Raw genomic sequence first — 53993 nt, 5'->3', positions numbered from 1 at the left:
GCACACGCCGCGGTCGATGTCGGCCTGCCGCGCCTTGTCATAGCCCGCTTCACCGCGCCAGTGGTCGCATTCCTCGCGCCGCTCCAGGAACTGGCGCAGGTCGGTGGGATGCTCCACCGCCTGGGCGGGCCACCCACCGCCGAGCAGCAGCAGGGTCAGGACGGAGATGAACGTTGCCCGCAGGGCGGGCCGCGTCACTTCTTCTGTTTGGCGACGGCCCGCCCGTAGTCGACGGACATCTTGTCCATGTAGTCCAGCGCGGCCTTGTGCTGCTCGGCATGGAACTGCATCAGCTTCTCGAACTGGTCCGCCGCCACCTCGAACGGCATGCCCACCCCGCGCATGGAGTCCAGCAGCGCCTTCTGGGATTTCAGCACCATCCACCAGGCTTCGTGGGCCTGCTGGGCGGCCGCCTTGGATTGTTCCCAGAGCGTTTTGGCCATGTCGGCCTGAGCCTTGTCGATCATGTGGGTCTCCTGCTTCGTTGAGGGGGAAGGCGGGCGGCGGCGCGGCCGGGCCCTGACGAAGAATATAGGCAATGCCGTCCGCTGGATACCCTGGCTGCCGTGCAGCCGGTCAGGTCGCGGGCGCCGTCCACAGCGCCCAGATGTCCTGCGACAGCTCGAGATAGCGCTCGCGCGGCCCGGCCGTCTCCGCGCCGAACCAGCGCACGAACTCCTCGTGCAGCACGGTCGCGACCTCCTGGGCGGACTGGCAGTCCCGCAGCCTCGGGATGACCGTGCCCGCTTCCGCGTCGTACTCGTCGGTGTTGAAGTGGTAGTTGATCTCGACGGGGTCGCGGCGAAACATGGCACCCGACACCGCGGCGAAAAGTTCGGGGTGCGCCTGGCGCACGCGCTCGCGCTCGACCTGCGTCTGTTGGATGGCCCGCACCAGTTCAGGGGGAATGTCGTCGGCGTTCGCGTTGGCCACCATGGTGTGGTCCTTCCCGTTGGATGGAGGTGAAGGCAGTCTATGCGCGCCGGCCCGCAAGCCGATGCACACATGGGGGAGACGCCGCATCGGGCCGGCCCAGGAACTTGCCGCGCGCCTCTTCGCCTACTTGCTCACCGCGGCCTGCTGTGTGAAGGCCAGCGCCACGAAATCCACGAAGGCCCGCACGCGCGCGGCCAGCTGATGGCGCTGCGGGTAGACGGCGTGGATGGAGGCGTCGGGCGTGAAGTATTGCGGCAGCACCTGCACCAGCCGCCCGTTGCGCAGGTAGCGCTCGATGTCCCATTCGGCGCGCATCAGGATGCCGTGGCCGTCCAGCGCCCAGTTGACGGCGATCTCGCCGTCGTTGGTGGTGAGGTTGCCGCGGGTCTTCACCGCCTCGGTGCTCACCGTCTTGCCGCGCCCGCTGGAGAGGCGCCACACGCCATACGCTTCCTCGCCCTGGCGGATGCCGATGCAGTTGTGTCGGGTGAGGTCGTGCGGCACCTTGGGCACGCCGTGTCGGGCAAGGTAGGCGGGCGAGGCGCAGAGCAGGCGCCGGTTGGGCGCGATCTGGCGCGCGATCATGCGCGAATCGGGCGGCGCGCCGAAGCGGATGCAGACGTCGAAGGCGTCGTCGGTGAGCGGCGGCGGGTTCACCGAGAGCTGCAGCTGCACCTCCACCTGCGGGTGCTTGCGCACGAAGCGCGAGATGAGCGGCGCCACGTGGCTGCGGCCAAAGCCCAGCGTGGCGTTGACGCGCAGCAGGCCGGTGGGCGTGGACCGCGAAACGCCGAGCAGCTCCTCCATGTCGTCGATCTCGCCGAGGATGCGGCGCGCGTGCTGCAGATACACCTCTCCCTCGGGCGTGAGGCTCATGCGCCGCGTGGTGCGGTTGAGCAGGGCCACGCCCACGCGCGACTCCATCAGCGCCAGGTGCTTGCTCACCGCCGGGGTGGTGATGCCGAGCTCGCGCGCGGCCGCGCTCAGGCTGCCGGCGCTGGCGAGCACCGAGAAGAAGCCCAGGTCGGCGGGCTGGATGGCGGAACTCATGGCGGTCTCACTGTTGAATCCAGGTTAACGATGGATTCACTTTAGCGGTGTTTCGGAAAACCGTCGAATCCCTACAGTCCACCCATCGACCCACCCCATCAGAGAGACCGTTATGAAGACCTACGCGATCGCGACCATTCCCGGAGACGGCATCGGCAAGGAAGTCGTGCCCGCCGGCCAGCAGGTGCTGGAGGCGCTGGCCGCCACCAGCCACGCCTTCCGTTTCCAGTTCGAGGACTTCGACTGGGGTGGCGACTACTACCGCCAGCACGGCGAGATGATGCCGGCCGATGGCCTGGACGCGCTGCGCGGCAAGGACGCGATCCTGTTCGGCTCGGCGGGCGATCCGCACATCCCCGACCACATCACCCTCTGGGGCCTGCGCCTGAAGATCTGCCAGGGCTTCGACCAGTACGCCAACGTGCGCCCCACGCGCATCCTGCCGGGCATCGACGCACCGCTCAAGCGCTGCAAGGCCGAGGACCTGAACTGGGTGATCGTGCGAGAAAACTCCGAAGGCGAATACGCCGGCGTGGGTGGCCGCGTGCACCAGGGCCATCCGATCGAGGCCGCCACCGACGTGAGCATGATGACCCGCGCGGGGGTGGAGCGCATCATGCGTTTCGCGTTCAAGCTGGCGCAGTCGCGCCCCCGCAAGCAACTGACCGTGATCACCAAGAGCAACGCCCAGCGCCACGCCATGGTGATGTGGGACGAGATCGCGGTGCAGATCGCGAAGGAGTTCCCGGACGTGACCTGGGACAAGGAACTGGTGGACGCCGCCACGGCCCGCATGGTGAACCGCCCCGCCACGCTGGACACCATCGTCGCCACCAACCTGCACGCCGACATCCTGAGCGACCTGGCCGCCGCGCTCGCGGGCAGCCTGGGCATCGCGCCCACCGGCAACATCGACCCCGAGCACCGCTACCCCTCGATGTTCGAGCCCATCCACGGTTCGGCCTTCGACATCATGGGCAAGGGCCTGGCGGACCCGGTCGGCACCTTCTGGAGCTGCGTGATGCTGCTCGAACACCTGGGCGAGTTCGATGCGGCGCAACGCCTCATGCGGGCCATCGAGCAGGTCACGGCCAACCCCGCGCTGCACACCGGCGACCTGGGCGGCAAGGCCACCACCGCGCAGGTCACGCAGGCCGTGTGCGAGCTGCTCACCGCGAGCCTGCAGCGCAAGGCCGCCTGAATTCCTTGATGGTTCCCGGCGCAATCCCGCGCCCACGACCGGACGGTTCGTCCGGCGGTTCACACGCACACCGTGCAACAGGAGACAGACATGCAGAACGCCCGACCCATCCCGCGCCGCCTCGTCCTTCAGGGGGCGGCCCTGGCCGCCGCCATGACGGTCACCGGCGCCATGGCCCAGGCCTGGCCGAACCGGCCCATCACGCTCATCGTGCCGTTCCCGGCCGGGGGCACCACCGACGTGCTGGCCCGCGCGCTGGGCGAGCGGCTGCAGCAGAGCCTGGGGCAGCCGGTGGTGATCGAGAGCAAGCCGGGCGCGGGCGCCACCATCGGCGCGGACTTCGTCGGCCAAGGCCAAGCCCGATGGCTACACGCTGCTGGTGGGCGCGGTGCACCACACCATCGCGACCAGCGTCTACAAGAAATTGCCCTACGACTTCCAGAAAGACCTGGCGCCGCTCACCACGATTGCCATGGTGCCCAACGTGCTGGTGGTCAACGCCGCCACGCCGGCGAAGAACGTGAACGAACTCGTGGCCCTGCTCAAGGCCGAGCCGGCCCGGGCGAACTACGGCTCCAACGGCAACGGCACGGCCCAGCACCTGATCGGCACGCAGTTCCAGAACAACACCGGCGCCAGGCTCACGCACATCGCCTACAAGGGCAGCGGCCCGCTGGCGACCGATCTGCTGGGTGGTCAGATCCTGCTGTCATTCGACACCATCACGCCGGTGCTGCCCCACATCAAGGCCGGCAAGCTGCGCCCGCTGGCCGTCACCACCGCCACGCGCTCGCCCGCGCTGCCCGACGTGCCGACGCTGGACGAAGCGGGGCTCAAGGGCTTCAACATCGGCACCTGGTTCGGGGTGCTCGCCCCGGTTGCGCACGCCCAAGGACATCCAGGCGCGCCTGAGCAGCGAGATGGTGAAGATCATCAAGTCGCCCGAGTTCCGCCAGCGCATGGCCGACATCGGCGCCGACCCGATCGGCGACAGCCCGGAGCAGATGGCGCAGACCATCAAGGCCGAAACCGAGAAGTTCGGCAAGCTCGTCAAGGACGCGAACGTGGTGATCGACTGAGCAAAGCGCCTTCGTCCGCCACGCGGATCGACTCCACCGTGCCCGCGTAACGCGCCAGGCCCCGCAGCAGCACCTCCGCCGCTTCGGGGCCGATGTCTTTCAGCATCTCGCGCTCGGCCTTCTTCACCGCCAGGCCGAAGGCCTTGAGCCATTCTCGGCCCGCCTCGGTGAACTTGACCATGCGAGCGCGCTTGTCGGTCGGGTCCGCCTCGCGCTGCACCAGGCCCAGGCCTTCGCACTGGTCGATCAGTTCGGTCATGGCGGCGTTGGTCATGCGGGCGCGGCGCGCCAGCTCGGTGATGCGCGTGCCTTCCAGGTCGAGGTGGCGCGTCAGGTTCACGTGCGAGAGCCGGGTGTCCGCATGGCCGGCGGCGGCCATGAGTTCGAGCACGCGCGACTCGAAGCGCGTGACGGCGTTGCCCAGCACGCGCCCCGCGTTGCCCAGGCGCCAGGCATCGGGCGCGCGGCGCCGGGGTTGAGGGGTTTCGGTTTTCATGCGTACAATGGATTTGCTTAGGTTGCCTAATTAAATCGACGATGGAGACGGGTGTGGCGGAATTCTCGACGCTGGAACAGGCGCAGGCCGAAGGGGGCGAGCTGCGGGTGGACGTGCTGATCGCGGGTGCGGGTCCTTGTGGGCTGATGCTGGCCAACGAACTGGGCTTGCGCAATGTACCGTGCCTGGTGGTGGACCCCAAGGCCACCACGGCCTTCAACCCGCAGGCCAACGCCACGCAGGCGCGCACCATGGAGCACTTCCGCCGCATCGGCATCGCGCGGCAGATCCGCGCGCTGGGCCTGCCCGGCGACCACCCGACCGACATCGCCTACTTCACCCGGTTCGCGCGGCACGAGCTGGCGCGCCTGCGCCTGCCCACCGCCGCGCAGGCCACCGAGCAGATCAAGTCCCTGGCCGGTTCGTGGAGCGCGGCCGAGCTGCCGCACCGCGTGTCGCAGAAGTACGTGGAAGCCGTGCTGCGCGAGCATGCCGAGCAGCGCACCGGCCGGCGCATCGGTTTTGGCTGGCGGCTGCAGTCCTTCGACGACACCGGCGACGAGGTGGTGGCGCAGGTGGCGCCTGCCGCAGGCGGCCCGGCGGTCACGGTGCGGGCGCGTTACCTGGTGGGGGCCGACGGCGCGCGCAGCGCTGTGCGCGGCGCGCTGGGCATCGAGATGGGCGGCGCCACCGGCCTGCAGCGCCAGTTCATGGGCGGCAAGATGTTCGCGATCTACCTGCGTGCGCCGGCGTTCTACGAGCGGTTTCCGCACGACATCGCCTGGATGTACGTCTCGGTGAACCACGAGCGGCGCGTGTTCATGGCCTCGGTGGACGGGCGCGGCGAGTTCGCCTTCCACGCCGCCGTGCACCCGCACGAGACACCGGAGGACTGGACACACGCCGACGCGCGCCGCATCTTCGCCGAGGCCAGCGGCATGGACATCGACTTCGAGGTGCTGTCCACCGGCGTGTGGATCGCGGGCCATTCGCTGGTCGCCGAGCGTTACCAGCGCGGGCGCGTGTTCATCGCCGGCGACGCGGCCCACCTGTTCACGCCCACCGGGGGCCTGGGCTACAACACGGCGGTGGGCGATGCGGTGAACCTGGGCTGGAAGCTCGCGGCGGTGGTGAAGGGGCAGGCGCACGCCTCCCTGCTGGACAGCTATGAGCAGGAGCGCCGCCCCATCGGTCTGCGCAACACGGCCTATGCGCGCGAGTTCGCCGATTCGGTGGGCCTGTTCGAGGTGACGCCCGAGCTGGAGGCCGAGGGCGCCACGGGCGACGCCCTGCGCGCGCAGGCCAGCGAGGTGCTGGGCGCGCACGTGCGGCGCGAGTTCAACATCCCGGGCGTCACATTCGGCGAGCGCGTGGATGCCTCGCCCACCGTGTTCGGCGACCCGGCCCGGGTGCCGCCCGACCAGGCCAACGCCTACCACCCGTCCACCCAGCCGGGCGGGCGCCTGCCGCACCGCTGGCTGGAGGGCGAGCGTTCGCTGTACGACCTGCTGGGCTTCGAGTGGACGGTGCTGGCGCCGGCCCACGCAGGGGCCGAGGCCACGCGCCTGGCCGAGGCGGGCCGCGCGGCGAGGCTGGACGTGGCCGTGCTGCTGCTGAAAGCGGAAGAGGCGGGCGACCTGCTGGACGAAGGCCTGCTGCTGGTGCGGCCCGATCAGGTGATTGCCTGGCGCGGCGCGGACGTGCCCGAGAACGCCGCCGCCCTCTGGGCGCGTGTGGCACGCACCTGAGCCTTGGCAAGCGGTGCCCGACCGGTGGTGGGGCCCGCGTCGCCTGGGCGACTGGCACCGGGTATTCACTATGGGTTCGGGCGATCTCCAGTCGCATAACCGACTCCCTGCTCAGCCATGCGCGGGCAGGCATCGGTTCCCAACAACGACAGGAGACAAGCTTGAAAACACCTATCAGACTTCGTTTGGCGGTTTTGGCGGGCACGGCATGGCTCGCGGCGTGTGGTGGAGGAGGCGGTGGCAACGAGCCCGCGCCGCCTCCGCCGGTGGTTCCGGAAGAGGCCCGCGCTCAGGACAGCAAGGTCTACACACCGGCCGCGCCGGGCGCCACCACCTTTGCCGTCATGGCCGGCGTGGCGGTCGGCACGGACCGATGGGCCGGCGTGCTCAATGGCGCGTCCTACCAGATCGAGGTGCCGGCGACCTGGAACGGCAAGCTGGTGATGTACGCGCACGGTTATGTGGGTGAAGTGCCGTCGCTCAACGTCACGGCGCCCACGATCCGGCGCTACCTGATCGAGAACGGTTACGCCTGGGCCGCGTCGAGCTACTCGAAGAACTCGTACGACGTGCGCGCGGGCGTGGAGGACACCAACGCGCTCGCGCTCGCCTTCAACCAGATTGCGGCGGCCCGAGGCCGCCCGCTGCCGGCGCCCACGAAGCTGTACATCACGGGCCATTCCATGGGCGGGCACGTCACCGGGGCCGCGATCGAAGAAGAGACCTACGCCACGGCGAAGAACAAGGTGCGCTATAACGGCGCCGCGCCCATGTGCGGCGTGATGGGCGATGCCGAGCTCTTCAACCGCTTCGCGGGCATGCAGGTCGCGGCCCAGGCGATCGCGGGCGTGCCGAGTTACCCCACCAACAAGTGGTCGGAGATCCAGGGCCTGGTCACCACCGCCCTGTTCACCACCTACAACAATGCCAACATCGTGCCGAGCAACCCGCTGGGCGTGAGGTACCTGTCGGTGGTGGAGAACCTCACCGGCGGCGATCGCCCGCTGTTCGATCAGGGGGTGGCGTTCGGCCGCAGCTTCCAGTCGGCCTACGGCGTCTTTGGCAGCGATGGCACGGTCAACGGCATCCTGAACAAGAACGTGCTGGACACCAACGCCTACACCTACATGATCGACGGCGACGTGCCGAACTCCACCGCCCTGAACGCCTCGGTGCAGAAGCTGACGGCCGCGCCCGACGCGAACCGGCTTCGCCGCGACGGCCTGCGCTGGATCCCGGCGATCCACGGCGACTTCAAAGTGCCGGTGGTGTCCATCCACACGCTGGGCGATCTGTTCGTGCCTTTCAGCATGCAGCAGATCTACCGGCAACGCGCGGTGGCCAAGGGCAACGGGAATCTGCTGGTGCAGCGTGCGATCCGGGGCGCGAGCCATTGCGATTTCACCGTGGCCGAGCAGGTGCGGGCGTTTTCGGACATGGTGGCCTGGGCCGAGGGCGGGCCGCCGCCAGCCGGTGACGACGTGAGCACCCCGGCCACCGTGGCCGCCCCCACCTACGGCTGCACGTTCACCGACAACACCATCGGGCCGGACGATGCCGGCTCCGCCGCGTCCTTGTTCCGCCCCGCCATCCTGGGCGCGCTGCCCGGCGTCTGCCCGCCCTGAGGGAGGGTGTCCCCAGCTTCGGTGCGGCAACGCAACCGAGGCTGGGGCGCCGGAATCGATGAGCGGTTGAATCCGAGCGCCCGGTGAAGGCATACGCGGGAGGGGTACTCGATAGGATGGAACGTGGGGTCGCGCCTGGTGTGACGCCCCCGTTCGATACCTATAAACGGAGCCCCACATGCAGTCCTCCCCGCCCATGCCCGGCCTTTCGCGCCGCCAATTCAATGGCCTCGTGGCCGGTGCCGCCGTGTTGGGCGCGCCCGCGTTGCGCGCGCAGTCGGGCAACCGCATCGTGCTTGGCCAGTCGGCCGCGTTCACGGGCGCGGCGGCGCAGCTGGGCATCCAGTTCCACGCCGGGGCCAAGCTGTTTTTCGACCAGCTCAACGGCCAGGGCGGCGTGAGCGGCCAGCGCATCGAGATCGTGCAGCTCGACGACGGCTACGAGCCGGACCGCTGCGCCGAAAACACCCAGAAGCTGCTGGCCAGCGAGGTGTTCGCGCTGTTCGGCTACATCGGCACGCCCACCAGCCTGGCCGCGCTGCCGCTGGCGACCAAGGCGCAGACCCCGTTCATCGCGCCCTTCACGGGGGCCATGGGCCTGCGCCAGCCGTTCAACCGGCTCGCCTTCCACCTGCGCGCCTCGTACAACGACGAGACCGCGCTGATCGTGCGCCAGCTCACCAACCTCGGCCTGAACAAGGTGGCGGTGTTCCACCAGAACGACGCCTACGGCAAGGCCGGCCTCGATGGCACGGTGCTCGCGCTGACGGCGCGCAACCTCAAGCCCGTCGCCACGGCCACGGTGGAGCGCAACTCGGTGGATGTGGCGCAGGCCGTGGCCACCATCAATGCGGCCAAGCCCGACGCGGTGGTGCAGATCAGCGCCTACAAGTCGTGCGCGGCCTACATCCGTGCCGCGCGCGCGGCCGGTTACGGCGGCACCTTCTACAACGTGTCCTTCGTCGGCACGCAGGCCCTGGCCGACGAGCTCGGCAAGGACGGCGCGGGCGTGGTGGTCTCGCAGGTGGTGCCCACGCCGTACAGCGCGTCGCGCCCGATCACGCGCGAGTTCATCGAGGCCATCGGCAAGGGCGGCAACAAGGTGCAGCCCAATTTCTCCAGCATGGAGGGCTTTCTCGCGGCGAAGCTGTTCAGCGAAGGCCTGCGCCGCGCGGGTTCGCGGGTCACGCGCGACAGCTTCATCAACGGCATGGAGGCCATCGGCGAACAATCCTTCGGCGGCTTCCAGGTCTCGCTGGGCCCGAACGACCACGTGGCGTCCAGCTTCGCGGAGCTGTCGATGCTCACCGGCGACGGCAAAGTGCGGACCTGAGGCCTTCTCAGCGGATCGCCGCGTAGCGCTGTTCCATTTCCTGGCGCATGGTCTTGCGCAGCGTGGCCGCCGCGTGCCGGCGGTGCTCGTCGGGCGTGCCGGGTTCGAGCGGCGGCACGGCCTGGGGCTTGCCGTGGTCGTCCACCGCGATCATGGTGAAGAAGCAGCTGTTCACGTGCCGCTGCGCCTGGGTGCGGATGTTCTCCGCGATCACCTTGATGCCGACTTCCATCGACGAGGTGCCGGTGTGGTTCACGGCCGCGAGGAAGGTGAGCAGTTCCCCCACCTGGATCGGCTGGCGGAACATCACCTGGTCCACGCTGAGCGTGACCACGTAGGACGCCGCGTAGCGGCTGGCGCAGGCGAAGGCCACCTGGTCGAGCAGCTTGAGCACGGTGCCGCCGTGCACCTTGCCCGAGAAGTTGGCGGTGTCGGGGGTCATCAGCACCGTCATGCTGAGTTGGTGTCGGGGCAGTTCCATGAATCGGTCCGTGGGTCGGTTGGCGCAAGAGCGGGGCGCAGGCGGGTGATTCTGCAGGCATTAAAGAAGCTGTTTCGAATATCCGGATTTTCAAGCTAACCTCGGGCTCCCCCACCACAGGAGACCATCATCAACACCCGTCTTGTCCCGCTGGCGCTCGCCGCCTTGCTGAGCACCGCCGCCTGGGCCGGCCCTCAAGACCCGTCGCCTTTTGACGGCACGCGTTACGCCCCTCAGAAAGCGCTGTACGACTTCAACTTCGCCAAGCCGCTCGAGGGCAAGGCAGCGTTCGGTTACATCAAGAACCACCTGCGCGCGATCAAGGAATACGGCGACCCGGCGAAATCGCACATCGTGATCGTGGCGCACGGCAACGAGCTGCACGCCTTCTCGCGCCTCAACCGCGCGGCCTACCCCGACATGTACGAGGAGCTCAAGGCGCTGAAGGACGCGGGCGTGACGATCCGCGTGTGCAGCAACGCGGCGCGTTCGCGCGGTTACAAGCCCGACGAGTTCTACGACGTGATCACCGTCGTGCCGGCCGCCGTGATCGACCTGGCCAAGTGGCAGAACGAGGGCTACAGCTACATGTACGCCGAGAGCTTCCCGCGCCTCACGCGCGAGGAGCTCGTGAAGCAGACGATCGAACTGCAGTAAGCCACGGACGGCCGGCTCAGGCCGGGGCGGCGCCCTGCACGGTGGGCGCCGCCTCGGTGAGCGCATCGGCCGCGCGCAGGCCGTCGGCCTCGGTGCGGTAGAGGTGCAGGCGCGGGCCCGCTTCCAGGTGCCCGGCCAGGCGCAGCACGTTCTCCACCGGCAGCTTGATGCCGACCAGGTGCAGTTCGATGCGCTGGTCGTCGAGCTGTTCGCGCAGGCGGCCGAAGGCTTCGGCGCCGGTGGCATCGATCCAGTTGATCGGGTGCGCGATCAGCATCACGTGGCGGGTGTCGGGGTGGGCCGCGATGTGTTCGGACACCGCGCGCTCGAAGCCGTTGGCGGTGGCGAAGTCCAGCGCGGCGTCCATGCGCAGCGCGTACAGGCGCGGCGCCAGCGGCGGCAGTTTCCAGAGGTGGCGGTCGCGCAGGCTGCCGTCGGGGTGCAGGCCCACTTCGATGATGCGCGGGTGCAGCCGCAGGTAGAGAAAGTGCGACAGCGCCATGAGCACGCCCGCCAGCACGCCCCAGTACAGGCGAGGCGCGGCCAGCACCGTCACCGCGAAGGTGATGCCGGCGATCACCGTCTCCACGCGCGAGAGCTTCCACAGCTGGCTGAAGGCGCGCGGCTTGATCAGGCCCATCACCGCCACCAGCACGATGGCGGCCAGCACCGCCAGCGGCACGTGGTGCAACAGCGGGATGAACAGCAGCAGGGTGATCAGCACCACGATCACCGAGAAGATGGTGGCCCAGCCGGTCTTGGCGCCCGCGTACAGGTTGAGCGCCGAGCGCGAGAACGAGGAGCTGGTGGGGAACGCACCGCTCAGGCCCGAGGCCAGCTTGGCCAGGCCCTGGCCGATCAGGTCCTGGTCCTGGTCCCAGCGCTGGCCGCGCTGTCCGTTGTCCACCTTGGCGCTGGACGCGGTTTCCAGAAAGCTCACCAGCGTGATCACCAGCGTGGGCACCACCAGCTGGCCGAGCGTGGCCCAACCCGGCCAGCCGGGCCAGTAGGCGGCGGGCAGGCCCTGCGGCAGCGAGCCGATGACCGCGCCGCCCAGCGCCTCGAAGCCCACGGCGTAGCTGATGGCCGCGCTCGCCACCACCACGGTGAGCACGGTCGGAAAGCCCGGCCGCCAGCGGCGCGCCAGCACCAGCAGCGCGAAGCTGCGCACACCGAAGGCCAGCGAAGGCCAGTGCACGTGGGGCTGGGTGAACAGCGTGTCCCAGCCCGCGAAACCGAGCAGGGCCGGCAGTTGCGAGGCGATGATGAGCACCGCCGCGGCCTGCGTGAAGGCCATGAGCACGGGGGAGTTCACGAGGTTGAGCAGCCAGCCGAAGCGCGCGAAGCCCAGCGCGATCTGCAGCAGGCCGGTGAGCAGGGCGAGCCACACCGCCAGCGCCACCCATTGCGCGCTGCCAGGTTCGGCCAACCCGCTGAGCGAGGCGCCCACCAGCAGGCAGGTGAGCGCGGTGGGCCCGACCGAGAGGCGAGGCGAGGCACTGAACAGCACCGCGATCAGCGCCGGCAGCAGCGAGGCGTAGATGCCGGTGACCAGCGGCATGCCGGCCAGCGCGGCGTAGGCCACCCCCTGCGGGATCACCATGAGGCCGACCGTGAGGCCGGCCAGGGCCTCGCCGCGCAGGAGGGCGGCGTCGGGGCGCGGCCAGCGGAGGAAGGGGAACAGGCGGTGGAAACGTGACATGCCCCGATCCTACTGAATCGACCGTGGCCTGCCGGCGGGGCCCAGGCGGTTCGTGCGCGCGATCGCTTGATTCGTTCCTGATTCCGCCCAGGCGGACCCACAGCGCCAACCGCGAGGCGAGAGTGGCTCATTCTGTGGGCGTTTCTGTCGCCCCGCACCAAGGATTCGCGCCATGTTGTCAAGCATCTTCCAGCTCTTTCACCATGCCCTCGCACATGCGGAGGCGGATGCCGATCCTGCCGGTGGATGGAAACAGCGCCTGGCGGGCCTGCCCGCGCAACAGGCCGAAGTCCTCGCCGCCAACGACCACCTCCGGGGTTTCCTGGCGGCGGTGATCCGGCACCACGAAGAAGGCCGCATGGCGGAGGGCGCGTGGCCCGAGATCGTCCAGTTCCTGACGGGCAGGCGGGCGGCGCTTCCCCCGTCGGTCGCGCACCTGGGGCCCCAGTGGCCCGGGGCGCGTGACAGCTCGGCGGTCCTGGCCGAACTCTGGCGCTCGGATCGAGGGGGCGCGGATGGGACCCCTGAAGACACCATCGTCCGGTTCCAGGCCGTGTTGGCGCACTTGAAAGAGCAGGCAAGGGGCGAATCGTGGCTGTCCCACGGCTTCAAGGTGGAGTTCCAGGGTCTGTGCCGCGACCCGGTCGTGGGCCCGCTGGACCGCATCGAGGTGGTGGACGTCGCCGAGCTGAAACTCGGCCCCATGGATGGCGAGCAGCTGCGGGGCTGCGTGCAGCGCATCGCCCGGCTCCAGCGCCTGCTGCCCGAGGAGGTGTATCCCTGCATTCACGACGTGCTGATCCGGATTGCCAATGAGGCGAGCTGGCAGCTGGACCTGTTCGGCCCGTCCGAAGAGCGCTTGCTGCCGGCGGCTCAACGCTGCGGCATGTCCTTGGCCGAATAACCCAGGCTCACCGTCGCATCCACCGGGATGGGCGGCACGCTGGCGTCCCAGGCCACCCACTGTTCGCGCATGCGCGCCAGCCGCTCGGGCTCGCGCGCGGCGAGGTTGGCGCGCTCGCGCTCGTCCTTGCCGATGTTGAACAGGTACTCGTGGCCATCCACCTGCAGGTATTTCCAGTCGCCCTCGCGCAGCGCGCGCTGGCCCCGGTGGTTCATGCGCCAGTAGAGCGGGCGCTCGAAGCGCTGCGCGGGGTCGCGCAGCACCTGGAGCAGGCTCACGCCATCCAGGGGCCAGTCCGGGTCGGCCTGGCCGCCGCCGGCTGCGAGCAGGGTGGCCGACCAGTCCATGGTCATGCAGTGCTGGGTGCTCACCGTGCCGGCCGGAATGGCAGCGGGCCAGTGCGCGATCCAGGGCACGCGGATGCCGCCTTCGGTGAGGTCCATCTTGCCGCCCACCAGCGGCCAGTTGTCCGAGAAGCGCTCGCCGCCGTTGTCGCTGGTGAAGACGATCAGGGTGTTCTCTTCCAGCCCTTCTTCGCGCAGCGCGGCCATGAGGCGGCCGATGCCTTCGTCCATGTGGTGGATCATGCGGCGGTAGGTCTGCACGTCGCCGCCGTGCAGGTGGAACAGGTTCTTCGCCACGTCCGAGGCCACGTGCGCGTCGTCGCGCGTCTCCCAGGGCCAGTGCGGCGCGGTGTAGTGCAGGCTGAGCAGGAAGGGCTTGCCGGCCTTGGCGTCGGCCGCGCGCTGGCGCACGTGGTCCACCGCGCGCTGCGACAGCACGTCGGTGAGGTACCCCACCTCGTGGTGCTCCTGCTCGTCGATGTAGAGGTCGTGTTCGCCGCTGGACGAGCAGTGGGTGAAGTAATCCACGCCGCCGGCCATGATGCCGAAAAACTCGTCGTAGCCCGAGCGGCGCGGGCCGAACGAGGGCGGGTAGCCCAGGTGCCATTTGCCGATGAGGGCGGTGTGGTAACCGGCCTTCTTCAGCAGCGACGGCAAGGTGGGCACCTCGGGCGGCAGGCCCAGCGTGGTGCTGCCCTTGCTGCGGCTGTTGATGGGCTCTTCCATCGCGCCGCGCAGCCGGTACTGGTAGCGCATGGTGATGAGCGCGAAGCGCGTGGGCGAGCACACCGGCGAGTTGGCGTAGCCCTGGGTGAATTTCACGCCGCCGGCGGCCAGGCGGTCGATGTGCGGCGAGACGGCGCCGAAGTCGGCCTCGCGCCCGCCGTAGCAGCCGAGGTCGGCGTAGCCGAGGTCGTCGCAGACGATGTAGATGAGGTTGGGGCGTTGCTGCGTTGAGGTCATGGTGTGCTCACTCCACCTTCATGCCGGTGGCTTTGACGATCGGGCCGTAGCGGTTGTACAGCGCGTCCAGGCGCTGGCTGGCCTGCGCGCCGGTCAGGCCTTCGAAGAACAGGTCCAGGTGGGTCATGCGGGCCTGCACGTCGGGCCGCTTGAGCGCGTCCACGATGCCCTTCTGCAGCGTCTGCGCCACCGCGTCGGGGGTGGCGGCGGGCACCATCACGATGTAGAGCACCTCCTGCTCCAGGCTCTTGAGGCCGGCTTCGGCCACCGTGGGCAGCTCGGGCGCCAGGCGGGAGCGCTGGCGGCTGGTGACGGCCAGCGCGGTGATCTTGCCGGTCTGCACGTGCGGCAGCATGCCGGGCGTGGCGAGCACGCCCCCGTCGACCTCGCCCGAGAGCACGGCGGTGACGGCCGGCGTGTTGCCGCGGTAGGGCACGTGGGTGATCTTCGCCCGCGTGGCTTCCTTGATGACCTCCACCGCGAGGTGGCCCGGGCTGCCGCTGCCGGCCGAACTGAAATTCAGCCCCTTGGTCTTGGCGATCTCGACCATGCCGGCCAGGTTCTTGATGCCGGTGGCCGGGTTCACGCCCACCAGCAGGCCGGAAGAGGCCATCACCACCAGGGGCTTGAGGTCGCCGCGCTTGAACGGCATGTTGCCGTAGAGGTGGGGGTTGACGGTGAAGGTGGTGTCGATGCCGAACAGCACGGTGTAACCGTCGGCCGGCGCGCGCGCCACGTCGGCGGCGCCGATGTTGCCGGCCACGCCGGCCTTGTTCTCCACCACGAAGGGCTGCTTGAGCGTCTCCTGCAGCACGGCGGCGACCGAGCGCGCGAGCAGGTCCGAGGGGCCGCCGGCGGGGAAGTTGTTGACGAAGCGCACCGGCTTGTTCGGGTAGCCGTCCTGGGCGGCAGCGAAGGGAACGGCGGTGGCCGCGAGCAGGGTGAGGGCGAGGCGGAAGGCGGTGATCTTCATGGAGACAGAAAAAAGGAAAAAAGAAACCTAGCCGTTTGAATCGAAACAATGCCCACCAGGGGCACCAAGGGTCCGGCTCCGCCGGCCCGAGATGCCGCCCCCCTCGAAGCGCCGAAGGCGCGCCACGGAGGGGGGAAGCCGCGCAGCGGCGCAGGGGGGTGTTCACGGCTGATACCCGGACTTCTGCACCACAGGGGCCCATTGAGCGCGGTAGGCCGCGAGCATGCGGCGCGTCTGCTCGGGCGTGCTGGCCACCGGGCCCAGGCGCGCGTCGTTGAAGCGGCGCACGGTCTCGGGGTCCTGCATGACCTCGCGGATCGCCTGGCCGAACTGCGCCGCGCGGGCCGCGGGCATGCTGGCGGGGGCGAAGAAGGTGTTCCAGCCGTCGGCGCCGAGGTCCAGCCCGGCTTCCTTGAAGGTGGGGATGGCGGGCGCGAAGGGCGAGCGCTTGGCGCTGGAGACGGCGAGGATGCGGATCTTGCCGGCCTCGTGCTGCGGCAGCAGGGTGTCGAAGGTGTCGAAGGCCACCGGCACCTGGCCGCCCATCAGGTCGGCCAGCAGCGGGCCGGAGCCCCGGTAGCCCACCACCTGGGCCTTCACGCCCGCCTTCTCGCCCACCATGAGGCCGAAGAAGTGCGGCAGGCTGCCAGTGGCCGGCACGCCGAAGTTGGCCTGCTCGGGGTTGGCGCGCAGCCAGGCCAGCAGGTGGTTGAGTTCGCGCACCGGCACACCCGCGCCCACCGCCACCGCGAACTCGTAGCTGCTGGCCTGCGACACCGGCTGGAAATCCTTGTCGGGGTCGTAGCCCGCGTCCTTGAACACCAGCGGCGCGACCAGCATCAGCGCCGGGTTGGCCAGCAGCAGCACGTTCTGGTGGGCCGGCGTGGCCTTGAGCTGCTGGGCCGCGATGCGCCCACCGCCGCCGGTGCGGTTCTCCACCACCACGGTCAGGCCCAGCTTGGGCCCGAGCTTGTCGGCCACCAGGCGCGCGACGCGGTCGGACGAACCACCCGGCGCGTAAGGCACCACCATGCGCAGGGGGCCTTCGAAGGCCTGGGCCTGGGCCTGGGCCGGCAGGGCGGTGGACGCGGCAAGCGCGGCGGTGAGGGACAACAGCAGCCGTCGGCGGGGGGGCATGGTGGGTCTCCAGAGGGGGAAATTTCCCGAGCAACCCAGCATCCTATGCAGCGACAATCAATTGCAGAAATCAATCATTGCGGGTGTTTTCCCTGATGAGCAACCGAATCACGGCGCCGCAGCGGCAGGCCGACCTGCTGCTGTACCGGCTCTACCGCATCCACATCACCGCCGGGCGGCTGGTGGTGCACATGTGCGAGAGCGAATTCGGCATCACGCGGCGCGAGTGGCGCATCCTGTCCTTCCTGGCCGAGCGCGAGGGCGCGCTCTCGTCCCAGCTGGCCGAACACGCCATGCTCGACCGCGCACGCACCTCGCGCACCCTGAGCACGCTGGTGACCAAGAAACTCGTGGTGCGCCAGCCTCGCCCGTCGGACCGGCGCGAGGTGCACGTTTTCCTGACCGACGAGGGCCGACGGCTGTATGGTGAGATCTACCCGCGCGTGGCGGCGATCAACCGCGAGCTGGTGGCCGACCTCGATGGCCCTCAGCTCGAACAGCTCGACGCCATGGTGGATGCCCTGCAGGCCCAGGCCGGCCGCATGGTGGCGGCCCGGCCCGAGACCCCGACACCGCAGGACGGTGGAGATTGAGGAGGACCCTTTCATGCAACTCATCGTTTCGGCCGGCGTGATCCTGGCCATCGTTCTGTGGGGCGTCATCGCCCCCCGATTCCCTGGACGTGCTGTTCCAGGGTGCGCTGGCGGTCATCACGCGCGACTTCGGCTGGCTCTACCTGTGGGTGGTGCTGGGCCTGGTGGTGTTCGCGCTGGTGCTGGCGTTCAGCCGCTATGGCGATCTCAAGCTCGGTGGCGAGGACGATGAGCCCGAGTTCTCCATCGGCAGCTGGTTCGCCATGCTGTTCGCGGCCGGCATGGGCATTGGCCTGGTGTTCTGGGGCGTGGCCGAGCCGATCTCGCACTACGGCACACCGCCGCCCGGCATCGCGGCGCGCACGCCGGAAGCCGCCAACGCGGCCATGCGCTACAGCTTCTTCCACTGGGGCCTGCACCCCTGGGCGGTCTACAGCATCGTCGCGCTGTCGATCGCCTTCTTCCAGTTCCGCAAGGGCGGCACCGCGCTGGTGAGCACGGCGGTGCAGGCGCTGCCCTGGGCGCCGCTGCAGCGGCTCGGGCCGGTGGTCAACGTGCTCGCGGTGATCGCCACCGCCTTCGGCGTGGCGGCTTCGCTCGGCATGGGCGCGCTGCAGATCAACAGCGGCCTGCACGCGCTGCTGGGCCTGCCGGTGGGCGAAGCCCAGCAGGTCGGCATCATCGTGGTGACCACCGTGTTGTTCCTGGCCTCGGCCGTCAGCGGCGTCACCAAGGGCATCAAGTGGCTCTCCAACATCAACCTGGTGCTTGCCGCCCTGCTGGCACTGGTGGTGTTCGTGGTCGGCCCCACGGTGGTCATCATCGACGCCTTCACTTCCACGCTGGGCAGCTACGTCAGCGAGCTGGTGCGCATGAGCCTGCGCATGACACCGTTTCGCGACAGCACCTGGGTGGGCGGCTGGACCATCTTCTACTGGGCCTGGTGGGTGAGCTGGTCGCCCTTCGTGGGCCTGTTCATCGCGCGCGTCTCGCGCGGCCGCACGATCCGCGAGTTCGTCCTGGGCACCATGCTCGCGCCCAGCCTGGCGGCCTTCGTCTGGTTCTCGGTGTTCGGCGGCACCGCGCTGCATCTCGAGATCATGCAGGGCGTGCCCGTGGCCGACGCGGTGCGCGCCGACGTCTCCACCGCGCTGTTCGCGATGTTCAAGGCGCTGCCCATGACCGCGCTGATGTCCGGCGTTGCGCACCGTGCTCGTGCTGCTGTTCTTCGTCACCTCGGGCGACTCGGCCACGCTGGTGCTGGGCATGATGAGCACCGGTGGAGAGGAGAACCCCGGCGCGCGCGTGAAGATCGCCTGGGGCCTGCTGATCTCGGGCATTGCCATCAGCCTGCTGCTGGCCGGCGGCCTCAAGGCCGTGCAGACCGCCACCATCGTGTTCGCCCTGCCTTTCACCGTGGTGATCGTGCTGATGGCCATCGCCCTGTGGCGCGGCGTGCGCGACGACTGGGACGAAGAGCAGCGGCGCGAGCGCGCGCTGCGCCGGCGCATGCGCGACCTGGTGGAGCCGCCGCGCGCGCCTTGAGACAATCGGGCGCATGACCCTCGAACTTCTGCTGGCGTTCGGGAAGAGCTTTCTCTTCGTGTTCGCCGCCATCCTGCCGATCCTGAACCCGGCGGCCACCGCGCCCATCTTCCTCGGCCTCACCGAAGGGGCCTCGCCGTCCACGCGCGCGCTGCTGGCGCGGCGCATCGCGCGCAACATGTTCGCGCTCATGATCGGCTCCATGCTGGTGGGCTCCTACGTGCTCGACTTCTTCGGCATCTCCCTGCCCATCGTGCGCGTGGGCGGCGGGCTCATCGTGGCGGCCTCGGCCTGGCGCCTGCTCAACGCCGGCCACGCCACCCAGGACAGCCGAGCCGAACTGGCCGAGGCGTTCACGCCCGAGCAGGCGCGCCGGCAGGCGTTCTACCCGCTCACCTTTCCCATCAGCTGCGGCCCGGGCTCCATCGCGGCGGCCATCACCGTGGGCGTGGCCCTGCACGACCAGCGCTTCGCGCTCTCGCTGGCCCGCATGGGCGGCGGTGTGCTGGCGCTGTTCGTCATCGGCGTGCTGCTCTACCTGGCGTTCCGTTATGCCGACCGCCTGCTCAAACCCCTGGGCGAAGCCGGCACGGTGATCTTCCTGCGGCTGTCGGCCTTCATCCTGCTCTGCCTCGGTGTGCAGATCGTGTGGGACGGTGTCAGCGAATTGCTGCGGGGCTTGCTGGTGGCGGCGTGAGCGCCGGCGGGGCGGGGAATCTCGTCACCTGACCACTGGGCAGCTTCGCCATGGCGGCGGTGAACAGCGGGTGCGACAACCACCCGGCCAGCCAGGCTTTCAGCGCGGACAGGGGCAAGCGGTCCTCGAACCAGGCCGGGTCCACCGCCGCGAACTGGCGCACGAAGGGAAAGATGGCGAGGTCCGTGGCGCAGGGGCGGTCGCCGCCCAGCTGGGCGCTCTGTTGCAGGCGGGCGTCCAGGGGTTGAAGCAGCGCGTCCACCGCCTGCGCGCGGTGCCGCGCCGGGTCGGCACCGTCGAAACGTTCGGGGTACTTGGTGCGGTCCAGGTGGTGCTTGAAGGCGCCGTCGCACAAGGACAGCAGCTCCAGATGGGCCGGGCTCTGCGCGCGCGCCCACCAGCCCGCCGGGTCGTGCGCCGAGAACGCCCAGCGCATGATGTCCAGGCTTTGCTCCAGCACCTCGCCGCCGGGCAGCACGAGCACGGGCACCGTGCCCTTGGGCGAGAGGGCCAGCATCTCGGCGGGTTTGTCGCGCAGCACGATCTCGTGCGCGTCGAACTCGATGCCCGCCACCAGCAGCGCCATGCGCGAGCGCATCGCGTACGGGCAGCGGCGGTAGCTGTACAGCAGCGGGGCCACCCCGGCCCCTCAGGCCCGCAGCACGTCGCGGATCGACGGGTCCTTGTCGAACTGCGCTTTCGCGAACGGGCACAGCGCGATCACCTTGGTGTTGTTCGAGCGCACCCAGGCCACCAGCGCGTCGAGCAGCTGGCGGCCCACGCCCTGGCCCTTGAGGCTTTCGTCCACCTCGGTGTGGTCGATGACGATCAGCGTGGGGTTGGTGCGGCTGTAGGTCATCTCGGCGATGCGTTGCGCGCCCTGTTCGACGTAGAAGGCGCCTTTGGAATCCTGTTCCTGGTGCTGGATGGTGTGTTGTGCCATGGGATGGGGGAGGGTGGTTGAGAAAAAGGAAACGGGCTCAGGCCAGCACATCGCGGATCGACGGGTCGCGGCTGAACTGGGCCTTCACGTACGAACAGACGGGCACGACCTTGTTGCCCGTCTCGCGGGCCCAGGCCACCATCGCGTCCTGCAGGTGCTGCGCCACGCCCTGGCCGCGCAGGCTGGGGTCTACATAGGTGTGGTCCACGACCACCAGCGCAGGGTTGGTGCGGCTGTAGGTCATCTCGCCGACGCGCTGGCCACTGCGCAGGACGTGGAAGGCGCCGCGCGAGCCGCTTTCTTCGTGTTCGATGGCATGTTCCATGGCGGTTCTCCGGTGAAGGTTGCAGGCGTCAGGCTACCACCCGTGCCAATCACCTGTCTGTCGGCGGACACTGACAGGCGCACCGCCGTCTCGGAGTGGGTCGAAAAAAAGCCTGCCAACCCGTGAGGGCTGGCAGGCTTGAAGCCTTGGAGTGGGGGCGCGCTCAGAAATCGTGGCGGATGCCCACGGCGTACAGGCGGTAGTCGCGGGTGGTCACGCCCGCGGCGTTCTCGGTTTCGCCGTCCAGGTAGCCGCCGTACACGCGCGTGCGCTTGGACAGGGCGTAGGTCGCGGCCAGGGCGAAGGCCGCGCCCTTGCCGCTGGTGGCGCCGGCGGCGTTCTTGGCCTTGCTGCGCGAGTAGCCGGCGGTCAGCTCCAGGTTGCCCAGCGGCACGCTCACGCCCAGCGCCATCTCGTTGTCCTTGCGGTTGTCGCCGGCCTTGACGTTCTGGTACTGCGCGGAGAGGCGCGCCGGACCGAAGTTGTAGGTGGCGCCGACGGTGGTGTGCTGGCGGTCGTTGACCAACAGCGGCTGGTCTTCGTCCTGGTGGGCGACGCCCAGGTCGAGGTTGCCGGCGCGGTAGCGCGCGCCGATGGCAGTCACCTTGGGTGTGCCGGCCACGTCCTCATCGAGCGCGTAGGTCAGGCCGGCGCTGAAGCCGCCGAAGCTGGGCGAGTCGTAGCGGATCTGGTTGTTCGGGCGGGCGACGTAGGCGGCCAGGCCGGCGCGGTAGGCCTCGACGGCGGAGTTGAACTGCGAGTCGGCCGAGATGTTGTAGGTGTTGCCCAGGTCGAAGATGTCCTTGTAGATGCTGTCGGCCTTGCCCATGCGGACCGAGCCGAAGCCGCCGCTCAGGCCGACCCAGGACTGGCGCGAGAAACCGGCCGCGCCGGTGCCGTCGTCGGCGTTGAATGCCGTCTCGAGCTGGAAGAGGGCCTTGAGTCCGCCGCCCAGGTCTTCGCTGCCGCGCATGCCCCAGCGGCTGTTGGTGAGGTTGCCGCTGTAGAGCTGCGTGGTGCTCACGCCGTTGAGCTTCGTCGCCCCCAGCGAGGCATCGATGCGGCCATAGAGGGTGACGTTCGTTTGCGCCATGGCGCTGCCGGTACAGGCCAGGACGGCCAGAGCCATCAAGCTCTTTTTCATGAGGGATATCTCCTTGTGGTTCGGTCGGAGCCCGTCAGGGCCCCCGCCTTCCACACCGTGCGGAAGGCGGGCGGATTGTAGGCAGAAGAACAAAATTTTCTATCTAAGTAAAAATACCCGGTGTATTTAAAATCATCAGGGTAAACCCCTAAAAAAATGCCCAAAAATGGCGTTGATTCAAGGGATGTGGCGCCTTTACACTGGCGATCGACAAATGATAGATAGCTAAGTATTTTCTTAAATCTGACCAAACCCCTCGATAGGAGATGAGCGATGGAAACGGCTGAAGGCAACCAGTTCTTGACCCAGGTGGGCAAAGGCACACCCATGGGCGAGCTGATGCGGCGGTACTGGCACCCGATTTGCGCGGTGGCCGACATGGACGGCAAGTGGACGAGGCCGGTGCGGCTGCTGGGCGAACGCCTGGTGCTGTTCCGCAACCGCCAGGGCGAACTGGGCCTGATCGCGGAGCGCTGCCCCCACCGGCGCGCGTCGTTCCTGCACGGCATCCCCACGGCCGAGGGCATCCGTTGCCCGTACCACGGCTGGCAGTTCGACGTGGCTGGCAAGTGCATCGAGCAGCCGAACGAGGTCGACAACTGCGCGTTCCGCGACAAGGTGCCATCGATGCCTATCCGGTGCAGGAGCTGGGTGGCCTCGTGTTCGCCTACCTGGGCCCCCAGCCCGCGCCGCTGCTGCCGCGTTTCGACGGTTTCGTCGCCGGCGGCACGATCCGCATGCTGGGTCGCGCGGAGTTGCCGGTGAACTGGCTTCAGGTGATGGAGAACTCGCTCGATCCGATCCACACCGAGTGGCTGCACGGGCACCACTACGAGTTCCTCAAGGAGCAGGAAGGCATCAAGGTCGCGATCAGCGCCCACCATGTGAAGATCGATTTCCGCGAGTTCGAGTTCGGCATCACGAAGCACCGCCTGCTGGAGGGACATTCGGAGGATGGCGACGACTGGCGCATTGGCGATCCGGTCGTGTTCCCGAACATGCTGGCCGTGGGCAATGGCGACGAGAAGTCGCGCTACTTCTCGTTCCAGATCCGGGTGCCGATGGACGATGAGAACACCTTGCACCTCTGGTACAACGCCTACGTGCCGCCCGAGGGTGTCTCGGTGCCGCAGCGCCTGCTGGACAAGGTGCACACCTACGACGTGCCTTTCAAGGACGACAAAGGCGAGTTCATCGTGGACAACGTGGACGGCCAGGACATGATGGCCTGGATCACCCAGGGCGCGATCGCCGACCGCACCCTGGAGAACCTGGGCGCGTCGGACAAGGGCATCGCCACCTACCGCCGCGTGCTGCGGCGCGAGATCAAGAAGATGCAGCAGGGCCAGGACCCGATCGGCATCGTTCGCGATGCCGCGCGCAACGCCTGCATCGACCTGCCGAACGAGAAGAAGAAGCACCACAACAGCGACGGTTTCGCCAGCTTCATGCTGCGCACCCACGCCAAGTACTCGCCCATCGCACAGGACCTGGTCAACGTGTTCGAGAACCCCAGGCTTCGGGAAGCGACCGAAGCCGCACTGGAAGCGCAGCATGGCTAACCCGGCGCAGACCCGAGGCGGCCTGAGCGCGGAAGACGCCCGGCAGGTGCTCATCGACTCGGGGCTCATCCTCGAGGCCGCGGGCCAGGGCGACCTCACGCGCGGCCACGTGTCGGTGCGCGTGCCCGGCGACCCGACCCACTTCTACATGAAGCCGCACAGCTTCGGCTTCGACGAGATCACCCACGAAAACATCGTCATCTGCAACCTGGATGGCGAGAAGATCGGGGGCGGCGGGCGAAAGCACAGCGAGGTGTACATCCACTCCGAAATCTACAAGGCGCGGCCCGATGTCATGAGCGTGATCCACACGCACCCCACGCACGCCGTGGCCTTTTCGGCCACGGGGCGGACCATGCGGCCGATCAGCCAGCCCAGCGTGGCGTTCCTCGATGGCCTGCCGGTGTACACCGACACCATCGAGCTGATCCGCACGCACGCAATGGGGGGCCGGCGTTGCGCAAAGCCCTGGGTCCCCACAAGGCCGTGCTGATGAGGAATCATGGTGTGGCGGTGGTGGGCGCCAGCGTCGAGGAGTCGACCATCCTGGCGATCCTGCTGGAGAACGCCTGCGAGATCCAGCTGCTGGCCGACGCGGCCGGTGCCGCCGGGGCCGAGTTCGACCGGGCGTGCATCGAGCGCCTGCACGACACCATCACCAAGACGGAGCAATACACGATCAACTTTGAATACCTGCGACGGCGCGCTATCCGCCAGAAGAGCTGAGAGGCGAGCCATCCAGCCGTTGCGAGCCGCGCCGGGAACACCGCCTGGACCCCATGATGAAGGAGACACAGCAATGAAGAAGATTCTGAAGAAAGTGGTGGCGAGCGCCCTCGTGGTGCTCGGTGCCCAGGGTGCCCTGGCCCAGGGCAGCGTGAGTGAACTGGCCCTGTACCAGGGCCCCGACCGGCAGGCGCGCCTGGTGGAGGCGGCCAAGAAGGAGAACGGGATCACGGTGTACCACTCGTATCCCGCGCTCACCAACGTGATGGCGGCCTTCACCAAGAAGTACGGCATCAAGACCCGCGCCTGGCGCGCAGGCTCGGAGGCCATTCTCCAGCGCGTGATCACGGAGTCGCGCGGCAACCGCTTCGAGGTGGACATCGTCCAGAACAACGCGCCCGAGAACGAGGCGGCCCACCGCGAGAAGCTGCTGCAGGCCGTGCGCTCCCCCTTCACGGCGGAGCTGATCCCTCAGGCCACACCGGCGCACGGCGAGTGGGTCGGCGTCACCCTGGACGTCTGGACCGCGGCCTACAACACCAGCCGCATCACGGAAGCCGAGCTGCCCAAGAGCTACGAGGACCTGCAGGACCCGAAATGGAAAGGGCGCCTGGGCATCGAGGCGAACAACCACGGCTGGTTCGGCACCCTGCTGCTGGAGATGGGCGAGGAGCGCGGGCGCGAGATCTTCAAGAACATCGTGCGCCACCAACGGCATCTCCGCCCGCAAGGGGCATTCCCTGTTGACCACCATGGTCGCCTCCGGCGAGGTGCCGCTGGCCCTGACGGTCTACAACTGGAACCCCGAGCAGCTCAAGGCCAAGGGCGCGCCCATCAAGGGTTTCACGCTCAAGCCCGTGATCGCCCAGCCCAGCACCGTGGCCCTGCTGAAGAAGGCGCCGAACCCGGCCTCGGCCATCCTGTTCTACGACTTCATCGTCAGCGAGGAGGGGCAGCGCATCTTGCAGGAGTTCAGCTATGTGACCACGCACAAGAAGCTGCCCCACCCCCTGCGCGACGACGCCCTGCGCTACATCGATCCGGCCAAGGCCATCGACATGCAGAACGCCTGGCTGACCACCTTTGACGAGATGATCGTCAAGAAAGCCAAGTGATCACCGACATGAGCACTTCGCTGAACGCCGCCGGTGCCCGCCCGGCCAGGGTGCCGCCCTGGCGCAGGCTGGGCGGGGCGCTGAACATGCAGTGGCTGGTGATCGGGGCCTGCCTGCTGGCGGTGGCGTACCTGGCCCTGATGCCGCTGGGCTTCCTGATCTGGCAGAGCTTCTTCACGCCCGACACCGCGGGCGAGGCCTCGCGCTTCACGCTGGAGAACTACGCCCGGGCCTACGGCTCGACCGACACCCTGCACCTCATGGGCAACTCGCTGGTGTTCGCCAGCGGCACGGCGGTGTTCGCCTTTGGCGTGGGCGGCATGCTGGCCTGGATGAACGAGCGCACCAACACGCCTTTCAAGAAGCTGTTCTTCGCGCTCTCGATCATCCCGTTGATCATTCCCGGCATCATGTTCACGATCTCCTGGATCCTGCTGGGCAGCCCGAAGATCGGCCTGATCAACCTGCTGCTGCAGAGCTGGTTCGCCACCGACCACGTGTTCGTCAACGTGTACTCGATCTGGGGAATGATCTGGGTCGAGGGCCTGCACTACTCGCCCATGGCCTTCCTGATGATGACGGCGGCGTTCCGCTCGATGGACCCCTCGCTGGAGGAGTCGGCCCTGATGAGCGGCGCCAGCATCGGCCAGATCTTCTGGCGCGTGACGCTCAAGCTGACCTGGCCGGCGATCTTCGCCTCGATGCTGATCCTGTTCGTGCGCGCCATCGAGGCTTTCGAGGTGCCCGCGCTGCTGGGCATTCCGGTGGGCACGCCGGTGCTGACCTCCGCCATCTACCAGGCGGTGCACCAGTATCCGAGCCAGGTGGGCCTGGCGTCCTCGTACGGCACCACGCTGCTGCTCATCACCACGGCGGGCATCTACCTGCAGTCCCGGCTCACCGGCAAGGGCAGCAAGTACGCCACCGTCACGGGCAAGGGGTTCCGCCCGCGCGTGGTCGACCTGGGCGCCTGGCGCTATGTCACGGCCGCGGTGTTCATCCTGTACTTCGCGCTGATCGTGCTGCTGCCCTTCCTGGTGCTGCTGTGGTCGTCGCTGCAGAGCTACTACGCCGTGCCCTCCATGGAAGCGGCGCGCAACATGAGCCTGGACGCCTATCGTTTCCTCTGGGACCACCCGACCATCGCCAACTCGGTGTGGAACAGCCTGCTGCTGGCCTTCGGCAGCGCCACCATCGTGATGCTGATGACCTCGGTGGTGTGCTGGATCGTGATCAAGACCAAACTGCCCGGCCGCTGGCTGCTGGACAACGTGGCCTCCCTGCCGCTGGTCTTCCCGGGCCTGGTGCTGGGCCTGGCGGTGATGGTCTTCTACCTGAATTTCAACATCGGCGTCTACGGCACGCTGTGGATCATGCTGATCGTCTACGTGACGCGGTTCATGCCCTACGGCATGCGCTACAACAGCACGTCGATGCTGCAGATCCACAAGGAGCTGGAGGAATCGGCCCAGATGAGCGGAGCGGGCTGGGGCACGATGTTCTACCGCATCCTCCTGCCCCTGCTCAAGCCGGGCCTGCTGGCCGGCTGGATCTACGTCTTCATCGTTTCGATCCGCGAGCTCTCGGCCTCCATCCTGCTGTACAGCCCGGGCAACGAGGTCATCGCCATCGTGATCTGGGAGCTGTGGGAGAACGGGCAGTTCGTGGAGCTGTCCGCGCTGGGCGTGGTGTTCATCCTGGCCCTGCTGATGCTGGTGATCCTGGCCCAGTACGTGGGACGCCGCTTCGGGGTGAAGGAAATCTGATGAACAAGCAACTGGAGACAAGCACATGCTGCGCGTAAGCAACCTCAACACGCAATACAAGGACAGCCACGGGCGCATCGTCAAGGCGGCGCAGGACATCTCCATCGAGGTGCCCCGGGGCAAACTGTTCACCCTGCTCGGGCCCAGCGGCTGCGGCAAGACCACGACCATGCGCTCGGTGGCCGGCCTGGAGAAACCCGTGTCGGGCAAGATCACGGTGAATGGCCAGCCGGTCTACTGCTCGAGCACCGGCGTCTTCATCGCGCCCAACAAGCGCAACTTCGGCATGGTGTTCCAGTCCTACGCGATCTGGCCGCACATGAACGTGTTCCAGAACGCGGCGTTCCCGCTCGAGGTGGGCTCTAAGAAATTCAGCCGCCGCGAGATCGAGGACAAGGTCATGCGCGTGCTGACGGTGGTGGGCCTGGAGAACTTCGCGGACCGCGAGGCGACCATGCTCTCCGGCGGCCAGCAGCAGCGCCTGGCGCTGGCGCGCGCGCTGGCCATGGAGCCCGAGTTGTTGCTGCTCGACGAGCCGCTGTCCAACCTGGACGCCAAGCTGCGCGAGCGCATGCGCTTCGAACTCAAGCGCCTGCAGCGCGAACTCGGCCTGACCACCATCTACGTCACCCACGACCAGAGCGAGGCGCTGGCGCTGTCGCACGAGATCGCGGTGATGAGCGAAGGCCGCATCCGCCAGATCGGCTCGCCGCGCGACATCTACGAGCGCCCGGCCAACCGCTTCGTGGCCGACTTCGTGGGCCTGACCAACTTCATCGAAGGGGACGTGCGGGCCTGGGTGGGCGAGAACCTGTGCGACGTCAAGACCGGCATCGGCGTGCTGCGGGTCACCGCCTACGAAAAGCTGCCCGTGGGCGCGCGGGTGCTGCTCTCGGTGCGGCCCGAGGACGTGGAGCTCAGCGAACTGGCGCCGGTGGGCGAGAACGTGCTGGCCGCGACGGTCGACGCCAAGGTGTTCCTGGGCGAGTTCATCGACTTTCAGGTCAAACTCGGCGACCGTTCCCTGATGGCGCGCGCGCACCCCTCGCTCAAGACCATGGTGGGTGAGCCCCTGTATGTCAGGATCAACCCCGAAAAATGCATCTGCATCAGCCCGGACTGACGCTTCCATCCACCCCGACCCCGCCTCAAGCCAACCGATCGCCATGTCTCAAGCAGAAAACAACAGGGAAAAAGAAGCCATTGCCGCCGACTGGCGCGGGGTGCTCAACGACGAGCGCCTGGCCCACCTGGTCAAGACCGCGTTCCGCTGCACCTCCAGCAGCCTCTCGCGCCGGCTGAAGCAGCACGATGTGCTCTACGGCCACTGGACCCTGCTGCGCATCCTGTGGCGCGGCGACGGCCTGACGCAGCGCCAGCTCAGCGAGCAGGCCGGCGTGACCGAGCCCTCGACCATCACGGCCCTCAAGGGCATGGAGGCGCAGGGCTATGTCTTCCGCCAGAAGGTGCCGGGCAACAAGAAGAACAACCGCGTCTTCCTCACGCCCAAGGGCGTGGCATTGCGCTCGGCCATCGTCATCTGCGCGGAGGAGGTCAACGCCATCGCCTCGCAGGGCGTGCCGGCCGAGGACCTGGCCACGACGCGGCGCACCCTGCTGGCCATCATCGACAACCTGAGTCGGGACGCCGCCCGGCAGGTGGACGGTGACGACGACCTGGGCCTCGACGGAGAACCGTGATGTCCCTTCCCCTTCGCATCGGCATGCTCGGAATGGGCAATGCCGGGTTGGCCTTCGTCCCTGCGATCGCCCGACACCCCGAATTCGAGCTGGCGGCCTTCGTCGAACCGCACGAAAACGCCCGTCTGGCGGCACAGGCGAAGTACGGTGTGCCGGGCCACGCGACGCTGGCGCAGCTGCTGGCCGAAGGCCCGCGCCTGGACGCGGTCTGCATCGCCTCGCCGACCGAATACCACACGGCCCAGGCGCTGCAGGCCATGGAGGCGGGCCTGCACGTGCTGGTCGAGAAGCCCATGGCCATCGCGCTGGACGACGCGCGGTCCATGGTGCGGGCGGCGCGCGAGCGCGGCGTGGTCCTGCTGGTGGGTCATTCCCACAGCTACGACCTGCCCATCCGCAAGATGCGCGAAGTGATCGCCTCGGGCCGCCTGGGAGGCGTGCGCATGGCCCACAACTGGTGCTTCACCGACTGGATCTACCGCCCGCGCCGCCCTGACGAGCTGGATGCCCGGCAAGGGGGTGGCGTGACGCTGCGCCAGGGTTCGCACCAGTTCGACATCCTGCGGCTGCTGTGCGGCGGCGAGGTTCGCCGCGTGCGCGCCCGCGCCTTCGACCTGGACCGCGGGCGGCGCGCCATCGGCGCGCACTGCGTCTACCTCGATTTCGAGAACGGCGCGGTGGCGACCGCCGTGTACAACGGCTACGGTGGTTTCCAGACCACCGAGATCCTCGGCGGGCTGTCGGAATGGGGCTTCCCCGCCCCCGAGCAGGGCTGGAGCGTGCAGCGCCGCGGCGCCGGCGGCGCGCGCGACGCCGCCGCCGAACTCCAGGCCAAGCAGGCGCGCGCCGGCCAGGTGATTCCGGATCAGGCGCCCTTCCACCCCTTCTTCGGCATCACGTTGGTCAGCTGCGAGGGCGGCGACATCCGGCAGTCGCCACAAGGGCTTCAGGTGTACGACCGCGACGGCGTGGAGGAACTCCGCTTCCCCACCGACCGCAGCCCGCGCGAGCTCGTGCTCGACGAATGGGGCGATGCGATCCGCGGCCGCGCGGCCGCCGTGCACGACGGCCTGTGGGGCATGGCCAACCTGGAAGTGTGTCTGGCGGCCCTCGAGTCCTCCGAGCAGAACGCCGACGTGGCCCTGAACGAACAGAGAGCGGTTCCCGTATGAGCAATGAAGACCTGGCCGTCGCCACGGCCCCGACCCCGTCCACCGTGGACAACGGCTGGATGAGCCTGCAGGTGGTGGGCAAACAGTGCATCGCGAGCGATGTGCACGAGTTCGAACTGGCGCGGGCCGGTGGCGGTGCCTTGCCACCCGCCGAACCCGGCGCCCACATCACGCTGCTCACCCCCAACGGCCTCACGCGGCGCTACTCCGTCTGCAACCGCCCGGGCGAGACGGCGCTCTACCGCATCGCGGTCAAGCGCGAGGCGCAGGGCCTGGGGGGCTCGCGCAGCCTGGTGGACCAGGTGCAGCGGGGGGACCCGGTCTCGGTGTCGCCGCCCGCCAACTACTTCCCGCTGGGCATGGAGGCGCCCTCGTACTGGCTGATCGCCGGCGGCATCGGCATCACGCCCATCCTGTCCATGGCGCGCGCCCTGCGGCAGCGCGGCAGGGCCTTCAAGGTGCTGTACCTCACGCAGATGCCCGAGTCGGCGGCCTACCGCGACGAACTGCTGGCCCCCGATCTGGCGCCGCACGCCACCGTGCACCACAACCACGCCGACCCGGCGCAGCGCTTCGACCTCGCGGCCGCGATGCAGGCCTGCGCGGCCGACGCCCACATCTATTGCTGCGGCCCCCGGCGCCTGATGGACGCGGTGAAGGAACTGGCGCGCGGCCGCCCGAGTGGCACGGTGCATTTCGAGGACTTCGGCACCAGCGAGGTCTCCGATGCGCACACCGACATCCCGTTCAAGGTCCGGCTCTGCAAGACCGGCCAGATGTTCGACGTGCCCTGCGGCAAGACCATCCTGGATGTGCTGCGCGAAGCCAGGGTGCTGGTGCCCAGCTCGTGCGAGAGCGGCACCTGCGGCTCGTGCCGCACCCGGCTCGTGGCCGGTGTGGCCGATCACCGCGACTACGTGCTCGACGAAGACCAGCACGACAGCGAAATCATGATCTGCGTCTCCCGCGCCAAGAGCTCCGTGATCGAAATCGACCTTTGAGAAACCCCACCATGTCCCAACTGCAAATCTCCGTCGCCATGGGCGACTACGACCGCAACCGCGCCCTGTTCGACGGCCGCGTCCAGATCGATGGCTGCGACCCGGTCTACATGCTGCTCAGCCCGGAGGAAATGTTCTTCCGCGCCATGCGCAACCGCGACTTCGACGTCACCGAGCTGTCCTTCTCCAGCTACCTCGTCAAGCACTCGGCCGGTGACAGCCCCTACGTGGCCATCCCGGTCTTTCTCTCGCGCGCGTTCCGGCACACCTCGATCTACGTGCGCAAGGACCGCATCCGGCGCCCCGAGGACTTGAAGGGCTGCCGCATCGGCATCCCCGAGTACCAGCTCACCGCCATCGTCTGGGCCCGCTCGATCCTGCAGGATGATTTCGGCATCCGGCCGGAGGACGTGAAGTGGGTGCGCGGCGGCATCGACACGCCGGGGCGTCCCGAGAAGATCAAGCTGAACCTGCCGCCCGGCGTCGACGTGACGAGCGCGCCGGAAGGCCGCACCATCTCCGACCTGCTCGACCAGGGCGAGATCGATGCCTTCATCGCGCCGCGCCCGCCGAGCGGTCCCGCCCTGAGCAACCCGCAGGTGGGCTGGCTGTTCGACGACCCCACGGCGGCCGCGAAGGACTACTACGCCCGCAAGGGCATCTTCCCCATCATGCACGTGGTCGGTGTGCGCAAGGAGCTGGTGCAGCGGCACCCCTGGTTGCCCGCCGCGCTGTTCAAGGCCTTCAGCGAATCCAAGGCGCGCGCGCTGGAGCTGCTGGCCGACACCTCGGCCACCAAGGTCACGCTGCCGTTCGTGGAGGAGCAGCTCAAGGCCGCGCGCGAACTGCTGGGCAACGATTTCTGGTCCTACGGCGTGGCGCCCAACACCCGGACCCTCGAGGCCTTCCTGCACCACCACCATGCGCAAGGCCTGTCGGCCCGCAAGGTCGAGCTCGCCGAGCTGTTCCACCCGTCGACCTATGAGAGCTACAGCATCTGAGGCCGGCCGCGCCGCCGCCTGCCATGGTCCATCGAATGAGTGAATTCCAGCCCGCCGCCTGGTTGGTGTTCCTGCTGGCGGGGGCGGTCATCGTCCTGGCGGCGGGCATCGTCAAGGGCGCGATGGGCGTGGGCATGGGCATGCTGGCCGTGCCCATGCTGTCCCTCTTCGTGCCGCCGGCCCAGGCCATCGGCCTGATGGTGGTGCCGGTGCTGTGGTCCAACGTGGTCCAGACCATCGAGCGCGGTTCGCCGATCTACAGCGTGAAGCGCTTTCGCTGGTTGATCATGTCGCAGCTGTTGTCCGTCGTGCTCACCGTGCGCCTGACCTCCAGCCTCTCGGCCGACCAGATGAACGTGATGTTCGCCTGCGCGATCCTGGTCTCCGTGCTGCTGATGGCGACCCGGCCCAACGTGCGGATCGCGCCGCGCCACGAGACCGCGGCCAGCGTGCTGGCCGGCATCACGGCCGGTGTGATGGGCGGGGTGTCGTCCCTCACCAGCCCGGTGCTCATCACCTACCTGATGGCGCTGAACCTCAAGCGCGAGGAGTTCATCGGCAGCATCAGCGTCATCTACCTCTTCGGTTCGGTGTTCATGTACTCGGCCATGATCTGGTACGGCCGCTTCGGCGCCTTCGAGCTGCTGGTGTCCTGCGCCACCGTGCTGCCCATGCTGCTCGGGCTCGCGCTGGGCAAGAAGATCCGCTACCGGCTCAGCGAGACGCGCTTTCGCGCGCTGCTGCTGGCCTTTCTGACGGTGCTGGCGACGGTGCTGCTGTTCAAGTGAACCAGGACGCCCTCCCGCCCACGCCCGTGTCCGAACAGGGCCCCCTGGCCTGGAGCGACGAGCTCCTGCTCGGTTACCCACCCATGGACCACCGGCACGAGGAGTTCGTGGCCTGCCTGGGCGACCTGCAGCGCGCGCCCGACGAGATCCTGCTGGTGGCGCTGGACGCCATGATCGATCACCTGGCCGCGCACTTCGGCGAGGAGGACCGCTGGATGGGAGAGAGCGGGTTTCCGCCCCGCCAGTGCCATGTGGACGAGCACGCGGCCGTGCTCCGTTCGGCCGCCGAGGTGCGCGCTCTGCTGCTGCAGGGCGAGATGGCGCCCTGCCGGCGCCTGGCCGATGCGCTGGAAGACTGGTTCCCCGGCCATGCCACCCACCTCGATTCCGCCCTGGCGCACTGGATGTGCAAGGCCCAGCTGGGCGGCAAGCCGGTGGTCCTGCGGCGACGTTCCTAGCCCCTTTTTCTCTCTCTCTCTCTCTCTCCCTTCTCTGCCGACGATGATGGACCTCGACATTCCCCCCACCCAGATCGACGCCGACGTGCAACGCGCCCTGACCGAGGACGTGGGCGCGGGCGATCTCTCCGCCGGCATCGTGCCCGGCGACCGGCGTGCGCGCGCTGTCGTGATCTGCCGGCAGGCCGCTGTGATCTGCGGCGAACCCTGGGTGCGGGCCACGCTGCGCCAGCTGGCCCCGTCTGCCACGGTGACCTGGCGGGTGCCCGACGGCGGGCGTTGCGAACCCGGGCAGGCGATCTTCGAGGTCGAGGGTGGCGCGCGCGAGCTGCTCACCGCCGAACGCACCTGTCTGAACTTCCTGCAGTTCCTCAGCGGCATCGCGACCCGGACGGCGGTCTTCGTCGATCGGGTGCAGGGCACGGCCGCCCGCGTGCTCGACACCCGCAAGACCATTCCCGGCCTGCGCCAGGCCCAAAAATACGCCGTGCGCTGCGGCGGCGGGCACAACCACCGCATGGGGCTCTTCGATGCGGTGCTGATCAAGGAAAACCACATCCACGCGGCCGGCAGCCTCCCGGCCGCGTTCCGCGCCGCCCAGGCGCTGGCGCCTCAGGCCAGCTTCATCCAGGTCGAGGTGGAAACCCTGGCGCAGCTGGAAGAGGCGCTGGCCATCGGCGTGACCATGGTGCTGCTGGACAACATGCCGCTGGCGTCGGTCCGCCGCGCGGTGGCGATGGCCGGCGGCCGGTGCAGCCTGGAGGTCTCGGGCGGTGTGAACCTGGAGAACATCCGCGCCTATGCCGAGACCGGGGTGGACCGCATCTCGGTGGGCGCGCTGGTCAAGGACGTCACCGCCGCCGACTTTTCCATGCGCTTCGCGGCCTGAGTCCGACCCCCTTGGCGGGGCGCGCGGCTCAGACGTCCTTGAGCACCGGCCCCAGGTCCAGCGTGCTGCGTTGCCCCAGGTCCTTGCGGTGCGCATGCAGCCAGCGGTCCGCCGCTTCGCGCCCCATGGCGTGCAGGTTGGAGAGGAAGGCCCATTGCGTGTTGGTCTTGCTGCCCGCGCCCAGCGCCGCGAGCGAGTCGCCGCCCTCGATCAGGTGCACGCGCAGCCGCTGCACGCGCTGGAACAGCGCGGGGCTGCCGGGTGAGCGCTGCTCGCCGATGACCTGCTTGAGCAGCGCCAGTGTGCGCAGCTCTTTCACCAGGCTGGCGTTGAAGGTCACTTCGTTGATGCGGTCGAGGATGTCGCGCGCGCTGGTGGGCACGCTCTCGCGCTGCGTGGGGTTGATCTGCACCAGCAGCAGGTCGTCGGCGCGGGTCTCGTTGACCAGCGGCAGCAGCGTGGGGTTGCCCGCGTAGCCGCCGTCCCAGTAGGCCTCGCCCTCGATCTCCACCGCCTGGAACAGCAGCGGCAGGCAGGCCGAGGCCAGCACCATGTCGGCCGTGAGTTCCTGCTGGCCGAACACGCGCAGCGCGCCGGTGCGCACCTGCGTGGCGGCAATGAAGAGCTGCGTCTTGTGGCAGCGGCGCGCGCGGTCGAAGTCGATGGTTTCGACCAGGATGTCGCGCAGCGGGTTCAGGTTGAGCGGGTTGAGCTGGTAGGGCGAGAGCGTGTGGCCGAAGGCATCGGCCGCCTGCTGCAGCGGCTCGGTCCAGGGCTTGAGCCAGGGCGCGAGCCAGTCGGTGGCCGGGCCCATGAGCACGCCGATCGGGCTGGTCTGCAGCCGGTGGAAAGGCGAGAGCTCGGCCACGCGCGTCCAGAACTGGCGCAGCACGCGCTGCGCGCCTTCGCGCCCGCCGTCCATGAGGCCCGAGGCCAGCGCCACCGCGTTCATGGCCCCCGCGCTAGTGCCGCTGACGGCGGCGATCTCCAGCGTGTCGTCTTCCAGCAGGCGGTCGAGCACGCCCCAGGTGAAGGCGCCGTGCGAGCCGCCGCCCTGCAGAGCGAGGTCGATCGGGTGTTTGCCGGGGCGGGGGGGCTGGGCCATGGATCACATTGTCAGGGGGGAGGGTGGTGCATTGCACCATGGCCGGGTGACATCGGGCCCGGTCTGGGACAATCGGCGTTTGTTTTCGCGTTCGCATGTCCACCCCCACCCTTGAGCCCTCTTCCGCCGACACCGGCGCATCCGCCGCGCCGGTAGCCGGCCCGCTGGCGCGCGAGGCGATCGCGCTGGCCGCGTTCGACCACGTGGTGGCGCACGCGCCGGGTTACCGCGCGCGGCCGGGCCAGCGCGAGATGGCGGCCCACATCGCGCACACGCTCTCGGGTGTGACCCTGGGCGACGGCGCGGTGGCGAGCGACGCGGCGCTGCCCGCGCGCGGCATCGCGGTGGTGCAGGCGGGCACCGGCGTGGGCAAATCGGCGGCCTACGCGTCCACGGTGATTCCGCTCGCGCTGGCGCAGCAGAAGCGCGTGATCATCAGCACCGCCACGGTGGCGCTGCAGGAACAGCTGATCGCCAAGGACCTGCCCGCGCTGGCCGCCACGCTGCCGCAGCCCTTCAGTTTCGCGCTGGCCAAGGGGCGCGGGCGCTATGTGTGCCGCCTCAAACTGGACCAGCTCAGCGGGGGCGACGCGGCGAGCGCCGACCTGTTCGAAAGCGACGATGGGGGTGGCGACCCCAGCGCGGCCGGCATGGCGGCGCAGGCCGTGGCCTCGGCCGCCGCCGCGGCGCGCTGGCAGGAGCGCGGCGTGCAGTACACCGCCTGGGCCAACGCGCTGGACGGCGGCAGCTGGGACGGCGACCGCGACCGGCTGGACGACCCGCCCGACGGCAGCCTGTGGGCGCCCGTGGCCGCCGAGCGCCACACCTGCACCGCGCGCCACTGCCCCAGCTACAACAGCTGCAGTTACTACCAGGCGCGCGCCAAACTGGCGCAGGCGCAGGTGATCGTCGTCAACCACGACCTGCTGCTCTCCACCCTGGGCCTGCACGCGTTGCCCGCGCCGCAGGACTGCTACCTCGTGTTCGACGAGGCCCACCACCTGGGCTCGGTGGCGCAGGGGCAGTTCACCGCTTCCATGGACCTGATGCGTTGCGCACTGGCTGGACAAGCTGCCGCGCGCGGTGGACGAGGTGCGCACCGCGATCGACCACAAGCCCACCATCGATGTGGCCGCGTTCACCAAGGAACTCAAGAGCGCCCAGACCGAGCTGGCGCGGCTCGCGATGCAGCGCATCGGCTCGCTGCCGGCCTGGCTGGACCTCACCGGCCGGTCCGCCGGCCGCTCGCCCGCGCGCGCCGGTGGCGGTTCTTTCAACGACGCCGGCGCGCCGGTGGTGGACCGTTTCGACGGCGGCGTGCTGCCGGCGGAGTGGCTGGAGGTGGTGGGCAAGCTGCACGCCAACGCCAGCAGCCTGCTGAAGGTGTTCGAGGCGCTGGCGCACCCAGCTCAAGGCCAATGCGCGCGAGAACCCGGGCGACGCGGCGCGCTGCGCCAAGCTCTACAGCCGCCTGGGCGTGCTCGCGCCGCGCCTGCAGAGCGCGCAGGAAACCGCCAGCTACTGGCAGCAGGCGGCGGGCGACGGGCAGCCGCCCCTGGCCAAGTGGCTGGAGGCCGGTGTGAGCCACGGCCTGGTCACGCTGACCGCGCACGCCTGCCCATTGCAGCCCGGCAGCCTGCTGCGCAACCACCTGTGGAACCAGGTGCGCGCGGCGGTGGTCACCTCGGCCTCGCTCACCACCTGCGGCAGCTTCGATCACTTCCTGCACGAGTCCGGCCTGGCCTGGGACGGCGCGGTGGCCGCGCGCGAGGTGCAGAGCCCGTTCGACCACGCGCGCCAGGGCCGCCTGGTGGTGGTGCAGACCACCGCCGACCCCAAGGACGTGGACAGCTACACGCGCGAGATGCTGGCCCTGCTGATGGCCGACCTGCGCGAGGTCGAGCGCGGCGCGCTGGTGCTGTTCACCTCGCGCGCGCAGATGCGCCAGGCGCAGGGCCTGCTCGAGCGCGGCGAACACGGCGCGCTGCGCGACCGCGTGCTGGTGCAGGGCGAGGCCTCGCGCACCGTGCTGCTGCGCCGCCACGCCGAGCGCGTGGCCGAGGGCAAGCCCTCGGTGCTGTTCGGCCTGCAGTCCTTCGGCGAGGGGCTGGACCTGCCCGGCGAGTTGTGCGAATGGGTGTTCATCACCAAGCTGCCCTTCGCCTCGCCGAGCGACCCTGTGGGCCAGGCGCGCGCCGACTGGCTCAAGAGCCAGGGCCGCGACCCGTTCAGCGAACTCGTGGTGCCCGCCACCGGCGCGCGCCTGCTGCAATGGACCGGGCGCGCGCTGCGCACCGAGGCCGACGAGGCGGTGGTCGTTTGTTACGATGCCCGCTTGCTGCGCCAGTCCTACGGACGGCGCATGCTCAAGGGCCTGCCGCCCTACCGGCTGCAGCGCCGCGTGGACGGCGTGCTGACCGAAGCCTGACCTTCCTCACAGAAAGCCCCGCGCATGATCTTCTCCGCCCTCAAACTCATCCACGTGCTGGCCGTCATCCTGTGGGTGGGCGGCATGGCCTTCGCGCACTTCTTTCTGCGCCCCTCGGTGCAGGCGCTGGAGCCGCCGGTGCGCCTGCGCCTGCTGCAGGCCGTGATGAAGCGCTTCTTCTCGGTGGTGCTGTGGGCCTCGCTGGTGGTGCTGGCCACGGGCCTGTGGATGATCGGCCGCACGGCCAAGGAAACGGTGCAGGCCGGCCTGGCCTTCAACATGCCGCTGGACTGGACCATCATGGCCACGCTGGGCATCGTGATGATCCTGATCTTCGGCCACATCCGCTTCGCGCTGTTCAGGCGCCTCACGCGCGCCGTGGCCGCCAGCGACTGGCCCGCGGCCGGCGCGGCCATGGCGTCCATCCGCAGCTGGGTGTTCGTCAACCTGTGCATCGGCGTCGTGATCGTCTGCGTGACGCTGCTGATGGGCTGAACGCCTCCGCCGCGCCGTCATGAGCGTGCCTTCCATGGGGATCTTCCAACGAGGTGGGTGGATGATGGCGTTGCTGACTGCCCTGCTCCAGGGCTGTGCCCTGCCTCCGCTGGAAGGGCGCACCGAATCCCGGGCCCTGGCGCCGGCCGAGGCCGCCGCCACGGCGCTGGGCCGCGTGCTGAGCGCTGACGCGCTGGCCCATCCCGGCGAGTCCGGCATCCTGCCGCTGGCCGATGCGCTGGAGTCGTTCGCGGCGCGCGTGCTGCTGGTGCGCGCGGCCGAGCGCACGCTGGACGTGCAGTACTACATCTGGCGCGACGACATCACCGGCAACCTCTTGCTCAACGCGCTGCGCGAGGCGGCCGACCGCGGCGTGCGCGTGCGCCTGCTGCTGGACGACAACGGCGTCGGCGATGGACGGCAAGCTGCTCGCGCTGGACCGGCACCCGGCCATCGAGGTGCGGCTGTTCAACCCGTTCTCCATCCGCCAGCCCAAGGCGCTGGGCTACCTCACGCACTTCAGCCGCGCCAACCGGCGCATGCACAACAAGGCGCTGGTCGCCGACAGCCAGGCCGCCATCATGGGCGGGCGCAACGTGGGCGACGAGTACTTCGGCGCCACCGATGGCGTGCTGTTCGCCGATCTCGACGTGCTGCGCGCCGGGGCGGTGGTGCCCGAGCTGTCGGCCGACTTCGACCGCTACTGGGCCAGCGCCTCGGCCTACCCGATCGACCGCATCGTCCCGGCCGGGACGGTGGTGGCGGCACCGGACGCCGCGGTGCAGGCCGAGCGTGATCCGCGCGCCGCGCGCTACCTGCAGGCCCTGCGCGAGTCGCGCTTCGTGTCCGACCTGCTCACGGGGGGCATCGTGCCCCAGTGGGCGCGCGTGGAGATGGTCAGCGACGATCCCCGCAAAGGCCTGGGGCTGGCCGAGAAGGAGGGGCTGGTGACCCACCAGCTGGCCCAGGTGCTGGCGCGCCCGCCGGTGCGCTCGCTGGATCTGATCTCGCCGTACTTCGTGCCCACCGCAGCGGGCGTGGCGGTCTTCGAGCGCCTGGCGGCCAGGGGCGTGCGCGTGCGCATCCTGACGAACGCGCTGGAGGCGACCGACGTGTCGGCCGTGCACTCGGGTTACGCGCGCTACCGCCAGGACCTGCTGCGCGGCGGCGTCGAGCTGTATGAGATGCGCCGCAGCGCGGTGGTGATGGGCCGCTCGGGCGTGTTCGGCAGTTCGGGCTCCAGCCTGCACGCCAAGACCTTCGCGCTCGACGGCGAGCGCGTGTTCGTGGGGTCGATGAATTTCGATCCGCGCTCGGCGCACCTGAACACCGAGCTGGGGTTCATCATCGACAGCCCGGCCATGGCGCGCGCGGTCGCCGAGGCCTTCGACCGCGAGGTGCCGGCCACGGCGTACGCGGTGCGGCTCGATGAGCGGGGCGATCTGGTGTGGATCGAACGCCGCGACGGCCAGGAGATCCGCCACACCCGCGAGCCGGGCAGCTCACTGGGGCAACGCGCCTGGATCGGCCTGCTGTCGGTGTTGCCGATCGAGTGGCTGCTCTAGCTCGCCGGTGACGGCGGCCGGTTGCCCAGCAGCCGGTGCCACAGACCGGGCAGCGCGGTGGCGAGGTCCGGGCGAGAGCCGTTCAGGGTGGGGCGGTGGCCCCCGTTGGCCCGCTCGGTGTCGGTGCCCAGGTCGAAGCGGAAGGTGTAGTGCGGCTCCTGGCCCATGCGCAGGTCGGTCACGAACAGATGGCCCTCGGTGGCCGACACGCTGTAGAAGCCGTGGGTGAAGGCCGCCATGCGCGCGAGGTAGGGCTCGTTGCGGTGTTGCGCGATCAGGTCCGCGCCGCGCTCATGCACCGTCCAGGTGATCCGCGGGCTGTCGTCCAGCAGCGAGTAGAAGCCCTCGCGGTACTCGGTGGGCGTGGTTGCGCACCAGCCGCCAGAGCACGGTGTTGAACGGCGAGGGCGTGACCAGCAGGTGCTCGGCCGCGATGCCGTCGGCCTGCAGGGACGCCTGCGCCACCCGCATGACGTGCTGCTGCGCGCCGACGCTCCAGCCCAGGTAGAGCGTGCTGAGCACCAGCCCGGCGGTGTTCCAGGCCAGGCCGCGCGCGGACTTCAGCCGCAGCGCCGCGACCACGCCCACGATCAGTGGCAGGGTGTAGGCCAGGTCGATGATGAAGACACTGCCCACGGCGAACGGGTAGTCGCTGAACGGCTGCAGCAGCTGTGTGCCGTAGACCGTCATGGTGTCGAGCAGCGGGTGGGTGATGAGCACCAGCCACATCGCCAGCCACCAGCGCCTGAACAGCGCGGCCTCGCCGTGCACGCGCGAGACGATCCAGGCGAGCACCGGCGCGGCCAGCGTGAGCACGAAGAGCGCATGGCTCTCGGCGCGGTGGCGCGTCATGTTGAGGATGGCGTCGCCGTGGTTGATGAAGGCGTCGAGGTCGGGCAGGGTGCCGCCGATGGCGCCCCACAACGCGGCCTTCCACGCGGCGGTGCGCCGGCCCATCACGGCCACGCCCACGGCCGAGCCGAGGGCAATCTGGGTCAATGAATCCATGCGGCGAGCTTAGCCGCCCGGCTTCAAGCCTGCACGGCGATGGGGAAGGTGGCGCGCAGGCCGTCGCTGCCGGGGGTGAAGGGCACGGTGACGGCGGCGCGGGCCTCTTCGTTCATGCGCCGCCAGAGGCCGTCGCGCTCGTTGCCGGGGTCGCCCGCCACGTACAGCTGGGTGGTGAGCAGCTCCTGCCGGTCCAGCCGCACCTTCACGTGGATGTGGGGCGTGCGGCCGGTGTAGGGCACGGGTTTGAGGGTGCGGAAACGGTAGCGCCCATCGCGGCCCACCGTGACCTGGCCGAAGCCCTGGAACGCCGGGTCGGCCCGTCCGCCGTCGCCCGGGTGGTGGTAGCGGCCTTCGTGGTCGCATTGCCAGATCTCCACCACCGCGCCCGCCACCGGCACGCCGGCAAGGTCGGTCACCGTGCCCTCGACCCAGGTCGGCTGGCCCTTGCTGTAGACCGCCTTGCCGTTCCTGAGCAGGTCGGCGTCGCTGTCGGCCGGCAGCGTGACCGGGTAGAACGGGCCTTCGGTCTGGCTCGGCGTGGGCCGCAGGGACTTGCCCTGCGCCAGCGCGGGCGAAAGCCACGCCGGCGCGGCCACGGCGGCGGCGCTGGCGATGAGGAGGCGGCGGCGCAGGGGATGGGTGCTCATGCAAGTCTCCTAAGACGGCAGCCTGATTGGAAGGTCTGTCCGAGCGCAAGTTCCACGGTCCGGAACAGCGCGGAACTGGCTTTGCCAAGCCGCTGGTGTTGCCCCCTTGGGGGGGGCGCCGAAGGCGGCGCGGGGGGCTTACTTCGTGCCCATCCAGGCGAGCAGCGAGGCGCGCATGGCCTCTTCCACCGACATGTCGATCGGCGTGGTCCAGCTGCGCGGAACGAACACGGTGTAGCCGCCGATCATGTAGCCCATGGGCAGGTAGACCGCCACGTGGTCCAGCTCGGCCAGCCCGGGCGGCAGGCCGGCCATGTTCTGGCGCGTCACCAGGCCGACGATGGTCATCTCGTTGTCCGGCATCTTCAGCATCACCACCTGCTGCTGCGCGTCCTTCTTGTTGGGCGCGAAGTAGTCGGCGAAGCTCTTGAGCGAGGAATAGATGCTCTTGACGACCGGCAGGTTGGTGAACGGCAGCTCCACCCAGGAGAGCATGCGCGCCGTCACGGGCTGGGAGATCAGGAAACCCAGGCCGAAGATCATGGCCGCGCCGATCACGATGCCCAGGCCAGGCAGGTAGAAGTCGCCGACCAGCGGTCGGATCGCCCACATGGCGATGGTTTCCACCCAGACGATGAACAGGTACAGCACGTAGACCGTGAGCGCCACCGGCAGGAAGGTGATCAGGCCGCGGAAGAAGTACTGATAGATCGGTTTCACACGCGGGAGCATACCGCGAGGTGGCTTGCAAACCGCCAGAATGCCCCCATCTGCCCGCTGTTTGCCCCATGCCGGGTGGCATGCCTGGTGTTCGCGCCAGTTCAGGAACTCCCTCGGGGCCAGGAGGCTCTCTCATCCATGAACGGACTCTTCGACTTCTTTGGCCGCGTGCTGCGTGGCGTGATCCGGCTGGCGCTGGCCCTGGCCGCCCTGGTCTTCGTGCTCAGCCTGCTGCTGGCGTCCCTGGTGGTAATGGTCGGCGTCTCGCTCTGGTCGCTGGTGACCGGCCGCAAGCCCGCCCCGGCGGTGGTGTTCAGCCGTTTTCGCCAGACCTCGCAGCGCTACACGCAGGGCGTGTGGCCGGGTGGCGCGGGCGGTGTGCGCCGGCCCATGGGCGATGTGGTCGATGTCGAGGCCACCGAGGTGCCCGAGGCCCCGACCCGCGAACCGGGCGCCCGATCGGGCCCCGACCACACGGCGCGCGTGATCTACTGATCGGCCCGCCGGGCCAGCGCGGCCTCGTACAGGGCGTTGCGTGGCTGGCCGGTGATCTCCGCGCACAGGCGCACGGCGGTCTTCAGCGGCAGTTCGGCCAGCAGCAGGTCCAGCGTGCGCAGCGCCGCCGCGTCCACCGCGCCTGCTTCGGCCGCCTCGGCCGCCAGCGGGTGCACCATCAACACGAACTCGCCGCGCGTGCGGTGCGCGCCGGCCTGCAGCCAGCCAGGCAGGGCCTCGGCGGGCATGGGCGCGATCTCCTCGAACTGCTTGGTCAGCTCGCGCCCCACGGTCAGGGTGCGTGGGCCCAGGGAGGCCAGGTCCTTGGCCAAAGCCTCGATGCGGTGCGGCGCCTCCAGCAGCACGCAGGCGCGCGCATCGGCACCGATCTGCTGCACCTCGCGCTGGCGCTCGGCCGCCTTGGGCGAGAGAAAGCCAGCGAACACGAAACGACCGTCCCAGCCGCTGTGCCCGGCCACGCTGAGCAGCGCGGTGATGCTGCTGGCGCCCGGGATCGGCAGGCAGCGCAGGCCGGCGCCTGCCACGGCGGCGACCAGGCGCGCGCCCGGGTCGCTCACCCCCGGTGTGCCGGCGTCGCTCACATAGGCGATGCGCTGGCCTTCCTGCAGGCGTTGCACCACGGTCTGCGCGGCCTCGGCCTCGTTGTGTTCGTGCAGCGCCAGCAGCGGCTTGTGCAGGCCGTAGCCCTGCAGCAGCGCGGCGGTGTGGCGCGTGTCCTCGCAGGCCACGGTGTCCACGAGCGAGAGCACCTGCAGCGCGCGCAACCCGATGTCGGCCAGGTTGCCGATGGGGGTGGCGACCATGTAGAGCGCGCCCTGCGGATAATGCTGGTGCCCCGCCGCGTCGCGGGCGGCGGCCAACAGGGATGGAGTGCTTGCAGACAATGTGGACATCCAGAAAACAGGCGGCGCCCTCGGGGAGCGGCGCGGCGAAACAGACCACCAAGGACCGGGGCGACGCCGCGGAGGATGCGGCCCTGGTCCACCTGCGGCGCCATGGCCTGGCGCTGGTGCGGCGCAACTTCAGGACCCCGGGCCGGGGCGGTGGCGAAGTCGATTTGATTATGCGCGAGCCCGATGGCACGCTGGTCTTCGTCGAGGTGCGCCAGCGCGCCAGCCAGCGCCAGGGCGGGGCCGGCGCCAGCATCACCGGGGTGAAACAACGCCGCATCGTGTTCGCGGCGCGGCACTTTTTGCTGCGGCTCGGCTCAGAGCCTGCATGCCGCTTCGATGTGGTGCTGATCGATGGCGCGTTCGACGCGCCGACGCCGGTGCGCATCGAGTGGCTGCGCGCCGCCTTCGATGCCTCCGTGGCATTCTGAGCAAATGGATACACCCCTCACCGCTATGATCGCGCCATGCTTCTGCAACGCATCCAGCAACAGTTCATCGACAGCGCCGACCTGAAGTACCAGTGCGCCCAGTCCCTGGCACCGATGGTGGAGTCGGCCATCGCGGCCGTGCTGGCCAGCGTCACGGGCGGCGGCAAGGTGCTGGCCTGCGGCAATGGCGCTTCGGCCGCGGCCGCGCAACACTTCGCGGCCAGCTTCGTGGGCCGCTACGAACGCGAACGGCCCGAGCTGGCGGCGTTTTCGCTCTCGTCCGACGCGGCGGTGCTCACCGGCATCGCCAACGATTTCGATGCCCGCGCGGTGTTCGCCCGCCAGGTGCGCGCGCTCGGCCAGGCCGGCGATGTGCTGCTGGCGCTGTCCACCAGTGGCAATTCGGCCAACGTGCTGGCGGCGGTGGAGGCCGCGCACGAGCGCGAAATGGTCGTGGTGGCGCTCACCGGCGCGCGCGGCGGCCGCCTCTCGATGCAACTGCGCGACACCGACGTGCACCTGTGCGTGCCGCACGAGCTGCCGGCCCGCATCCTCGAAGTGCATCACCTCGTGCTGCACTGCATTTGCGACGGCGTGGACGCCCAGCTGCTGGGCCTGCCCGACGAGTCCAACACCCCTATGGAGAGTGCCTCATGAGCCAGATCAAGAACACCCCTTCCTTTCACCGCATCGCCGCCGCCGCGCTCGCCGTGGCCGCCCTGGGCGCCACGCTGAGCGCCTGCGCGCCCCTGGTGGTGGGCGGCGCGGCCGTGACCGCACTGGTGGCGGTGGACCGCCGCACCTCGGGCGCGCAGCTCGACGACCAGGGCATCGAGCTGAGGGCGTCCAACCGCCTGAAGGACGAGCTGGGCGACGCGCACGCGCGCTACAACCTCTCCAGCTACAACCGCCGCGTGCTGATCACCGGCGAGGCCTCCAGCGAGGCGATCAAGACCAAGGTCACGCAGATCGTGTCCGGCGTGGAGAACGTGCGCGAGGTCATCAACGAGCTGGGCGTGACCAACAGCCCCTCGCTCAAGGAGCGCGCGAGCGACACGCTGATCACCGGCCGGGTGAAGGCCTCGCTGGTGGACGCCAAGGACCTCTCGGCCAGCGCCTTCAAGGTGCTGACCGAACGCGGCACGGTGTACCTGATGGGCCGTGTGACGCAGCGCGAAGCCGACCGCGCCACCGACATCGCGCGCAACACGCAGAACGTGTCGCGCGTGGTGCGCGTGTTCGAAATCATCTCCGAGCAGGAACTCGCCAACATCGGCGCCGCCAAGCAGCCGGCACCGACCAACCCCGCCAAATAACGCCGCTCGAAGAGGCGCGGCCCCTTCCAGAACACGGCGGAACCGGCTTCGCCGGGCCGCACGTGTTGCCCCCTGGGGGGTGACGCCGAAGGCGGCGCGGGGGGAGCCTACTTCAAGCGTTTGATGAGGCTGGAGGTGTCGAAGCGCTGGCCGCCCATGGCCTGCACGTCGGCGTAGAACTGGTCCACCAGCGCGGTGACCGGCAGGCGCGCGCCGTTGCGCTTGGCTTCGTCCAGCACCAGGCCCAGGTCCTTGCGCATCCAGTCCACGGCAAAGCCGAAGTCGAACTTGTCGGCCACCATGGTCTTGCCCCGGTTGTCCATCTGCCAGCTCTGGGCCGCGCCCTTGCCGATCACGTCCAGCACCTGGGTCATGTCCAAGCCGGCCTTCTGACCGAAGGCGATCGCTTCGGACAGGCCTTGCACCAGGCCGGCGATGCAGATCTGGTTGACCATCTTGGTGAGCTGGCCGGCGCCGCTCTCGCCCATGCGGGTGAAGGCGCGCGAGAAGGCCATCGCACCGGCCTGGCGGCGTCGAACGCGGCCGCCTCACCGCCGCACATCACGGTCAGGGCGCCGTTCTGCGCGCCCGCCTGGCCACCCGAGACGGGGGCATCCACGAAAGCGATGCCCAATGCCTTGCCCGCGCCATGCAGCTCGCGCGCCACGTCGGCCGAGGCGGTGGTGTGGTCCACGAACACGGCGCCGGGCGACATGCCGGCGAAAGCGCCGTCGGCACCGAGCACGATGGAGCGCAGGTCGTCGTCGTTGCCCACGCAGGCGAACACGATGTCGGCGCCCTGGGCCGCCTCGCGCGGCGTCGGTTTGTGCGCCCCGCCGAACTCGGCCACCCAAGCGGCCGCCTTCGCGCTGGAGCGGTTGTAGGCCGTCACAGCGTGGCCGGCGCGCGCCAGGTGCCCGGCCATGGGGTACCCCATGACACCCAGGCCGATGAAGGCGACCTTGCGCGCAGGGGTGGATTCGTAGGTGCGTTCGGCGATGCTGGTCATGTGAAGAAGCTTCCAATACAAGAAATGTCGCGGAACCGGCTTTGCCGGGCCGCAGACATTGTCCCCTTGAGGGGGTGACGCGCGCCAGCGCGGCGCGGGGGTGGGTCAAACGATGGTGAGGTGCTCGGTGCCCGCTGCCAGGTCCAGCGACTTGGCGCGCTGGCTGTTGAGCTTGATCTGCAGCCGCAGGTCGTTGAGCGAATCGGCGTTGCGCAGCGCGTCTTCGAGCGTGATGAGGTTGGCCTCGAAGGCGTTGAACAGCGCCTGGTCGAAGGTCTGCATGCCCATCTGGGTGCTCTTCTTCATGATCTCCTTGATCTCGGCGACATCGCCCTTGAAGATCAGGTCGGAGATCAGCGGCGAGTTCAGCATGATCTCCACCGCCGCGTGCCGGCCCTTGTTGTCCTGGCGCGGCACCAGGCGCTGGGAGACCAGCGCGCGCAGGTTCAGCGACAGGTCCATCAGCAGCTGGGCACGGCGCTCTTCGGGGAAGAAGTTGATGATGCGGTCCAGCGCCTGGTTGGCGCTGTTGGCGTGCAGCGTCGCCAGGCACAGGTGGCCGGTCTCGGAGAACTGGATCGCGTGCTCCATGGCTTCGCGGTCGCGGATCTCGCCCATCAGGATCACATCGGGCGCCTGGCGCAGCGTGTTCTTCAGCGCGGCCTCCCAGCTGTCGGTGTCCAGGCCCACTTCGCGCTGCGTCACCACGCAGTTCTTGTGCGGGTGCACGAACTCGATCGGGTCTTCCACCGTGATGATGTGGCCGTGCGTGTTCTCGTTGCGCCAGTCCACCATGGCCGCGAGCGAGGTGGACTTGCCCGAGCCGGTCGCGCCGACCAGGATGCACAGGCCGCGCTTGGAGAGCGCCACGTCCTTGAGCACCTGGGGCAGGCCGAGCTTGTCGATGGTGGGCAGCACGGCGGGAATCGTGCGCAGCACCATGCCGACCTTGCCCTGCTGGATGAAGGCGTTGACGCGGAAGCGCCCGATGGCCGGCGGCGAGATCGCGAAGTTGCACTCCTTGGTGCGCTCGAATTCGGCGGCCTGCTTGTCGTTCATGATGGCGCGCGCCAGCGCCAGCGTGTGCGTGGCGTTCAGGGGTTGCGGCGACACCTTGACGACCGAGCCGTCGACCTTGATCGCTGGCGGAAAATCGGCGGTCAGGAACAGGTCGCTGCCCGAGCGGCTGAGCATGAGGCGCAGCAGGTCGTTGATGAATTTGGATGCCTGGTCGCGTTCCATGAGAGTGTCCTTTGATCAGCAGCGACGGCCGCCGCGCAGGGCCGCCCCAAGCAAGGCCAGCCCCCTTGGGGGGCAGCGACCCGCGCAGCGGTGGAGCGTGGGTGTCGTCATTTCAGCCTGGGAAGTTCTCGGGGATCTTCGCCTTGCCGCGCGCCTCCGCCGGGCTGATCACATTGCGCTTGACCAGCTCCGAGAGGTTCTGGTCCAGCGTCTGCATGCCCACGCTGTTGCCGGTCTGGATGGCCGAATACATTTGCGCCACCTTGGCCTCGCGGATCAGGTTGCGGATCGCGCTGGTGCCCAGCATGATCTCGTGCGCCGCGACACGGCCCGAGCCGTCCTTGGTCTTGCACAGCGTCTGCGAAATCACCGCCACCAGCGATTCGGAGAGCATCGCGCGCACCATGTCTTTCTCTTCGGCCGGGAACACGTCGATGATGCGGTCGATGGTCTTGGCCGCGCTGGAGGTGTGCAGCGTGCCGAACACCAGGTGGCCGGTCTCGGCGGCGGTCATCGCCAGGCGGATGGTTTCGAGGTCGCGCATTTCGCCGACCAGGATCGCGTCCGGGTCTTCGCGCAGCGCCGAGCGCAGCGCGTTCGAAAAACTCAGCGTGTGCGGGCCCACCTCGCGCTGGTTGACCAGGCACTTCTTGGACTCGTGCACGAACTCCACCGGGTCTTCCACCGTGAGGATGTGGCCGTACTCGGTTTCATTGAGGTGGTTGACCATGCCGGCGAGCGTGGTGGACTTGCCCGAACCGGTGGGCCCGGTCACCAGCACCAGGCCGCGCGGGCGCAGCGCGAGGTCGCCGAAGATCTTGGGTGCGTTGAGTTGCTCCAGCGTGAGGATCTTGCTCGGGATGGTGCGGAACACCGCGCCAGCGCCGCGGTTGTGGTTGAAGGCGTTGACGCGGAAGCGGGCCAGGCCTTCGATCTCGAACGAGAAGTCGCACTCCAGGAACTCTTCGTACTGCTTGCGCTGGCTGTCGTTCATGATGTCGTACACCATGCCGTGGACCTGCTTGTGGTCCAGCGGTTCGACGTTGATGCGTCGCACATCACCATGCACCCGTATCATGGGTGGAAGACCGGCCGAGAGATGAAGATCGGATGCTTTGTTCTTGACGCTGAAAGCCAGCAGTTGGGTGATATCCATCCCGGGGTCCCGTGCGGTGTTGAGGTATGACGGCAGATTATGACGACCATTGAACGCAATCTCCAAGGGCTGAAAGAGCGCATTTCGCGTGCTTGTTCACATGCCGGACGCCCCGTGGAGGCGGTGGTTTTGCTCGCGGTTTCCAAGACCTTCGGACCGGACGCCGTTCGTCAGGCGCAGGCCGCCGGTCAGCGGTGTTTTGGCGAAAACTACGTGCAGGAGGGCGTCGAGAAGATCCTCGCGCTGCGCGAGTCGGCTGTTGCGCCGACGCCAACGCAATGGCACTGCATCGGCCCGCTGCAAAGCAACAAGACCCGTTTGGTGGCCGCGCATTTCGACTGGGTGCAATCGGTGGACCGGCTCAAGATCGCCGAGCGCCTGAGTGAACAGCGCCCCGAAGGACTGCCGCCCTTGCAGGTGTGCCTGCAGGTGAATGTGGACGGTGGCCTCACGAAAGCAGGCGTGGCGCCGGCCGAACTGCGCGAACTGGCGCAGGCGGTGGCGCGCTTGCCGAACCTGCGCCTGCGCGGCCTGATGTGCATCCCCGAACCGGCCGAGACCTTCGAAGCCCAGCGCGCGGTGTTCCTGCAGGCGAAGGAGTTGTTTGATCAACTCAATGGCGCGGGCTTGGCACTCGACACGCTGTCCATGGGCATGAGCGACGACCTCGAGGCCGCCATCGCCGCCGGCTCGACCATGGTGCGCGTGGGGCGCGCCGTGTTCGGCGGCCGCCCCGCCAAACTCACTTCCTTGGCTTGACCGTCCCGCAGTCGGCCGACAGCCACTTGCCCTGGCCCTCCATGGTCATGGTCTGGGGCTTGCCCTGGTGCGTGGTGTTCATCACCATCTTCACGGTGTAGGCGGCGTCGCCGCTGAAGGTGTAGGTGCCTTCGCCCGAGGACGGGGGCTTCTTGCAGACGAAACTCATCTTGAGCGCGGTGGCGCTGCGCGAGGTGACGGTGTTGGTGCAGTCGCCATCGCCTTGCATCGGCATGTCCTGCCGCGCGGCCATCTCGGGCGTGATGCAGACCTTCATGGCCATGCCGCCGCCCGAGCCCGGCGTGGGCATGGCCTTGCCCTGTCTGGCCAGCATGTCCTCCATCTGCTTGCGTTGCGCGGGCGGCATGCTGGCCATCTGCTGCTGCATCTGCGCCATGGCCTGGTCCATCTGGGCACTGCCACCGACCTTCTGGGTCATTTCCCACAGGCCGGGTTTGATGCTCTGGGCGTGCGCGGTGGTGGCGGCCAGCGTGACGCCCAGCAACAGGGGGGTGATGGTGGTGTGGTGCATGGCGGCTCCCATGGGTGAGAGTGCCATTGTGCGGCGCCGGGTGGGCGTGTCAACGGCGGCGTCAATGGATCACAAGGGCAGCCGCGAGCTGTTCTTTACCTCTTCCATCACCGCGTAGGTTCTTGTCTCGCGCACGCCGGGCAGCTGCCACAACACGCTGCCGGCGAAGTCGCGGTAGGCGGCCATGTCCGCCATGCGGGTCTTGAGCAGGTAGTCGAAACCGCCGGCGACCATGTGGCATTCCATGATCTCGTCGCGCACCTGCACGGCGGCCTTGAATTCGTTGAACACGTTGGGCGTGGTGCGGTCGAGCAGCACCTCGACGAAGACCATCATGCCCCGCCCGAGCTTGAGCGGGTTCAGCCGCGCCTCGTAGCCCAGGATGTAGCCGTCGCGCTGCAGGCGCTGGGTGCGCGCGAGCACGGCGGTGGGTGACAGGGCCACCGCCTCGGCCAGCTTGAGGTTGGTCAGCCGGCCGTCGGCCTGCAGGAGCTGCAGGATCTTCAGGTCGATGCGATCGGGTTCCTGGGTGTCGGACATGGTGGTGAATTATCCGGTTGGAGCTGATATTTTTGGTGAAAAACTCGGTTGATTCGGCGGCACCATGCGTGAATTCACCGATCGCCCGCCTTTCTGGAGTGTTCCAATGCCCCGTGCCCAAGACCGCCTGCCGTTCCCTTACCGCCCCGAAGCCGGCGTTCTCGCCCAGCGCCTGAGCGCCTTGCGCGGTGCCCTGGATTGGGTAGCAGCCGCGGACCATGCGGCGCCCTGGGTGCGCGCGGTGCGCGAGAACCCGCCGCCATTCTGGGCCATGGAGAGCCTGCTCAAGGAGTACCCGATCTCCAGCGCCGAGGGCCTGGCCCTGATGCGACTGGCCGAGGCGCTGCTGCGCGTGCCCGACGCCGAGACCGCGATCGCCCTCACCGCCGACCAGCTGGGCCGAGCCGACTTCGATGGCGCGGCCGACTCGACGCTGGCGCGCCTCTCGTCCACGGCGATCGCCATGTCCAAACATTTCCTGCCGCACGCGGGCAGCGAGCCCGGTCTGATGGCCAAGCTGGGCGCCAAGACCGTGGTGGCCGCGACGCTGCGCGCGGTGCAGTTGCTGGGCCGCCAGTTCGTGTTGGGGCAGACCATCGAGGAGGGCATGAAGGAGGCCGCCTCGGCGCGCAGGCGCCAGGCCAACCTGCGCTTCAGCTTCGACATGTTGGGCGAGGGCGCCCGCACCGACGAAGACGCCCTGCGCTACCTCGCGAGCTACCGCAACGCCATCGCGGCGATCGCGCGCAGCGCCGACCCGGCGCGGCACCCGGGCCAGAACGACGGCATCTCGATCAAGCTCAGCGCCTTGCACCCGCGCTACGAGGACGCGCAACACGACCGCGTGATGCGCGAGCTCGTGCCGCGCGTGTGGTCGCTGTGCGAGGCGGCGGCCGCCGCCAGCCTCAACCTCACCATCGACGCGGAAGAGGTGGACCGGCTCGAACTCTCGCTGGCCGTGTTCGAGGCCCTGGCGACCCGGGTGGCGCAACACTGCCCCCAATGGCAGGGTTTCGGCCTGGCCTTGCAGGCCTACCAGACGCGGGCGGTCGAGCTGATCGAGCACGTGGCGGGCCTGGCGCGGCAGCACCGGTTGAAGTTCATGTGCCGCCTGGTCAAGGGCGCGTACTGGGACGCCGAGATCAAGCGCGCGCAGGAGCTGGGCCTGCCGGCCTACCCGGTGTTCACGCAGAAGCCGCACACCGACGTGAGCTACCTGGCCTGCGCGCGGGCCCTGTTCGCGGCGCACGACGCGATCCACCCGCAGTTCGCCACGCACAACGCGGGCACCATCGCGGCCATCTTGCAGATGGCGGCGAAGCAGGGCACGCCGTTCGAGTTGCAGCGCCTGCACGGCATGGGCGAAGGCATCTACCGCGAGGTGTTGAAGAACCCGGCCGTCTCGTGCCGCGTCTACGCCCCGGTGGGCGCGCACCGTGACCTGTTGGCCTACCTGGTGCGCCGCCTGCTGGAGAACGGCGCGAACTCGTCGTTCGTGCACCAGCTGGCCGACGAGTCGGTGGGCATGGACGAGCTGCTGGTGTCGCCGCTGGCACAGTCCCGGCCCGAGGCCCTCGCGTCCCCGCTGCCCTTGCCGCCCGACCTGTACGGCCCGGCGCGCCCCAACAGCGAGGGGCTGGACCTCGCGGTGGTCGCGCACCGCGAGCCGCTGCAGGCCGCGCACGCGGCGCTGGTGGTGCCTGCGGTGGCCGAGGCCCGCGCCGCCGACGCACCAGCCGCCGTGAATGCCGCCGTGCGGGCCTTCGCCGGCTGGAACCACACGCCGCTGGCCGAGCGCGCGGCCACGCTGCGCCGCGCGGCCGACGCCATGCAGCAGCAGATGCCGCGGCTGTGCGCGCTGCTGGTGAAGGAAGCGCACAAGGGCTGGAACGACGCGGTCTCCGAGGTGCGCGAGGCGATCGATTTCCTGCGCTATTACGCGAACGACGCCGAGCGCGTGATGGCACCGCAGGCCCTGCCCGGGCCCACCGGCGAGAGCAACACGCTGCGCCTGGAAGGGCGCGGCGCCTGGGTCTGCATCAGCCCCTGGAATTTCCCGCTGGCGATCTTCACCGGCCAGGTGGCGGCGGCGCTGGTCACGGGCAACACCGTGTTGGCCAAGCCGGCCGAGCAGACCCCCGCCATCGCGCTCGAAGCGGTGAAGCTGCTGCACGCGGCGGGCGTGCCTACCGACGCGCTGCAGTTGCTGCACGGCCCGGGCGATACCGTGGGCGCGGCGCTGGTGGCGCAGCCCGGCGTGGCCGGCGTGGTGTTCACCGGGTCGACGCAGGTTGCGCAAGCTGATCCAGCGCGCGCTCGCCGCGAAGGACGGCCCCATCGTGCCGCTGATCGCCGAGACCGGTGGCATCAACGCCATGCTGGTGGACAGCACGGCCCTGCCCGAGCAGGTGGCCGATGCCGTGGTGCAGAGCGCGTTCCGCAGCGCGGGCCAGCGCTGTTCGGCGCTGCGCCTGTTGTGCGTGCACGAGGCCGTGGCCGATGGCGTGATCGCGATGATCCAGGGCGCGGCGAGCGAGCTGGTGGCGGGCGACCCGGCCGATCTGGCCACCGACCTGGGGCCGGTGATCGATGCCGAAGCCTTCGAGGGCATCGGCCGCCATCTGCAGCGCCTGAATGCCCAGGCCCGGCCGCTGCTCGACGCGAACCGCTCGCCGGCCCTGCCTCAGCTGGTCGCGCCGCGCATGTACGAGGTGGGTGACATCGCCGAGGTGGCGCAGGAGATCTTCGGCCCGGTGCTGCAGGTGGTGCGCTGGGGCGGCGACCCGATGGGCGTCATCCAGCAGATCAACGCGCTGGGCTACGGCCTCACGCTGGGCATCCAGACCCGCATCGACAGCCGCGCACTGGCGCTGGCCGGCGCGGCGCGCGTGGGCAACGTCTACGTGAACCGCAACATGATCGGCGCCGTCGTGGGCGTGCAGCCCTTCGGGGGCGAAGGCCTCAGCGGCACCGGGCCCAAGGCGGGCGGTCCGCACTACCTGCAGCGCTTCTGCGCCGAGCAGACGCTCACCATCAACACCACGGCGGCCGGGGGCAACGTGGCGCTGTTCACCGGGTAACCCTCCGACACGTTTCGACACCCGGCCGGTGCGATACTGGCCGCCGCCATGAGCCCGCCCACCATTCCCGCCGCGCCCAAGCCCCTGGAGGCGGCGCCCTTTCGCCCGCTCGACGCGGGCTGGCTGCAATGGATCGCCGAGAACAGGCTGCGCCATTGCACGCCCGAATCCATGCTGGTCACCATGACCGAGGCGGGCCTGGACCCGGCGGAGTGCGAGCCCGCGATCCGGGCGATGGACAGCGACCCGGCGTTCCTTGCCGCGCGCAAGTTTCAGCAGCTGCAGACCAAGCTCGAATCGGTGATGGCCAACCAGCAGAAGCTGCTGGAGCTGAACCCGTGCTATGGGCAGGTGGAGAAGCGCGGCGACGTGCCGCTGGACGAGTTCGTCGAGAAATACGTGGTGGGCAGCCGCCCGCTGGTGCTCACCGGCGTGGCGCGCGACTGGCCCGCCCTGCAACGCTGGTCGCCCCAGGACCTGCGGGAGCGCTTCGGCCA

The 53993-nt window shown here is 68.9% G+C and carries 54 protein-coding genes and 7 pseudogenes (2 of these 61 only partly in view); 36 read left to right on the top strand and 25 right to left on the bottom strand.

All coding sequences use genetic code 11. The features are described 5' to 3' along the window. The 4 genes from ACFJI0_RS21115 to ACFJI0_RS21100 all read right to left on the bottom strand — a co-directional run. On the bottom strand, positions 1 to 198 hold the 5' portion of the coding sequence (locus tag ACFJI0_RS21115; RefSeq protein WP_382322203.1) for a hypothetical protein. 168 nt of this gene lie to the left of the window's left edge; the window shows 198 of its 366 coding nt (coding positions 1-198); its start codon is at positions 196 to 198; the stop codon falls past the left edge of the window. Continuing rightward, positions 195 to 467, bottom strand: coding sequence for a hypothetical protein (locus ACFJI0_RS21110; protein ID WP_291116867.1), 273 nt, complete (start codon positions 465 to 467; stop codon positions 195 to 197). The genes ACFJI0_RS21115 and ACFJI0_RS21110 overlap by 4 nt, the downstream gene beginning before the upstream one ends. A 109-nt stretch (positions 468 to 576) precedes the next feature. Then, positions 577 to 936: a hypothetical protein gene (locus ACFJI0_RS21105; RefSeq protein ID WP_382153369.1), complete on the bottom strand. Its 360-nt coding sequence runs from the start codon at positions 934 to 936 to the stop codon at positions 577 to 579. Between the two features lie 123 nt (positions 937 to 1059). Next, entirely contained in the window at positions 1060 to 1986 is a 927-nt protein-coding gene (locus tag ACFJI0_RS21100; RefSeq protein ID WP_382322202.1) for a LysR substrate-binding domain-containing protein, read from the bottom strand. 112 nt (positions 1987 to 2098) lie between these two features. Here ACFJI0_RS21100 and ACFJI0_RS21095 point away from each other — a divergent pair, with 112 nt between their 5' ends. Both ACFJI0_RS21095 and ACFJI0_RS21090 read left to right on the top strand, forming a co-directional pair. Continuing rightward, positions 2099 to 3187, top strand: a complete 1089-nt coding sequence (locus tag ACFJI0_RS21095; RefSeq protein WP_382322201.1) for a tartrate dehydrogenase — start codon at positions 2099 to 2101, stop codon at positions 3185 to 3187. A 90-nt stretch (positions 3188 to 3277) separates the two neighbouring features. Continuing rightward, positions 3278 to 4266 (top strand): annotated as a pseudogene (locus tag ACFJI0_RS21090) (Bug family tripartite tricarboxylate transporter substrate binding protein). On the opposite strand, the gene ACFJI0_RS21085 reads toward ACFJI0_RS21090, so the two are convergent. Next, on the bottom strand, positions 4238 to 4762 hold the full coding sequence (locus tag ACFJI0_RS21085) for a MarR family winged helix-turn-helix transcriptional regulator (protein ID WP_382322200.1): 525 nt from the start codon (positions 4760 to 4762) through the stop codon (positions 4238 to 4240). The pseudogene ACFJI0_RS21090 and the gene ACFJI0_RS21085 sit on opposite strands and share 29 nt — an antisense overlap. A gap of 53 nt (positions 4763 to 4815) precedes the next feature. On the opposite strand from ACFJI0_RS21085, the gene ACFJI0_RS21080 reads away from it, so the two are divergent. The 3 genes from ACFJI0_RS21080 (at position 4816) to ACFJI0_RS21070 (ending at position 9468) form a co-directional block, all read left to right on the top strand. Further along, positions 4816 to 6510 carry an FAD-dependent oxidoreductase gene (locus tag ACFJI0_RS21080; protein WP_382322199.1) on the top strand — a complete coding sequence of 565 codons (1695 nt, stop codon included), beginning with the start codon at positions 4816 to 4818 and terminating at the stop codon, positions 6508 to 6510. 173 nt (positions 6511 to 6683) lie between these two features. Beyond that, positions 6684 to 8135, top strand: coding sequence for an alpha/beta hydrolase (locus tag ACFJI0_RS21075; RefSeq protein ID WP_382325763.1), 1452 nt, complete (start codon positions 6684 to 6686; stop codon positions 8133 to 8135). A 178-nt stretch (positions 8136 to 8313) separates the two neighbouring features. Continuing rightward, a complete protein-coding gene (locus ACFJI0_RS21070) occupies positions 8314 to 9468 on the top strand; it encodes an ABC transporter substrate-binding protein (RefSeq protein ID WP_382322198.1) in 1155 nt (384 codons plus the stop codon). A 7-nt stretch (positions 9469 to 9475) separates the two neighbouring features. Here the strand turns inward: ACFJI0_RS21070 and ACFJI0_RS21065 are convergent, their stop codons facing one another. Next, positions 9476 to 9949: an acyl-CoA thioesterase gene (locus ACFJI0_RS21065; protein ID WP_382153395.1), complete on the bottom strand. Its 474-nt coding sequence runs from the start codon at positions 9947 to 9949 to the stop codon at positions 9476 to 9478. 165 nt (positions 9950 to 10114) lie between these two features. On the opposite strand from ACFJI0_RS21065, the gene ACFJI0_RS21060 reads away from it, so the two are divergent. Continuing rightward, entirely contained in the window at positions 10115 to 10606 is a 492-nt protein-coding gene (locus ACFJI0_RS21060) for a DsrE family protein (protein WP_382322197.1), read from the top strand. A gap of 16 nt (positions 10607 to 10622) precedes the next feature. On the opposite strand, the gene ACFJI0_RS21055 is transcribed toward ACFJI0_RS21060, so the two are convergent. Continuing rightward, positions 10623 to 12308, bottom strand: a complete 1686-nt coding sequence (locus tag ACFJI0_RS21055; protein ID WP_382322196.1) for a SulP family inorganic anion transporter — start codon at positions 12306 to 12308, stop codon at positions 10623 to 10625. Between the two features lie 172 nt (positions 12309 to 12480). Here ACFJI0_RS21055 and ACFJI0_RS21050 point away from each other — a divergent pair, with 172 nt between their 5' ends. After that, a complete protein-coding gene (locus tag ACFJI0_RS21050) occupies positions 12481 to 13212 on the top strand; it encodes a hypothetical protein (RefSeq protein ID WP_382322195.1) in 732 nt (243 codons plus the stop codon). Here the strand turns inward: ACFJI0_RS21050 and ACFJI0_RS21045 are convergent. The 3 genes from ACFJI0_RS21045 to ACFJI0_RS21035 all read right to left on the bottom strand — a co-directional run bounded on the left by ACFJI0_RS21045 (position 13182) and on the right by ACFJI0_RS21035 (position 16629). Next, complete coding sequence (locus ACFJI0_RS21045; RefSeq protein ID WP_382322194.1) at positions 13182 to 14519, bottom strand: sulfatase; 1338 nt, start codon at positions 14517 to 14519, stop codon at positions 13182 to 13184. The two genes, ACFJI0_RS21050 and ACFJI0_RS21045, sit on opposite strands and share 31 nt — an antisense overlap. A gap of 7 nt (positions 14520 to 14526) precedes the next feature. Beyond that, the gene (locus ACFJI0_RS21040) at positions 14527 to 15492 is read right to left on the bottom strand and encodes a Bug family tripartite tricarboxylate transporter substrate binding protein (RefSeq protein ID WP_382322193.1); all 966 of its coding nucleotides are present in this window, start codon (positions 15490 to 15492) and stop codon (positions 14527 to 14529) included. A gap of 162 nt (positions 15493 to 15654) precedes the next feature. After that, entirely contained in the window at positions 15655 to 16629 is a 975-nt protein-coding gene (locus ACFJI0_RS21035) for a Bug family tripartite tricarboxylate transporter substrate binding protein (RefSeq protein ID WP_382322192.1), read from the bottom strand. Positions 16630 to 16724: 95 nt separating this feature from the next. Between ACFJI0_RS21035 and ACFJI0_RS21030 the strand changes: the two genes are divergently transcribed. From ACFJI0_RS21030 to ACFJI0_RS21020, 3 genes and pseudogenes are all read left to right on the top strand, one after another. Further along, on the top strand, positions 16725 to 17222 hold the full coding sequence (locus ACFJI0_RS21030) for a MarR family winged helix-turn-helix transcriptional regulator (RefSeq protein WP_382322191.1): 498 nt from the start codon (positions 16725 to 16727) through the stop codon (positions 17220 to 17222). A gap of 13 nt (positions 17223 to 17235) precedes the next feature. Beyond that, a pseudogene (locus ACFJI0_RS21025) lies at positions 17236 to 18767 on the top strand (BCCT family transporter). Between the two features lie 13 nt (positions 18768 to 18780). Beyond that, positions 18781 to 19464, top strand: coding sequence for a MarC family protein (locus tag ACFJI0_RS21020; RefSeq protein ID WP_382322190.1), 684 nt, complete (start codon positions 18781 to 18783; stop codon positions 19462 to 19464). Here the strand turns inward: ACFJI0_RS21020 and ACFJI0_RS21015 are convergent. The 4 genes from ACFJI0_RS21015 to ACFJI0_RS21000 all read right to left on the bottom strand — a co-directional run bounded on the left by ACFJI0_RS21015 (position 19427) and on the right by ACFJI0_RS21000 (position 21876). Next, positions 19427 to 20104, bottom strand: coding sequence for a glutathione S-transferase (locus tag ACFJI0_RS21015; protein WP_382322189.1), 678 nt, complete (start codon positions 20102 to 20104; stop codon positions 19427 to 19429). The two genes, ACFJI0_RS21020 and ACFJI0_RS21015, sit on opposite strands and share 38 nt — an antisense overlap. Before the next feature lie 9 nt (positions 20105 to 20113). Continuing rightward, positions 20114 to 20458 (bottom strand): GNAT family N-acetyltransferase, encoded by a 345-nt coding sequence (locus ACFJI0_RS21010; RefSeq protein WP_382322188.1) that lies wholly within the window; start codon positions 20456 to 20458, stop codon positions 20114 to 20116. Next, the gene (locus ACFJI0_RS21005; protein WP_382322187.1) at positions 20445 to 20732 is read right to left on the bottom strand and encodes a GNAT family N-acetyltransferase; all 288 of its coding nucleotides are present in this window, start codon (positions 20730 to 20732) and stop codon (positions 20445 to 20447) included. Before ACFJI0_RS21005 ends, ACFJI0_RS21010 begins: the two co-directional genes overlap by 14 nt. Before the next feature lie 163 nt (positions 20733 to 20895). Next, a complete protein-coding gene (locus ACFJI0_RS21000) occupies positions 20896 to 21876 on the bottom strand; it encodes a porin (RefSeq protein ID WP_382153453.1) in 981 nt (326 codons plus the stop codon). Positions 21877 to 22149: 273 nt separating this feature from the next. Here ACFJI0_RS21000 and ACFJI0_RS20995 point away from each other — a divergent pair, with 273 nt between their 5' ends. The 15 genes and pseudogenes from ACFJI0_RS20995 to nadC all read left to right on the top strand — a co-directional run bounded on the left by ACFJI0_RS20995 (position 22150) and on the right by nadC (position 34054). Then, entirely contained in the window at positions 22150 to 22641 is a 492-nt protein-coding gene (locus ACFJI0_RS20995; RefSeq protein ID WP_382322186.1) for a Rieske 2Fe-2S domain-containing protein, read from the top strand. Then, positions 22536 to 23438: an RHO alpha subunit C-terminal catalytic domain-containing protein gene (locus ACFJI0_RS20990; RefSeq protein ID WP_382322185.1), complete on the top strand. Its 903-nt coding sequence runs from the start codon at positions 22536 to 22538 to the stop codon at positions 23436 to 23438. Before ACFJI0_RS20995 ends, ACFJI0_RS20990 begins: the two co-directional genes overlap by 106 nt. Continuing rightward, positions 23431 to 23931, top strand: a complete 501-nt coding sequence (locus ACFJI0_RS20985) for a class II aldolase/adducin family protein (RefSeq protein WP_382322184.1) — start codon at positions 23431 to 23433, stop codon at positions 23929 to 23931. The genes ACFJI0_RS20990 and ACFJI0_RS20985 overlap by 8 nt, the downstream gene beginning before the upstream one ends. Next, entirely contained in the window at positions 23895 to 24164 is a 270-nt protein-coding gene (locus ACFJI0_RS20980) for a class II aldolase/adducin family protein (RefSeq protein WP_382322183.1), read from the top strand. Before ACFJI0_RS20985 ends, ACFJI0_RS20980 begins: the two co-directional genes overlap by 37 nt. A gap of 73 nt (positions 24165 to 24237) precedes the next feature. After that, a pseudogene (locus ACFJI0_RS20975) lies at positions 24238 to 24813 on the top strand (ABC transporter substrate-binding protein); the annotation flags it as partial. A 103-nt stretch (positions 24814 to 24916) separates the two neighbouring features. Continuing rightward, entirely contained in the window at positions 24917 to 25279 is a 363-nt protein-coding gene (locus tag ACFJI0_RS20970) for a substrate-binding domain-containing protein (RefSeq protein WP_382322182.1), read from the top strand. Between the two features lie 8 nt (positions 25280 to 25287). Beyond that, positions 25288 to 27045, top strand: coding sequence for an ABC transporter permease (locus tag ACFJI0_RS20965; RefSeq protein WP_382322181.1), 1758 nt, complete (start codon positions 25288 to 25290; stop codon positions 27043 to 27045). A 25-nt stretch (positions 27046 to 27070) separates the two neighbouring features. Further along, complete coding sequence (locus ACFJI0_RS20960) at positions 27071 to 28168, top strand: ABC transporter ATP-binding protein (RefSeq protein WP_382322180.1); 1098 nt, start codon at positions 27071 to 27073, stop codon at positions 28166 to 28168. A 43-nt stretch (positions 28169 to 28211) separates the two neighbouring features. Then, entirely contained in the window at positions 28212 to 28745 is a 534-nt protein-coding gene (locus ACFJI0_RS20955) for a MarR family winged helix-turn-helix transcriptional regulator (protein WP_382153469.1), read from the top strand. After that, positions 28745 to 29917, top strand: a complete 1173-nt coding sequence (locus tag ACFJI0_RS20950; RefSeq protein ID WP_382322179.1) for a Gfo/Idh/MocA family protein — start codon at positions 28745 to 28747, stop codon at positions 29915 to 29917. The genes ACFJI0_RS20955 and ACFJI0_RS20950 overlap by 1 nt, the downstream gene beginning before the upstream one ends. Further along, on the top strand, positions 29914 to 30918 hold the full coding sequence (locus tag ACFJI0_RS20945; RefSeq protein ID WP_382322178.1) for a PDR/VanB family oxidoreductase: 1005 nt from the start codon (positions 29914 to 29916) through the stop codon (positions 30916 to 30918). Before ACFJI0_RS20950 ends, ACFJI0_RS20945 begins: the two co-directional genes overlap by 4 nt. Before the next feature lie 11 nt (positions 30919 to 30929). Continuing rightward, complete coding sequence (locus tag ACFJI0_RS20940; protein ID WP_382322177.1) at positions 30930 to 31919, top strand: ABC transporter substrate-binding protein; 990 nt, start codon at positions 30930 to 30932, stop codon at positions 31917 to 31919. 35 nt (positions 31920 to 31954) lie between these two features. Further along, the gene (locus ACFJI0_RS20935; protein WP_382322176.1) at positions 31955 to 32707 is read left to right on the top strand and encodes a sulfite exporter TauE/SafE family protein; all 753 of its coding nucleotides are present in this window, start codon (positions 31955 to 31957) and stop codon (positions 32705 to 32707) included. A 26-nt stretch (positions 32708 to 32733) separates the two neighbouring features. After that, positions 32734 to 33165 carry a hemerythrin domain-containing protein gene (locus tag ACFJI0_RS20930; RefSeq protein WP_382322175.1) on the top strand — a complete coding sequence of 144 codons (432 nt, stop codon included), beginning with the start codon at positions 32734 to 32736 and terminating at the stop codon, positions 33163 to 33165. 43 nt (positions 33166 to 33208) lie between these two features. Further along, positions 33209 to 34054 carry a carboxylating nicotinate-nucleotide diphosphorylase gene (gene nadC, locus ACFJI0_RS20925; RefSeq protein WP_382322174.1) on the top strand — a complete coding sequence of 282 codons (846 nt, stop codon included), beginning with the start codon at positions 33209 to 33211 and terminating at the stop codon, positions 34052 to 34054. Between the two features lie 28 nt (positions 34055 to 34082). Here the strand turns inward: nadC and ACFJI0_RS20920 are convergent, their stop codons facing one another. After that, entirely contained in the window at positions 34083 to 35159 is a 1077-nt protein-coding gene (locus ACFJI0_RS20920) for a patatin-like phospholipase family protein (RefSeq protein WP_382322173.1), read from the bottom strand. A gap of 95 nt (positions 35160 to 35254) precedes the next feature. Here ACFJI0_RS20920 and ACFJI0_RS20915 point away from each other — a divergent pair, with 95 nt between their 5' ends. The 4 genes and pseudogenes from ACFJI0_RS20915 to ACFJI0_RS20900 all read left to right on the top strand — a co-directional run bounded on the left by ACFJI0_RS20915 (position 35255) and on the right by ACFJI0_RS20900 (position 39647). Further along, a complete protein-coding gene (locus ACFJI0_RS20915; protein ID WP_382322172.1) occupies positions 35255 to 36742 on the top strand; it encodes a hypothetical protein in 1488 nt (495 codons plus the stop codon). Continuing rightward, positions 36637 to 37587, top strand: a complete 951-nt coding sequence (locus ACFJI0_RS20910; RefSeq protein ID WP_382322171.1) for a helicase C-terminal domain-containing protein — start codon at positions 36637 to 36639, stop codon at positions 37585 to 37587. Before ACFJI0_RS20915 ends, ACFJI0_RS20910 begins: the two co-directional genes overlap by 106 nt. 24 nt (positions 37588 to 37611) lie before the next feature. Further along, positions 37612 to 38082 carry a CopD family protein gene (locus ACFJI0_RS20905; RefSeq protein ID WP_382322170.1) on the top strand — a complete coding sequence of 157 codons (471 nt, stop codon included), beginning with the start codon at positions 37612 to 37614 and terminating at the stop codon, positions 38080 to 38082. 61 nt (positions 38083 to 38143) lie between these two features. Beyond that, positions 38144 to 39647: pseudogene (locus tag ACFJI0_RS20900) on the top strand (phospholipase D family protein). On the opposite strand, the gene ACFJI0_RS20895 reads toward ACFJI0_RS20900, so the two are convergent. From ACFJI0_RS20895 to ACFJI0_RS20880, 4 genes and pseudogenes are all read right to left on the bottom strand, one after another. After that, on the bottom strand, positions 39644 to 39946 hold the full coding sequence (locus ACFJI0_RS20895; RefSeq protein WP_382322169.1) for a hypothetical protein: 303 nt from the start codon (positions 39944 to 39946) through the stop codon (positions 39644 to 39646). The pseudogene ACFJI0_RS20900 and the gene ACFJI0_RS20895 overlap by 4 nt on opposite strands. Then, the gene (locus tag ACFJI0_RS20890) at positions 39939 to 40655 is read right to left on the bottom strand and encodes a metal-dependent hydrolase (RefSeq protein ID WP_382322168.1); all 717 of its coding nucleotides are present in this window, start codon (positions 40653 to 40655) and stop codon (positions 39939 to 39941) included. Before ACFJI0_RS20890 ends, ACFJI0_RS20895 begins: the two co-directional genes overlap by 8 nt. A gap of 23 nt (positions 40656 to 40678) precedes the next feature. Then, entirely contained in the window at positions 40679 to 41305 is a 627-nt protein-coding gene (locus ACFJI0_RS20885; protein ID WP_382322167.1) for an intradiol ring-cleavage dioxygenase, read from the bottom strand. Continuing rightward, positions 41302 to 42037 (bottom strand): annotated as a pseudogene (locus ACFJI0_RS20880) (DUF502 domain-containing protein). The gene ACFJI0_RS20885 and the pseudogene ACFJI0_RS20880 overlap by 4 nt, the downstream one beginning before the upstream one ends. A gap of 126 nt (positions 42038 to 42163) precedes the next feature. Between ACFJI0_RS20880 and ACFJI0_RS20875 the strand changes: the two are divergent. Further along, positions 42164 to 42520: a hypothetical protein gene (locus ACFJI0_RS20875; protein ID WP_382322166.1), complete on the top strand. Its 357-nt coding sequence runs from the start codon at positions 42164 to 42166 to the stop codon at positions 42518 to 42520. Here ACFJI0_RS20875 and rsmI read toward each other — a convergent pair. Then, the gene (rsmI, locus tag ACFJI0_RS20870) at positions 42514 to 43425 is read right to left on the bottom strand and encodes a 16S rRNA (cytidine(1402)-2'-O)-methyltransferase (RefSeq protein WP_382322165.1); all 912 of its coding nucleotides are present in this window, start codon (positions 43423 to 43425) and stop codon (positions 42514 to 42516) included. The two genes, ACFJI0_RS20875 and rsmI, sit on opposite strands and share 7 nt — an antisense overlap. Here rsmI and ACFJI0_RS20865 point away from each other — a divergent pair. From ACFJI0_RS20865 to ACFJI0_RS20855, 3 genes are read left to right on the top strand one after another with little or no spacing between them, the layout of a single operon-like run. Beyond that, positions 43425 to 43862 (top strand): YraN family protein, encoded by a 438-nt coding sequence (locus ACFJI0_RS20865; RefSeq protein ID WP_382163836.1) that lies wholly within the window; start codon positions 43425 to 43427, stop codon positions 43860 to 43862. The two genes, rsmI and ACFJI0_RS20865, sit on opposite strands and share 1 nt — an antisense overlap. Before the next feature lie 36 nt (positions 43863 to 43898). Then, positions 43899 to 44519, top strand: coding sequence for an SIS domain-containing protein (locus ACFJI0_RS20860; RefSeq protein WP_291120132.1), 621 nt, complete (start codon positions 43899 to 43901; stop codon positions 44517 to 44519). Then, entirely contained in the window at positions 44516 to 45178 is a 663-nt protein-coding gene (locus ACFJI0_RS20855) for a BON domain-containing protein (RefSeq protein WP_382153509.1), read from the top strand. The genes ACFJI0_RS20860 and ACFJI0_RS20855 overlap by 4 nt, the downstream gene beginning before the upstream one ends. Before the next feature lie 107 nt (positions 45179 to 45285). Here ACFJI0_RS20855 and ACFJI0_RS20850 read toward each other — a convergent pair. The 3 genes and pseudogenes from ACFJI0_RS20850 to ACFJI0_RS20840 form a co-directional block, all read right to left on the bottom strand. Further along, positions 45286 to 46187 (bottom strand): annotated as a pseudogene (locus ACFJI0_RS20850) (NAD(P)-dependent oxidoreductase). 105 nt (positions 46188 to 46292) lie between these two features. Continuing rightward, positions 46293 to 47429 carry a PilT/PilU family type 4a pilus ATPase gene (locus ACFJI0_RS20845; RefSeq protein WP_291120124.1) on the bottom strand — a complete coding sequence of 379 codons (1137 nt, stop codon included), beginning with the start codon at positions 47427 to 47429 and terminating at the stop codon, positions 46293 to 46295. Between the two features lie 112 nt (positions 47430 to 47541). Then, positions 47542 to 48585, bottom strand: coding sequence for a type IV pilus twitching motility protein PilT (locus ACFJI0_RS20840; protein WP_291121788.1), 1044 nt, complete (start codon positions 48583 to 48585; stop codon positions 47542 to 47544). Between the two features lie 39 nt (positions 48586 to 48624). Between ACFJI0_RS20840 and ACFJI0_RS20835 the strand changes: the two genes are divergently transcribed. After that, positions 48625 to 49344, top strand: coding sequence for a YggS family pyridoxal phosphate-dependent enzyme (locus ACFJI0_RS20835; RefSeq protein ID WP_382153514.1), 720 nt, complete (start codon positions 48625 to 48627; stop codon positions 49342 to 49344). Here the strand turns inward: ACFJI0_RS20835 and ACFJI0_RS20830 are convergent. Next, a complete protein-coding gene (locus ACFJI0_RS20830; protein WP_382322164.1) occupies positions 49328 to 49876 on the bottom strand; it encodes a DUF3617 domain-containing protein in 549 nt (182 codons plus the stop codon). The genes ACFJI0_RS20835 and ACFJI0_RS20830 overlap by 17 nt on opposite strands. Before the next feature lie 69 nt (positions 49877 to 49945). Next, positions 49946 to 50416: an Lrp/AsnC ligand binding domain-containing protein gene (locus ACFJI0_RS20825; RefSeq protein ID WP_297395587.1), complete on the bottom strand. Its 471-nt coding sequence runs from the start codon at positions 50414 to 50416 to the stop codon at positions 49946 to 49948. Between the two features lie 106 nt (positions 50417 to 50522). On the opposite strand from ACFJI0_RS20825, the pseudogene ACFJI0_RS20820 reads away from it, so the two are divergent. Beyond that, positions 50523 to 53496 (top strand): annotated as a pseudogene (locus tag ACFJI0_RS20820) (L-glutamate gamma-semialdehyde dehydrogenase). Positions 53497 to 53544: 48 nt separating this feature from the next. Next, a protein-coding gene (locus tag ACFJI0_RS20815; RefSeq protein ID WP_382322163.1) for a cupin-like domain-containing protein crosses the window boundary here: on the top strand, positions 53545 to 53993 show its beginning. Its footprint extends 610 nt past the window's final position; the window shows 449 of its 1059 coding nt (coding positions 1-449); its start codon is at positions 53545 to 53547; its stop codon lies beyond the right edge, outside the window.

It is taken from the genome of Hydrogenophaga sp. UC242_53, assembly GCF_042696965.1.
In the GTDB taxonomy this organism is placed as follows: Bacteria; Pseudomonadota; Gammaproteobacteria; order Burkholderiales; family Burkholderiaceae_C; genus Hydrogenophaga.
Note: the sequence above shows the minus strand (reverse complement) of the source record. Positions and strands in the feature narration are given on the sequence as shown.

Excerpts from the sequence above, each read along its gene's own strand:
- ACFJI0_RS21110 (WP_291116867.1), bottom strand. The coding sequence starts at position 467 with ATGATCGACAAGGCTCAGGCCGACATGGCCAAAACGCTCTGGGAACAA.
- ACFJI0_RS21105 (WP_382153369.1), bottom strand. The coding sequence starts at position 936 with ATGGTGGCCAACGCGAACGCCGACGACATTCCCCCTGAACTGGTGCGG.
- ACFJI0_RS21100 (WP_382322202.1), bottom strand. The coding sequence starts at position 1,986 with ATGAGTTCCGCCATCCAGCCCGCCGACCTGGGCTTCTTCTCGGTGCTC.
- ACFJI0_RS21095 (WP_382322201.1), top strand. The coding sequence starts at position 2,099 with ATGAAGACCTACGCGATCGCGACCATTCCCGGAGACGGCATCGGCAAG.
- ACFJI0_RS21085 (WP_382322200.1), bottom strand. The coding sequence starts at position 4,762 with ATGAAAACCGAAACCCCTCAACCCCGGCGCCGCGCGCCCGATGCCTGG.
- ACFJI0_RS21070 (WP_382322198.1), top strand. The coding sequence starts at position 8,314 with ATGCAGTCCTCCCCGCCCATGCCCGGCCTTTCGCGCCGCCAATTCAAT.
- ACFJI0_RS21065 (WP_382153395.1), bottom strand. The coding sequence starts at position 9,949 with ATGGAACTGCCCCGACACCAACTCAGCATGACGGTGCTGATGACCCCC.
- ACFJI0_RS21055 (WP_382322196.1), bottom strand. The coding sequence starts at position 12,308 with ATGTCACGTTTCCACCGCCTGTTCCCCTTCCTCCGCTGGCCGCGCCCC.
- ACFJI0_RS21050 (WP_382322195.1), top strand. The coding sequence starts at position 12,481 with ATGTTGTCAAGCATCTTCCAGCTCTTTCACCATGCCCTCGCACATGCG.
- ACFJI0_RS21045 (WP_382322194.1), bottom strand. The coding sequence starts at position 14,519 with ATGACCTCAACGCAGCAACGCCCCAACCTCATCTACATCGTCTGCGAC.
- ACFJI0_RS21040 (WP_382322193.1), bottom strand. The coding sequence starts at position 15,492 with ATGAAGATCACCGCCTTCCGCCTCGCCCTCACCCTGCTCGCGGCCACC.
- ACFJI0_RS21035 (WP_382322192.1), bottom strand. The coding sequence starts at position 16,629 with ATGCCCCCCCGCCGACGGCTGCTGTTGTCCCTCACCGCCGCGCTTGCC.
- ACFJI0_RS21030 (WP_382322191.1), top strand. The coding sequence starts at position 16,725 with ATGAGCAACCGAATCACGGCGCCGCAGCGGCAGGCCGACCTGCTGCTG.
- ACFJI0_RS21020 (WP_382322190.1), top strand. The coding sequence starts at position 18,781 with ATGACCCTCGAACTTCTGCTGGCGTTCGGGAAGAGCTTTCTCTTCGTG.
- ACFJI0_RS21010 (WP_382322188.1), bottom strand. The coding sequence starts at position 20,458 with ATGTGCTGGCCTGAGCCCGTTTCCTTTTTCTCAACCACCCTCCCCCAT.
- ACFJI0_RS21005 (WP_382322187.1), bottom strand. The coding sequence starts at position 20,732 with ATGGAACATGCCATCGAACACGAAGAAAGCGGCTCGCGCGGCGCCTTC.
- ACFJI0_RS21000 (WP_382153453.1), bottom strand. The coding sequence starts at position 21,876 with ATGAAAAAGAGCTTGATGGCTCTGGCCGTCCTGGCCTGTACCGGCAGC.
- ACFJI0_RS20995 (WP_382322186.1), top strand. The coding sequence starts at position 22,150 with ATGGAAACGGCTGAAGGCAACCAGTTCTTGACCCAGGTGGGCAAAGGC.
- ACFJI0_RS20985 (WP_382322184.1), top strand. The coding sequence starts at position 23,431 with ATGGCTAACCCGGCGCAGACCCGAGGCGGCCTGAGCGCGGAAGACGCC.
- ACFJI0_RS20970 (WP_382322182.1), top strand. The coding sequence starts at position 24,917 with ATGGTCGCCTCCGGCGAGGTGCCGCTGGCCCTGACGGTCTACAACTGG.
- ACFJI0_RS20965 (WP_382322181.1), top strand. The coding sequence starts at position 25,288 with ATGAGCACTTCGCTGAACGCCGCCGGTGCCCGCCCGGCCAGGGTGCCG.
- ACFJI0_RS20960 (WP_382322180.1), top strand. The coding sequence starts at position 27,071 with ATGCTGCGCGTAAGCAACCTCAACACGCAATACAAGGACAGCCACGGG.
- ACFJI0_RS20955 (WP_382153469.1), top strand. The coding sequence starts at position 28,212 with ATGTCTCAAGCAGAAAACAACAGGGAAAAAGAAGCCATTGCCGCCGAC.
- ACFJI0_RS20950 (WP_382322179.1), top strand. The coding sequence starts at position 28,745 with ATGTCCCTTCCCCTTCGCATCGGCATGCTCGGAATGGGCAATGCCGGG.
- ACFJI0_RS20945 (WP_382322178.1), top strand. The coding sequence starts at position 29,914 with ATGAGCAATGAAGACCTGGCCGTCGCCACGGCCCCGACCCCGTCCACC.
- ACFJI0_RS20940 (WP_382322177.1), top strand. The coding sequence starts at position 30,930 with ATGTCCCAACTGCAAATCTCCGTCGCCATGGGCGACTACGACCGCAAC.
- ACFJI0_RS20935 (WP_382322176.1), top strand. The coding sequence starts at position 31,955 with ATGAGTGAATTCCAGCCCGCCGCCTGGTTGGTGTTCCTGCTGGCGGGG.
- nadC (WP_382322174.1), top strand. The coding sequence starts at position 33,209 with ATGATGGACCTCGACATTCCCCCCACCCAGATCGACGCCGACGTGCAA.
- ACFJI0_RS20920 (WP_382322173.1), bottom strand. The coding sequence starts at position 35,159 with ATGGCCCAGCCCCCCCGCCCCGGCAAACACCCGATCGACCTCGCTCTG.
- ACFJI0_RS20915 (WP_382322172.1), top strand. The coding sequence starts at position 35,255 with ATGTCCACCCCCACCCTTGAGCCCTCTTCCGCCGACACCGGCGCATCC.
- ACFJI0_RS20905 (WP_382322170.1), top strand. The coding sequence starts at position 37,612 with ATGATCTTCTCCGCCCTCAAACTCATCCACGTGCTGGCCGTCATCCTG.
- ACFJI0_RS20890 (WP_382322168.1), bottom strand. The coding sequence starts at position 40,655 with ATGGATTCATTGACCCAGATTGCCCTCGGCTCGGCCGTGGGCGTGGCC.
- ACFJI0_RS20885 (WP_382322167.1), bottom strand. The coding sequence starts at position 41,305 with ATGAGCACCCATCCCCTGCGCCGCCGCCTCCTCATCGCCAGCGCCGCC.
- ACFJI0_RS20875 (WP_382322166.1), top strand. The coding sequence starts at position 42,164 with ATGAACGGACTCTTCGACTTCTTTGGCCGCGTGCTGCGTGGCGTGATC.
- ACFJI0_RS20865 (WP_382163836.1), top strand. The coding sequence starts at position 43,425 with ATGTGGACATCCAGAAAACAGGCGGCGCCCTCGGGGAGCGGCGCGGCG.
- ACFJI0_RS20860 (WP_291120132.1), top strand. The coding sequence starts at position 43,899 with ATGCTTCTGCAACGCATCCAGCAACAGTTCATCGACAGCGCCGACCTG.
- ACFJI0_RS20855 (WP_382153509.1), top strand. The coding sequence starts at position 44,516 with ATGAGCCAGATCAAGAACACCCCTTCCTTTCACCGCATCGCCGCCGCC.
- ACFJI0_RS20845 (WP_291120124.1), bottom strand. The coding sequence starts at position 47,429 with ATGGAACGCGACCAGGCATCCAAATTCATCAACGACCTGCTGCGCCTC.
- ACFJI0_RS20840 (WP_291121788.1), bottom strand. The coding sequence starts at position 48,585 with ATGGATATCACCCAACTGCTGGCTTTCAGCGTCAAGAACAAAGCATCC.
- ACFJI0_RS20835 (WP_382153514.1), top strand. The coding sequence starts at position 48,625 with ATGACGACCATTGAACGCAATCTCCAAGGGCTGAAAGAGCGCATTTCG.
- ACFJI0_RS20830 (WP_382322164.1), bottom strand. The coding sequence starts at position 49,876 with ATGCACCACACCACCATCACCCCCCTGTTGCTGGGCGTCACGCTGGCC.
- ACFJI0_RS20825 (WP_297395587.1), bottom strand. The coding sequence starts at position 50,416 with ATGTCCGACACCCAGGAACCCGATCGCATCGACCTGAAGATCCTGCAG.